Genomic DNA, 57,671 nt, shown 5'->3' on the forward strand with positions numbered 1-57,671 from the left:
AGAAGAAAACCAGACATTTACTCATAAAACTGACCGTACTCTGTTTATCAGTTTCCTTGCGGCATTGTGCTTTCTCTTTTTGAATCTAGAAAATTATATTTTTTTAGAGGCGCTGATTTATCTATTAGTATTTATCACACTGATATTATCCAAAATCAGCGGCAGGAAGAAACAGCAAATGGAATGAGCGTTTTAGTCTTTATCTATTTTTCCACGCAATTCCGTCAGGACTTTCTGTAAAAATTCCGGCATTCTGGCGCCCATTCGTCCTGCATTTTCTAAAATAGAGATTAATTCATTAATGATGAGCCAGACAGATACCAATAATCCAAAAATAGTTTTATGCTCAAATTTGATTCCGATCTCAGTAGAAAATTTATAGATCACATAATCCGTGCTGACTGCCGCCAGAATGATGAATATATAACTGGACTTTTTATAAATTCCGATCCGGCTTTTCCTGCTGTTCCAGCCATACTGATTATTATCAGGGTTGTCCAGTGCTTCCTTTTTCGAAGCCAGCATCCCCGATATGTAGTCCGTGATCATAAGTATGGTTAATAACGATATGGCGGGAAATAAAAGTCCGAATTGATCCATAATCCAGGCACTGATGATTCCCATTGCGCTTTTTTCCAAATCCAATTTTTTTTCCATGGCTGCACCTCCAGTAAAGTCCTTCACTTATTTATAATAGTTTTCTTTTAAAAGATTGTAAAAATTTCTTCTGACCCGGTTCACGTATTGGCGGGACACGGAGTGGCGTTCTGCAATTACTGCATCTGACTCCTCATGAAAGACAATATCCCACAGAATAACCGCCTGTTTTCCTTCTGTCTTCAAGAGCATAGTTTTTAGATCTTCATGAAACAGCCAGTCATCATAAACAGGCTGATCCATGCTGATCTCAGTAAAAAACTCATCCTCAACAGAAGCTTCCGCGTCAAAATGCTGCTTGCTTTTTTTATACTGTTCTAAGAACTTGTTTTTTAGGGCTCTGCTTAAAAAATAAACACATTGCCCATCTTCCTTATAATATTGCATTGAATTGATGGCCTCCAGCAGACTGAGTACAAATTCTGAATGCATGTCCTCTTTTTCATCTTTATATAGCAGGCGGACATATTTATTAATCAGTGGGGTCATTTTATCTATTATCAGTAAGAATTTTTCTTTATTACCTTTTTTTATTTCCTCAATAATTACATGAACACTTTCTCCCATTTTCTTACCTCCTAAAAGGCAAAAAGAAAAAAAGGGTAATATTGTAAACTAAATTCTTCTGAATCTTTATTTTTTTCGCATAATATGATTGTAAATAAAAAACTCACTATTTAATGGAACACGTAAAAAATGCTGAATAATATGGAGAAATATCCATATCATTCAGCATTTTTACTTGTAGATCTTATTTAATTAAATTGTTTTCTACCAAACCAGCACTGCCCAGTCTGGTATAAATTCTCCTCTCTCTTTGTTTCTCTTTATAAAAGACTTTCTATTGTCCTGTTTCAGTTCCGTTATATGAAATACGTCATTGAACTCTTTAAACCCGGATTCTTCTCCCCCTAAAACTGACTGATCCGGACTGGAATCATTATATGTACCAGTAAGATAAGAGCCATCCCGGTAAGTAAATCCCACATATCCGCATCCATCCGATCCATTGCTCACCAGAATCAGACAATTATTTTGAATATATAATTCATGAATCAGATACCAGCCCTCCGGCTCATACAAATCGGCAACCTTCTCCAATCCATGGTTTAAGTAAGTATACACGCTTATGGAAATCCCGTCTCCCAGAATTAATTCAGGTATCCCGTCTCCATTAAAATCGTGAATTCCCAGATAAAACGATGAATTTAATCCATCTTCCCCTCTTAATTGATATGGATCTGGCAGATGACCTCCCCCCTGGTGGATAATCTCCATATATGCAGTCTGCCAGTTGATTTCCTGATCTGTCAGTGCAGCTGATTCCTGAATCAGATTGCTGACCTGACTTTCGTCTGGCTGCAAAGCAGCTCCCCCCGTCATATTGGAATCAGCACAGCCTGTTAATGATAAAATCAGAAAACAAAATAAGAATAAATTTTTATTCATTTGTCTTTCCCCTTTAAATTTTGAAACAAAATTGTTTTTGCTATTTCTGGGCATAATCATTTTATTCTACAATTATTACTGATTATAGATTTTACCTCGTAATAATTACGGGTCTGGACGTTGAAAAAGCCATAGTTATTTCACTATGGCTCATCAAAAAAGCTGTATTATAAGATTAAACCGGTAGATATGTAATCACCATACCTCCTATGATCAGGCTCGCCATATTGGCCGTTATTACATATAGCGCTACACGTCCTTTCCTGAATTCGTTCACAAAGGTGAGAAATGCAGTCAGTTCTGCTGCAAGCACCACAACTTCACCAAATAGATAACCAAATATCCAGTAATTACCTAAATCAGGTCCTGTAAGCATTGCATTCAGCCCTGCCTGGGTAATCAGATTGACTGCTGTAAAGACCAGCCAGCTTCTTTTTTGCCTGAATCCAAAAAGCCAAAAAATAATTCCCTCAATAAGCAGCGTCAGGAGAACCCGCATTGCCACCAGAGCAGGAACCCGTAACGGAGCCTGACCTAATGTAAGGGTCTCCGATTCCATATCAAGTGTCAAAATATTACTATATCTTCCAAATGTTTCGTCAGGCAAAGCACATTGAAAGGTTTTATTATTACATTGTACCACCAGCACTGCATCCTTTAAATCCTTCACCTGGGGTGATAAGTGGGTGTAATATAACCTGTAATACTTCTCCCATCCTTTTCTCTCCCCTTCTTCCACTCTTAAGTCTGTAACATCACGATTGGACATTTTTAAGGATAAAGATATATTCTCTGGAGAGTTCAACACGATTATGGTAAAACCTGGCGGTTCCGCAGAATTGGCGAACGCTGTTGAATAATAGAAAAAACATAGCAGGTGAACAATAAAAATGATGAGGCAGATACTGCTTCCTCTTATTAAAAAACCAGACCTATCTTTATACACTTTCATATCTCTTTCCCCCTTCTACTTTTGTTATAAGTATAACATACAAAGCTTGTATTATTGTTCTTCTTTATAAAATCCTTAAAATTTGCTGTTACCATAGCAATATCAAGTCAAAAGGAGGATTATGATGCACGAGTATATCATTAAAACCAACCACATTTCAAAAAAATTCAAAAAAACATTTGCAATCAATGATTTATCTATGTCTGTAAGAAAAAATTCTGTCTATGGATTATTAGGACCTAACGGTGCTGGTAAATCAACGTTGCTAAAGATGATTACAGGAATTATTACCCCCACTTCCGGAGAAATAATATTCGATAATCACCCCTGGAGCAGAAAAGATCTGTTAAAGATTGGTTCCCTCATTGAATCACCTCCTTTATATGAGAATTTAACAGCATTTGAAAATTTAAAAGTTCGGGCAACTCTTTTGGGGGTCTCATCGGATAAATGCATGGAAGTTTTGGAAAGAATGGACTTAATGGATACGGAAAATAAGCAGATTGCTGATTTTTCATTGGGAATGAAGCAAAGACTGGGCATTGCATTAGCGCTTTTAAATGACCCTGAATTATTAGTCTTAGATGAGCCTACCAATGGTTTGGATCCGTTTGGAATGGAAGATTTAAGGAAAATGATCCGGACATTTGCGGTATCCGGGATTTCAGTCATTGTATCCAGTCATATCTTAAGCGAGATTCAGCAGGTTGCCGATGACATAGGCATCCTGAATAATGGGACACTTCTGTATCAGGATAAAATTGATGCCAATGAGAACCTGGAACAATTGTTTATGGATATTATAAGAAAGGAGCGTGCTTCCTGATGTTACGAACCTATCTGGCAGCCGAAAATTTAAAATTTAAACGAACCCTGTTTCGGAAACTTATTTTATATATTCCGGCAGCCTTAATTTTAATAGCAGTTATATTTTTATCTGTGGGGATTGGTTTAGGTGGGTTTTCAGCCTCCATCGTCTGTAATTGGTGTGTCCCCATTGCATCTTTATCCATTGTGATATTATGCCACTTAGTAAATAATAAGGAACAAAAACACAATTACCGGACTATATACAGCCTGCCTATAGACTTGAAAAATACATTTATTTCTAAAACAATTTTAATAGCACTTAATCTTTTGCTGATTTCATTATTACTATCATTGATATCTATATTTTCAGAATACATGCTGTCAGGTGTCTTAAGCGCATTTAAACATACCGGATCTTATGTTTTAGGATACTGTTTATTATGGCTGACTTTATTATGGCAGATCCCTTTCTGCCTGTTTTTAGACCAAAAGGCCGGATTCGTTGGTTCTATGATCATTAACCTGATTTTAACTGGCCTTGGTGGTTTGTTTTTTTCTCTTTCGCCTATATTCTGGTTTATACCATATAGCTGGACTTCCAGGTTTATGATTACCTTATTCGGAGTTTTGCCAAACGGATTATTGATTCAGTCAGGTGCAAGACAGATTCTGAGTTTGGGTCAGAGTTCACTGCTGGTGGTAGTAAGCATGCTCACTGCAGTCATTCTTACATTTTTATTTGCACGCTGGTACAGAGGGCAGGTGTATCGAAATTGACAATTACAAGAGAGTTTCTCTCTAACTTTACAAAAATCAAACGTACTCCGCTTTTACTATTGCATCTGTTGCCTCCAGTGGTAATTACAACATTATTTTTAATTTATTACAACTCTGGTGGATACCGCCTTTTTTCTGATGTTCGGCTGTTTTTCATTTTGTTGCAAATATGCTATCCTATGTTTGTCAGTTTTGTTGTACCAATTTTTATTAATTTAGACCGAAATATCAGCAATGTTCAAAATGCTCTGGGGGTTGTGGGATCAAGAAGAAGCGTTTATCTGGGTAAATTATGCTTTCTGCTGTTCCTGTCTGCTGCAAGTATTATACTATACGAGCTTTGCTTTTATGTGGGAGTAAAATTTTTTCTAAATATGAATTTCATGAACTTTGGTTCCTATTTTTTCATATTCTGCTCGTTTTTAATTAGTAACTTATTTTTATATTTTATACATGTACCCATTTCTTTTAAATTTGGTTTCAGTGTCTCCGTTTTATCAGGAATTGCAGGTACAATTTTAGCCGGTTACTTTGAAAATTTCATTGGTGATAAAATCTGGCCGGCCATTCCCTGGGAATGGGGTGTACGGTTTTTAAAAGATTATTTTGACCTGACCAGGGGATCTGTTATTCCTGGTGTGATTTCTCTGGTTATTATTACTTCGGTTGTTCTGGTTCTCACAATATTATGGTATAGTAGATGGGAAGGCAGAATTATACAAGAGTAAGATTAGGAGGATATTCTATGCCAAAACTGTTAGTCATCGACGATGACCTGGATATGCTGGCTCTGGTTCGCACTGCTCTGGAAAAAGAAGGCTACCAGGTGGACACTGAATCAAATGCCGCTTCCTTACAGCCCGCCAGATGCCGATTATACGATCTTTTGCTTCTTGACGTAATGATGCCCGGTGAGGATGGATTTTCCTTCTGCAGGCGGATCCGTACCGAGGTGGATTGCCCTATCCTGTTTTTAACCGCCAAGGCAGAAGATTCGGCCCTCGTCCAGGGCTTTGGCCTGGGAGCCGATGATTACATTAAAAAGCCTTTCAGTATTGCAGAGCTGCGTGCCCGGGTAGGCGCCCATCTTCGGAGGGAAGTGCGTCAGCCAACCCACATACTTAGGCGAGGCAGCGTCCGCTTCGATATACAGGCAAAAACGGCATTTGCCGGTGAACAAACACTGCCCTTTACCAAGGGCGAATATGCGATCTGTGAACATCTGGCACTGCATGCCGGACAGGTGTTTACCAAAGAACAATTATACGAAGCCGTTTTCGGCTTTGATGCAGAGGGAGATCCGTCCGCTGTTGCAGAGCACATTAAAAATATCCGTGCCAAGCTGAAAGCCCACGGCATCAGTCCTATCGATACAATCTGGGGGGTGGGTTATAAATGGCGAAAAAGCGAAGATCTGTAAGTCTGTCCTTTGTCCTTTTACGCTTTGGCATCATCATGGTTGGCTGCATGCTATTATGCTGCCTGTTATGGTATTTGATGTTTATCCGGCTTGTAAATACCGGTTTTTTCTATAATGCTTATACTTCCAGCCAACAGGTGGAGAAAATGCTGGCTGGTAACCCGGAAACCTTCGTTTCTCCAGATGATAATTTTTTGTCAGATTACGCTTTATTTGACCGGAACGGTAAAGTTCTGGAAAGCAACACCAAAGGAAGGAAACTGAAAAAACTGACCAGTTTTTTACACGAAGATGCAACTACTACGCGTGTTTTCAGACACACTTATGGGGATGGGAGCACGGTAATCATACGATATTATTACAGATCAGAGTTTGCAAATCCTGTTCTGCGAAGTACTCTGCCCCCTTTTGAATATCTGTGGCTGGCATCACTGGGAGTAGCATTGGTGCTTTGTCTGCTGTTTAACACCCTGTGGCTTCGTAAGCGCCTTGCTGCCAAGCTGAAGCTGTTTGGTGAGGTTAGCCGGAAGGTAGGTGCGCAGGAACTGGATTTTACAATTCCACATGCAGGAATACGGGAATACGATCAGGCACTTGATGCAATGGAGCATATGAGAGATGCTTTGTACAATTCCCTGTCTTCCCAGTGGGCGGCACAGCAGGAACGAGAAGCAGAAATAGCCGCACTGGCCCATGATTTAAAAACTCCACTTACCCTGGTGGGGGGTAATGCTGAGCTGCTGCTCGATGAAGAACTCCCTGAAAGCAGTCGTAGGATGGTGGAAACAATTGCATCCAGTAATGAACGTGCCAGGCAGTATGTAACAAGTTTTCTTGAAGCCTCGGCAGGTGAGGAGGAGGCTTTTAAAAACAACAGCCTGAATGCTCTGTTTGAACAATTGATCGTTAACACTACGGCTATTGCAGAAGCAAGGAGCGTATGCATGAAAGTCCAGAACGGCCTTAACGGTTCTGCAAACGTCCAAAAAGATCATCTGCTTCGTGCCCTTGGAAATGTAGTACAAAATGCCATAGAACATTCACCAGTTGGTGGAAACGTATATTTGACAGGCAGTATGGCAGATGGCGGCTGGCAGGTGACTGTTTGTGATGAAGGCACTGGCTTCAGTAAGGCGGCTTTACAACATGCAACGGAACGTCTGTGGCGCGGAGATACGGCTCGTGGTGCAGACGGCCATAATGGTCTCGGTCTCTGGTTTGCCGCTCAGGTAGTTAAAACCCACGAAGGTCAGCTTTATCTGAGTAACAATAAGTCCGGAGGGGTTGTTACAATTAAATTTTGAGAGGGTGCCGCAAAATCACTATAATAAAGTGATGGAGCGACACCCTCTTTTCATATAAGTAAAATATCAGAAAAGCTGACTGTTTAACGCTTTTTGTTTTAATCATTTTCAATTGCCCGCTTTTCTATTTTTAAGTAAAAAAGTGAAGCTGATGCTCCAATATATTATTCATCTATTTTTGCAACAGCCCCTTTTTTACAATTATGTAATTTTCTATAATAAAAATATGGAGTCCCATTGTGTTTTAACAGGTTGATAGCAAGATAAAATAGTCAGGATCACTCCACTGGTCCCTGTTAAGAGTCCTATCTCATCCTTATTTACGATATGCCCTTCCTCTATTTCTGTATCTTTAAACCCAAATGGATATTGATCACTGTAGGATTCCAGTAAATGATCCATTATTTTCATATATACTTCATAAAAGAAGTCATCATCTGTGTATTGATAGAATTTTCTGGTCAGGCAGCACAAGCCAGAAAGACCATGACAAAAAGTAGGTGAGATAACCTGCCGCATTCTTTTCAAAGATAATTTCATACTATCAATCGCAAGCTTACCCATTTCATCATTATTAAGGATCTTTGAAGCAATCAATAATGAATACGCCACACCTGGAGTACCATAACACCACGCATCTCTGGATGGTACTGCTTTCTCCTGTTCTATTCCTATTATTTTTTGAGTTTCCCAAAAAATATCATCACTGTCTTTTATGCAGCTGTTAAAAATGTATTCTGCCAGATATTTTATTGCTTTCAACTGGTCTTGTGCATATACTCCCGATTCATAGGACTTACATAATATTAAAAGTATGCCAGGTATCCCGTGTGCAACCCCTAAATTTATATATCGTATCTCTGGACTATTTTCCAAAGGAAACAATTGACTCTCATCTGACCGGATGGCAAACCGGGGGATATTGTTGTCTCCTGCTTTACAAATATCCGTTAAATATTGCAAAATGTGCAACAAAGTCTCTTTTACATTCGGCTCTGATTTAAAATTCAACAGATAATTGGCTGTACCGGTTAATCCATACATAATATCATAAAATAGTTCGTTTAACGGAAGTTCTTTGTACTTTAGAATATTACTTTCCGCAATATCAACAATATACTCGTTCAGACTCTTTATAAACGATTGATATCGTTTCCCATGGTCTGACATACAATGTGCAGCAAAGCCCACTCCGCATAGCCCATCAAACAGTGAGATATCATAGATATTGTTTTTTCCCATATAGTCGTTTACGATCTCCAGATACTTATGGGCATACTTATCAAAATCATAGTCCGGATAATTTAATTGAAGTTCCGAAAAAAGGATACATAATGCGGGATATGAAACTGCCACTGAAGTACATCGATACTCAGTGTTATTTGAAGCAAATATTTCCTGAACATAATCTGCGTCGGATAATTTTTTTGATATATTTATTATGAAATTATCCAATTCACGCTTTTTTTCATTCGGTAAATTCATAATCAGCCTCCATTTTTCGGTATATCGAATTCCAGATCGTAAATTTCTTTATAAGAGGGACATGTTTTTAATAATTCTTCATGTGTACCTTCTGCCACAATCTTTCCTTCGTCCAGATAAATTATTTTATCAGCTAACATGACATGTGCAATTTTATGAGAAATAAATACACCTATCTTGTTTTTTGTAAGTTCAAAAAATGTGTTCATTATTTTTTTCTCACCCATTTTATCCAGCGCCGCATTGGGTTCGTCTAAAATATACATTTGTGCTTTTTTGAAAAAGCACCTGGCCAGAGCAACTCTCTGCCACTGCCCGCCGGATAACTGTGTTCCATCTGAAAACCACTTTCCCAGCTGCTGATTTAAATCAGGAGGAAGAAAGTCTATACCAGCTTCTTCCAGTGACTCTCTTATCTGGGCCTCATTATCAATTTCATCAATGTTACCGAACCCAACATTATCTTTTACCGAAAGTTCATACTTACAGTAATCCTGGAATAATATACCTGTTAATTTATGTAAGCTGTCAATATTAACTTTATTTAATGGAATTCCATTCATCTTAATCATATCGTCTTCCACTAAATAATATCCTAATAATAATTTTATTAATGTACTTTTACCAGATCCATTTCTTCCGAACAATGCAACTCTTTGGTTTTTATTAATTTTTATATTGATGTTCTGAAGAACTATTTTATCTGTTTCCGGATATGCAAAGGTCAGATTATTTATTTCAATCTGATCTAAATCATTTAGTTTGTATGTTTCTTTACTATTTGAATTTCCGGGCCTGTTAAGAAAATTAATCAGTTTTGACATATACAAACTGTTTTGATTTATGCTGTAAATAATATTCATAATACTGTTAAAGCTATCAAACATCATGTTTATAATTCTTAGAAGTGCAACAGCGTTACCAATTAAGATTTCACCTGCAATTACAGAGAAAATGATTAAAATCATAAGTACCGCCATACAGATCTGATCAACAAAATCAAATACAACAGATATAATCAGCCGTACCTTGGTATTGTATAAGTTTTCATTAATCACGCTTTTCTTTAAATCATTATGCCTCTTTATAATATGTCTGGCTAAATTAAATATCTTAACTTCTTTAAATGATTGATCCTTTGTAAGTAAAAATTCATAATACCATATACTTCTGGCTTTCTTTGCATTTCTTTCTTCTGTCTGGAACTCTCTTTTACTTATGGATAAATAGAAAATTGAAAAGGCAAACGCCGGAACGATGATAAGAAATACCGACAGCGGCCGCCACATCAGCATAATATAAACAGAAGAAAGTATGGTAGTAACGGAAGTTACAAGTGTCAATGTAGTAGTAAAAATATTATAAGGTCTGAATCCCACCTGGGAAAGGATATGCTGCAGCTGATCCTGTATGTCAGAATTTTCAAATTCCTCCAAAGACATAATGGCGCATTTATCCAATAACCTGTTAATCAATTCATAATCCAACAAGAATTGAAATTTGGTAAACAAATAAGTTTTAATACTTATAATCATACCCGACACAAAACTTATCCCGATATAGATTGCTAATATCTTCAGCGAGAGATTTAAGTCTTTGGCTGAAATAGCATTAATCAGGCTGCCAAAAATATTTACGGATATTACAGGAACAATACCCGCAATAATATTAATAATTATGGTTAGTACAAATATCAGTTTGCTGGCCTGGAAGAATATTTTAATGGATTTGGGAATCACTTTCAGGGAAGAAAGCATTTCCTTTACTTCTGAAGTACTTAGTATTTTAAATTTCTGCATATTATTTACCACCCAATATACCTATTTTTTTTCTGCTGTAAACACAGTAATATGTATGACGTGCTAAAGTTCTCATCTTTTTTTCCAATTCCGTATTGGGACCAAACAATCGATTCATGTTCATATGCAGCAGACTATCCAGTATGCTTAATTTTACAGCTTTGTTGACCGGATAATATTCTTCAATTCTATTTAAATATTCTTTCATTGACTCAAATTTTACCGATAATATCTTTAAAATAAAATCGATATCTGGATTTAACGTTTCATCATATAAATACTTTATTACAAAATCAACATAGGTATCCTTATGTTCTCTAAATTCTTTTTGATAGCTCTTGGTAGGATTTTCACAATTAAGAAATACAAACATATCCTCAAAACTCAAATTAAATGTCCGCATATGAAAGAAAATAATCACTGAAGCTAAAAGTTCGTCCGTCACTTTTATATTATGATTGTTTTTTTCATGGATTATGGTTTGAATTGCCATGCTGTCTTTATAAAACACCTCATGTGCATAGTTCATCAAATCATATCCGCCATACCTCTCCAATTCAAGCTCATAACAATTAATACTATAGTTTGAGATAAGAGATTTTTTCATAAGCTGGCTTAATATATCTAACATTTTGGGGAGTACTGTCATTAATTTAGTATTGTCAGCTTTTAATCTCAATCGCAGATGTAAATCTGGATCTTTATACTGAATGAAGAAATAGCTGTCGATTTCTTTATTTTCAAGTAACTTCTGCAATGGAGCATACAAAGCTTCACCTAACAGATAATCTGCGTATTCCTCAATTCCGTATATTTTGAAATATAACCACTCATCCAAAGGCTCTTTATATCTGAGATTACCATAATTCCTGGTAATGTCAGAATCATTGGCTTTATGGGGTTTGGCATCCGGATCTAAAATTAATGGAATTACCAATTCACAGCAATAAGAACTATCATTCAGTTTTACTGGTTGTTCTGATTCTATATGATATCTTTCCACAACAGTTTCTGATTTTTCCAGTAATTTCTGCAACACAGATAAACATCTGTCCTCTTTCAGATTTAGCAGAAGCTTCTTGTCTGCATCAACGGCATCCACCCAAAGGGGTATATTTCTTGAATTTATGTATTCGATAAACTTATTTTTAAACTCAGCAAAATCATAATGTTTTGTTAAACCCAGATCGCCTATTTTAATAATCCATTTCTCCTGTTCCAATACGAAGTTTTTATATCGTATTGTTGGAAGATAGGCGAATTTCTCCAGCAGGTATTGCCAGGGTTTATTATAAAACCTGATTCCATCAGAAGATATTTCATCAATTAATCTTAATATTCTGGGTTTTAGCTGCGGATTAAACATATTGGTAGATGTTGGTATGATTCTTTTATTGTTAACCGCAGACTTTAAATATAATTTGTTATTTTTAAATTCTACTAAAATTTCACTTAGCTTAAGTTTAAATGCCTGATCTTTGGAATTTGTAGTCCCAAAACTTGTTTCATAAGTGGAACCATGCATATTTCGGATCACATTTGCGGAATATAAGCTGTCAGGTAAGTAGGTAAATTCACACACCTGACACTCTTCACCATAATTTTTATTTATTTCTTCAAAGAATTGTTCTGGATTATTCATTAAATGAGAAAATCTTCCAAATGACTTTCCTGCATAAGTTGACCCAAAAATATTACTTAAATAGTAGACATCTCTTCCATTGTCTTTTACATAATTAAAGTAGATTTCCATGGATTGGGGTAACTGATCCAGATCAATATCTTCTGTTAAAAGCATTCCCATATCTGTATCAGTGATCTCAATTTCCTTGCCAAGTCTTACGGAATCAACATATTTTCTTTCAAAAAATCGTATCCAGGGATTGATATATTCTCCAAAATTACTCATGCCGTTTTTTCCATCGTAATGGGCTGGAAAACCGATTCCTATATCAGGATCAATGAGTTCAGTTAAAGGAACACACCTGGAAAGGCCATATTTTTCTAAAAATTTGTTTTTGTAATCATTTAAACTATTGAAAGGCTCTTTGATATTAAATTGTATAAATAAATTAAGGAGCTTATTTATTTTTTTTATCTCATTTTGATTCAAATTGCACTGGCTGTAGGAAATGGAAGAATCTATGGTCAGGTAGTTTTTGGAGTTGTAGATTCTCTTCATATTTTTGAAAATCTGTGTCAGGCTTTCGATGGTATTATTTTTATGACCAATGGAATATTCCTGAATTTGATTTTGTATGTCAACTAAAGATTTTGTATTTATATCGTATTCCTGTAGTTTGCAGATAAAGTATTGAAATTGATCAACGATTGTTAATGGTGGACGAAGATCGGATATTAAATAACCTTCCTTTATGAGTGATTGGATATATATATGGAATGTGTTTTCTTCCACATTCGGATATTCTATTTTAAGGTTTTCTATAATATCAGAATAACTTACATAATCTCCTGATATTCTTAAAACTATTTCAAATGCATTGGAGTACTTTACTGATTTTTTATTTACTTTTCCCCCATCGCTGTCTTTTGTGCAGTTAAACAAAATTGCTTTGTTTCTTTGAATCGCAACACTTTCATTAATTGTGTATCGCAGAGATTTTAGGTACTTGGTTTCGTACAGAAAGACCACTTGGTATAACCATTCTGAATCAATCAGGGGATTTCTTTTTAATTCTGCACTGCTTAATTCGAATGATGTTCTGTCAGATGTAATATTGCCAAATGCAACCGTGGAGAATAATCCAAATGGAGTACACCTGGAACAGCTTCTGCTAAAATATTTATAAATTGAATTCAACAAATAATTCGTATCCCTTGCTGTGCCATCCTCTATATAGTGCTGCATGGATTCATACAAATCTTGGCTGGCCACAAATATAGCTTCATTAAACTGATCTTTGTATTGAGGACAATCAAATAAAAACATAGTATGATCTATGTTCGTTGCATTTTCTATATTATCTGTCAATAAATTGATTGGCAGACCCGGTGTTCTTATCATAAAGGAACCTATATCTTTGTATAAATCTTTCATATTTTAACCGTATCCCCCTCGCTTAACTCTTGTATGCCTAACCAAATTAGAAACTTTATATGCACCAGTAAATTACTTCCACAAAATGTAAACGTACATGCATTTTGTGAATCTTCTAAATGCATGTACGTTTGCATCGGGTTTAGGTTTGCATGGAAATTAGTAGCATAACCATGTGTTTGTGCAGTTTCTTGTCAATCCACATTCACTTGTTCCACAGGTAGATCCTGTTAAACAACCGGGTGTGCAATAAGCAACACTGGCAATTTTTGATTCTCCTACATCTACTGAACCCTTGTCCATTTTAAGATCTAAATCAAAATCTTTATTCATGTCCTCGTCCCCCTTTCTATGTAGTTATATAATCTGAATCTGATTATATATAGTAAACGTGAAATGAATCACATTACTACCAAGTTCATGTCTGTATTATATCAAGAAATATACTCTATTTTGACTGCATGTAATTTTTACGACTTTACATGTAATTTTCAATGAGGGTGTTTATGAAATCGGGTCAATAGCGATTTATAATGCGGTTTATAATGCAAATGCAGGCAAAAAAAAACTGCGCACAGCTGATTAAAAAGCTGTGCGCAGAATATTATTGAACGATACTTTGTGTTGTTTAAAAATGTGATAAGAGAATTGTTGTGTGCGAGTAAAAGAAAGTATCCTGGTTATATATAATTACCCAGATCTTTTTCAGTCTATTTTTATAATATCAAAAATAAAGGGAAACTTTTCTGCAGTTTTATTTTCGAAATTGACTTTATATCCAGTACCATCTTTGTAAAATAAACCCTGTTTTAAATCAACTCTGATGTAACACATATTTTCATCATTTTCATTGTTATGGGCAAAATACCATGGCTCAAATACCTTAATCAGCCTTTCTCTGATTTTGAGATTTTTCTTTAATAATGGGTGTCCAATGTTTCGGGCAATTCCAGTAAAACGATACAGATCTTTACTTAATGAGACTACCGGATTATGTTCAATCTCTTTTACTTTATCAGACTTTCCGTGAGTTACAATGTAAAATGCTCTATTATTATAAAAGGTATCAATAAACCTTACGGCCGGAATGTTATCGTTTGATGTGGCCAGCGCAAATTGATAGTCTTTTGCAAATAATGTTTCTAAAACTACAAGTCCTTCTTCATACACATCCATTTCTCTTTTCCCCTATTTTCTTAGTATTTTTTCCATTGCCCTGCCTTTGGCAAGCTCATCTATTAATTTGTCCAGATAACGGATCTGCCTCATCAACTCATCTTCAATCTCTTCCACACGGTATCCGCAGATCACTCCTTTGATCAGTGACGCATTGGGATTCATCTGAGGGGCTTGGCGAAAAAAGACTTCTACACTTACTTCCTTTTCTATTTGCTGTTGTAATGAATTTGTGTCATAGCCTGTGAGCCAGAATATAATTTCATCTACCTCTTTTCTGGTTCTTCCTTTTTTCTCTGCTTTTTTTATATAAAGCGGATAAATGCTTGAAAAAGGCATGTGAAAGATTCGTGGTGTCTCCATCAGATGATCTCCTTTGACTGAAAGAATAATTGTTTTATCTGTTTTATATGAACCCTTTGGCTTCTTTCCAATCTATGAGAAGATTGTAACGGCTTGTGGTGAAACGCAAAACGCAGTAATTGGGATCTTCCCAACTGCTGAAATGATTTTCCAGTCCGCGGTACCACATCTCTTTTTTTATTTCAGGGTCTGTTATTACTTCTATTGTACCCACTAATGTGATATTATGATCAATTGAATTAAAACAAACACTGGCTTTGCTGCACCGATTGATTCGTTTGGTTCTGTCACTTCCAAATCCGGTACAAAATGTGAGCCAGTTGATACCGTCAGCTTTTGATACGGATATGGTTGAAGTTGTTGGAAAGTCATCCGTGTCCATTAGTGTTAGGGCGCAGTATCCTTTGTCTTCACCTGCGGTGTTGGTGGCAATGATCTCTCCTGCTCTTGCAATGATTTCTTCGTTCATTTGATTTTCCTCCTGATTGGTTATGGATATAGTATATAATAATAGATAGGACAACTGGGTGTCATGTTCAAAACGGGGGGTATAAAAAATTGGGTCCGTAACTCCGTCGCGCTAACCTCGATTCCGCTTACGCTCCATCTCGGTCACGGGCTTCGCCCTATAAAAACAAGTGCCATAAAGTCCGGTTGAGAGCAAGCTCTCCCCCGGACTTTTTGACACTTATTTTTGCACGACTCATTGCTATCGTGTACTCTATTTATTATTCAACGCCGCCTGTGCTGCTGCCAGTCTTGCGATCGGCACACGGAATGGAGAGCAGGATACATAGTCAAGACCAATCTTATGGCAGAATTCTACGGAAGAAGGATCTCCGCCGTGCTCGCCGCAAATACCAACGTGCATGTCAGGACGAACTCCCTTGCCTAACTTGATAGCAGTCTCCATTAACTTGCCTACACCAGTCTGATCCAGTTTTGCAAATGGATCATTTTCAAAGATCTTGGTATCGTAGTAGGAATTTAAGAACTTTCCTGCATCATCACGGGAGAAGCCATAGGTCATCTGAGTTAAGTCGTTGGTACCAAAACAGAAGAATTCTGCGTCTTTTGCGATATCATCGGCTGTCAGTGCTGCTCTCGGAATCTCAATCATGGTTCCTACCTGATAGGTTAAGCTGCTGCCTGCTGCTGCAATCTCTGCATCTGCAGTCTCAACAACAATCTTCTTCACAAATCTTAATTCCTTCTCATCACAGATCAGAGGAATCATGATTTCAGGACATACGTTCCAGTCTGCATGTGCTTTCTGTACGTTAATAGCAGCACGGATCACTGCTTTTGTCTGCATTCTTGCGATCTCCGGATAGGTAACGGCAAGACGGCAGCCTCTGTGTCCCATCATTGGGTTGAACTCGTGAAGAGAATCAATAATTGTCTTGATCTGCTCCACTGTCTTGCCCTGTGTATCAGCCAGCTTCTTAATATCCTCTTCCTCTGTTGGAACAAACTCATGAAGAGGCGGATCTAAGAAACGAATGGTAACTGGATTTCCTTCCAGAGCCTCATAAAGAGCTTCGAAATCCCCCTGCTGTACCGGAAGAATCTTCTCCAGAGCTGCTTCTCTCTCCTCAACAGTATCAGAACAGATCATCTCACGGAATGCATCAATTCTATCACCTTCAAAGAACATATGCTCGGTACGGCAAAGACCGATTCCCTCTGCACCAAGTTCTCTTGCTTTTCTGGCATCAGCAGGTGTATCTGCATTGGTTCTGACTTTCAGTCTTCTATACTTATCAGCCCATGCCATAATTCTTCCAAACTCACCGGCAACGGTTGCATCAACAGTGGGAATGATTCCGTCATAAATTTTACCGGTAGATCCATCAAGAGAGATCCAGTCTCCTTCATGGTATTCCTTACCTGCAAGAACAAACTTCTTTGCTGCTTCATTCATGGCAATTTCAGAACAGCCGGATACACAGCAGGTTCCCATTCCTCTTGCTACTACGGCTGCATGAGAAGTCATTCCTCCTCTTACAGTCAGAATACCCTGAGCTGCCTTCATTCCTTCAATATCTTCAGGAGAGGTTTCAAGACGGACTAAAACCACCTTTTCTCCTCTTTCTTTCCATGTCTTTGCATCATCAGCGGTGAAAACGATCTTACCGCAGGCAGCTCCGGGAGAAGCAGCAAGTGCCTTTCCAACCGGTTCTGTCTTCTTTAATACTTCTGCATCAAACTGAGGATGAAGCAGAGTATCTAAGTTTCTCGGATCAATCATCTTAACTGCTTTTTCTTCTGTAATCATAAACTCGTCTACTAAATCACAGGCAATTTTTAAAGCAGCTTTTGCTGTTCTCTTACCGTTACGGGTCTGAAGCATGTAAAGCTTCTTGTCCTCAATGGTAAACTCCATATCCTGCATATCTTTGTAGTGATCTTCCAGGATACTGCAGATTCCCACAAATTTATGATAAACTTCAGGCATAACCTCTTTCAGCTGTTCGATCTTCTGGGGAGTACGAACGCCGGCAACTACGTCTTCACCCTGGGCATTCATTAAGAATTCACCCATTAAATGCTTTTCACCAGTTGCAGGATCACGGGTAAAGGCAACGCCTGTACCGGAAGTCTCACCCATATTACCAAATGCCATCATCTGAACGTTAACAGCGGTTCCCCATGAATACGGAATATCGTTGTCACGGCGGTAAACATTGGCTCTTGGATTGTCCCAGGAACGGAATACGGCTTTGATTGCCCCCATTAACTGCTCCTTGGGATCAGTTGGGAATTCGGAACCAATCTTTTCCTTATATTCTGCTTTGAACTGTCTTGCAAGCTCTTTTAAATCATCGGCATTCAGATCCACATCCTCTGTAACACCCTTTTTTTCTTTCATTTCATCAATCAGTTCTTCGAAGTATTTTTTGCCTACTTCCATAACTACATCGGAGTACATCTGAATGAATCGTCTGTAGCAGTCATATGCCCAGCGTGGATTACCTGATTTCTCAGCAAGTACTTCCACTACGTTCTCATTCAGTCCGAGATTTAAAATCGTATCCATCATACCAGGCATGGAAGCTCTGGCTCCGGAACGAACGGAGACAAGAAGAGGATTTTCGTTATCACCGAATTTCTTGCCGGTGATTTTTTCCATCTTTTCGATATGATCCATGATCTGCCCCATGATCTCGTCATTAATCGTTTCCCCATCTTCATAATACTGAGTACATGCCTCAGTTGTAATTGTAAATCCCTGAGGAACCGGCAGACCTAAATTGGTCATCTCTGCCAGATTCGCCCCTTTACCACCTAACAGGTTTTTCATATCTGCACTACCCTCAGTGAACAAATAAACCCATTTTCTTGCCATAAGTAAAATCCTCCTCAATTGTGTAAATTATGCTGCTCCCCCGCGCTTTCCATTGCGGAAAAGCCCTGAAAGTATTATAGCACAATTAAAGGGGTAGTAAAGAGGTTTTCATAGATTATTTAAAGTAATTATCTCTTTTTTAAGTACAATTGCATTGAAAGCACTTACAAAGTCTGTCTTTTTCCGATATGCGATTTACGTTCGTATATACGAAATCAGGTTCGACAAAAGCTCTGTTTCTTTAGCATAATTCGACACATAACAAAGGTCAGCACCTCTGTCACAGGCATGACCATCCAGATTCCGGTAACTCCCATAAAAATTGGAAGAATAAAGACCAGAATGCTGTTTAAAATAATTCCCCGAAGCAGACAGATCTTTAATGCATTTCCAGGTTCCATCACGGACTGAAACCAGGTGGTATAAAGCACATTCAGACCCATTGCTGCAAAAGACAGGAAATAAATCCGAATGGCTGGAACCGACATAGCCAGAATTTCCTTTTCAGGCCTGACAAATGCTTCTGTCACAAGAGCCGGAAACAAAAGTCCTGTTGCAGCAAACAACACACCGGAAAAACAGGCGGTGCGCTCTGCCAGATGTCTTACTTCCTTTAAACGGTCTTTTTTACCCGCTCCGTAATTTGTCGCCAGGATGGGCTGGACTGCCTGTGAAATACCATTATTGACAGATGATGCAATATAGGCACTGTTGGATATAATGCCGTATACCATCACGCCAAGTTCCCCTGCAACGGAAAGGATCTGACGGTTAAATAAGAAGGTTACGATTCCATTACACATATCCAGCAAAAAGCTGGAGAACCCATTTTTCACTACTGCAACAGCCTGACTGAGATGAAAACCAGTAACAAATTTTAAAGTATTACCTTTTGAAACCAGGTGGGTCAGCAATATTAAGAGTGTCACACAGGTTCCGATGACAGTTGCAGCTGCAGCCCCTGCCATTCCCATTTTTAAGGGAAACATCAATATATAATCCAGGATAATATTTAAAACTCCGCCAGAGACCACTGCTGTCATCGCCAGCTTTGGCGCTTTATCATTTCGTACGAATACCTGATAAAAAGATGCAAATAAAAAAGCAGGAGCTCCTGATATAAGAATTCTTCCATACTCTTCCACATAAGGTGTCATGTTTTCATTTCGTCCCAAAAACGCCGTCACAGGCAGAAAGAATACGTGTCCCAAAACCGTATAAAACACACTCATTACAGCTGCCATGATAAATGCCACCGTATAATACTGATTTGCACCTGATTCATCTTTCTTTCCCTTACAGACGGAAAGAAGTATACCGCCCCCTGCTCCAAACAGCATACCGGTTGCAAAAAAAAGGCTGAATAACGGCAGCAGTATATTTAAAGCAGCAATTCCAATTGCTCCAACCCCTCTTCCAATCATAAGAGTGTCTGCTAATATATAAATGGAAGTAACCATTGTTGCACTAATTGACGGAAGAAGATAACCTGCAAATAATTTTTTAACAGGATCTTCTAGTAAATTTACTTTTTTCATAATTAAGTCTCCTTTTTAAAGTCTTAAAATAGTTTACCATAATTTAATTAAATAACAAGGAAAAGAACGAAAGTGTGATTTAACATTTAAAAGTTGGGGCATAAATATTAAAATGACAGAATTTTTTATCTTAGTTTTTATGCAAAATATCATGAATTAAGATTGTTTCCAACGCTGAAATATGATACATTAGAGTTATCTCTGAAAATATATTAATAACAGGAGGAAAGATCGTATTATGAAAAAAAGAGCTCTCGCATTAGCCATGGCAGTTATGATGGCCGCAACACTCAGCGCATGTGGTTCCGCTGGTAAAGGAACTGCAACAACTGCTGCTCCATCTGCAGAAACTACAACTGCTGCAGAAAAACCAGCTGAGACGACTGGTGCTACATCCGTTAAGTCTGATTCTTCAACCGGATATGAACTGGCGCTGGTTACAGACCTTGGTACCATCGATGACAAATCCTTTAACCAGGGTGCATGGGAAGGTATGAAGAAGTACGCAGAAGAGAACAAGATTTCCTACAAGTACTATCAGCCACAGGAAGGTACCACTGATTCTTATTTAGAAACCATTGGACTTGCTATTGAAGGCGGTGCAAAATTAGTAGTATGTCCAGGCTTCTTATTTGAAGAGCCTGTATTCCTTGCTCAGGAGCAGTATAAAGACGTTCACTTCATTCTTCTTGACGGAGTTCCTCATAACGCAGATTACTCTGAATATAAGACAGAATCCAATGTTATGCCAATCCTGTTCCAGGAAGATGAGCCTGGATTCTTAGCAGGCTATGCAGCAGTAAAAGAAGGTTACACAAAGCTTGGTTTCTTAGGTGGTATGGCTGTTCCTGCAGTTATCCGTTATGGTTACGGATTTGCTGAAGGTGCTGATTATGCAGCTAAGGAAATGGGCATTGACGGCGTTGAAATCATGTACAACTATACAGGTGCTTTCGCTGCAACTCCAGAGGCACAGTCTATGGCTGCATCCTGGTACCAGAACGGAACCGACGTAATCTTTGGCTGCGGCGGTGCTGTTGGTAACTCTGTTATGGCTGCTGCTCAGGAAAAGGGCAAAAAGGTAATCGGTGTTGACGTTGACCAGAGCTATGAATCTGATACAGTCATCACTTCTGCCATGAAGCAGCTTTCCGTATCTGTATACGACGGTGTAAAAGCTTTCTATGATAACAAGTTCCCAGGCGGCGAGACAAGCATCTTCTCCGCAAAGAATGATGGTATCGGCCTTCCGCTGGAAACATCCAAGTTCACCAAATTCACAAAAGAAGATTACGAAAAAATCTTCACTGAATTAAAGGATGGCAAAGTAACCCTGGTACAGCCTTCTCAGGATAACAACGATCCGAACAAAGACTTAAAGCTTGAAAAAACAAAGATTAACTTTGTAGAATAATCCGCGGGGATAGTGCCCTCCGGGCATACCACGATGTCAGAATTCTGACATAAAAAAGGAAAGGAGATGCCGTTTGATTCACCAGTCAGTAAAGATCTGGTCTCTTACGGCATCTTCTTTTTGCTTTATAACTTTATTAACCGGGTACCGGGTCCCATAGATAGGTACCGTAGTAAGGGGGATTTTATGGACTACATTATTGAGATGCTTCATATCACAAAAGAATTTCCCGGTATTATCGCCAATGATGACATTACACTACAGTTAAAAAAAGGCGAGATACACGCCCTCCTCGGAGAAAATGGAGCAGGCAAATCAACTCTTATGAGTGTATTATTCGGATTATATCAGCCGGAAAAAGGCTCAATCCGGGTTCGTGGTAATGAAGAAAAAATCACTGGTCCGCTGGATGCCAATGCACTTGGTATCGGCATGGTGCACCAGCATTTTAAGCTGGTAGAGAATTTCACAGTCCTGCAGAATATTGTACTGGGCATGGAGACGACAAGACGGGGCTTTTTGAAGATGGATGATGCCCGCAAAAAAGTAATGGAATTAAGTGAAAAATACAAACTGTTTGTAGACCCTGATGCGCTGATATCTGATATCACGGTAGGAATGCAGCAAAGGGTTGAATTTTTAAAAATGCTGTATCGTGATAATGAAATCATGATATTTGATGAACCTACCGCAGTCCTGACTCCTCAGGAAATTGATGAACTGATGCAGATCATGCGGGATCTGGTAAAGGAAGGGAAGTCCATACTGTTCATCACACACAAGCTCAACGAAATCAAGGCGGTAGCAGACCGCTGTTCCGTCCTGCGCCGCGGTAAATATATTGGAACCGTAGATGTTGCTGATACTACGCGGGAAGAGATGTCAGAGATGATGGTTGGCCGTAAGGTAAACTTGACCATTAGTAAAAAGGCGTCCGAGCCTGGTGAAGTAGTTCTGGAAGTAAAGGATTTATCCGTAGAAGCCAAACGGGAAGGACAAACCAAAAAGCTGGTTCATGATGTATCATTTCAGGTAAGAAGAGGTGAGATTGTCTGTATCGCCGGTATTGACGGCAATGGACAGACAGAGCTGGTTCATGCAATCACAGGTATCTCCGATCCCAGCTCCGGTACTGTGACCATTAACGGAGAGGATATGACGAAAAAAAGTATCCGCTACAAAAATACCCATGGTCTCTCCCATATCCCCGAGGACCGGCATAAACATGGTCTGGTACTGGAATACAATCTGGCATACAACCTGGTTCTCCAGCAGTATTTTGACAAAGAATTTCAGAGCGGCACATTTTTAAAAAATGACCAGATCTATGACTATGCACAGAAACTGATTGAAAATTATGATATTCGAAGCAGCGAAGGGGCATTTACCACGACCCGCAGCATGTCCGGCGGCAATCAGCAGAAAGCTATTGTAGCAAGAGAAATTTCCAAAGGTCCTGATATTCTCCTTGCAGTTCAGCCGACCAGAGGTCTGGATGTTGGTGCCATTGAATACATTCACAACCAGCTGGTGAAACAGCGTGATGCAGGTGCCGCTATTTTACTGGTATCTCTGGAATTAGATGAAGTTATGAATTTAAGCGACCGGATTTTAGTCATGTTTGAAGGCGGAATCGTTGCTGACTTAGATCCTGAGAACATTACCGTTCAGGAATTAGGTCTTTATATGGCAGGCGCTAAGAAAGAAGGTGGCACACTATGAAACCGAAACAGATAAAAGATCATACAGGCATCCTCTCTTCCATATTCGCGATTATACTTGGACTTATTGTAGGGCTGATTATCTTGTTTCTGTGTAATCCAGAGCAGGCACTTCCCGGATTTGCTACGATTTTAAGCGGAGCCTTCACCCACGGAGCCAAGGGTGTCGGTCAGGTATTTTATTATGCCACACCGATTATTCTTACCGGTCTTTCCGTTGGGTTTGCATTTAAAACCGGACTTTTTAACATCGGTACTCCCGGCCAGTTTATCATTGGAGGCTTCGGTGCGGTTTATGTAGGAATTCTCTGGACCTCTCTCGGCCCGGTGCACTGGGTCGTAGCTCTGGCAGCAAGTGTAATCCTTGGCGCTGTATGGGGACTGGTACCAGGTATTTTAAAAGCATACTACAATGTGAATGAGGTTATCGCCTCTATTATGATGAACTATATTGGTATGTATCTCGTAAACTGGATTACGAAAAGCTATAAGCCGCTGTTTAACAATTTAAGGAATGAATCCAAGAATGTGGCGAATACAGCTAATATCCCCAAGATGGGTCTGGATAAGATTTTCCCAGGTTCCAGTGTAAACGGGGGAATTTTAATCGCGATTCTGGTAGTGATCCTTATATGGGTTATTTTAAATAAGACTACATTTGGATATGAATTAAAAGCAGTAGGCTTTAACCGTGACGCCAGCAAATATGCAGGAATCAATGAAAAGAAAAGCATCATTCTTTCCATGGTAATCGCCGGTGCCATTGCAGGACTTGCAGGAGGTCTTTTATTCCTTGCAGGAACCGGAAAGCATATTGAGATTAAAGACGTACTTCCTTCCGAAGGATTTACAGGTATTTCTGTTGCACTCCTTGGTTTAAACAACCCCATCGGCGTTCTGTTCTCCGGTATCTTCATCGCATACCTGACAGCCGGCGGCTTTTACTTACAGCTGTTTGAGTTCTCCACAGAAATTATCGATATCATCGTCGCAGTTATTATCTATTTCAGCGCATTTGCCCTGATGGTTAAAATCATCATGTCAAAGTTCGTTGGACAGAAAAACGGGAAAACTGACGAAACCGGGAAAGGAGGAAAGAAATCATGAGTGTCATTTATTTTATTTTTCAGCAGACCATGTATTTCATGATTCCTCTCATGATCGTTGCACTTGGAGCCATGTTTTCCGAGCGAAGCGGCATTATAAACATCGCTTTGGAAGGTATTATGACCATGGGAGCGTTTACCGGAATCCTGTTTTTAAATTTTACAGGCAAAAATATGAGCGGGCAGCTTCAGCTGATTATCGCCATATTAATATCTATGGGCACCGGAATGATCTTCTCTTTGTTCCATGCTTATGCATCCATTAACATGAAATCAAACCAGGTTATCAGCGGTACTGCTCTTAATATGTTTGCTCCTGCTTTTGCAGTATTCGTAGCCCGAGTTATTCAGGGTGTTCAGCAGGTTCCATTTAACAATACGTTCCGCATCACCTCGGTTCCTGTACTTGGCAGTATCCCATTTATCGGACCGCTTTTATTCCAGAACGCCTATATTACCACCTACGTGGGAATATTAATCTTTGTATTATCTGCCGTTGTGCTTTACCGCACACGATTTGGCTTAAGGCTTCGCGCATGCGGAGAGCACCCACAGGCAGCGGATTCTGCGGGAATTAACGTTTACCGTATGCAGTATGCCGGAGTATTAATCTCCGGTGCTCTGGGAGGTCTGGGAGGTCTGGTATTTGTAGTTCCTACTTCCACCAACTTTAATGCTGATGTGGCAGGATACGGTTTCCTGGCATTGGCAGTATTAATCTTTGGTCAGTGGAAACCAGTTAATATCATGCTGTGTTCCCTCTTCTTCGGACTGATGAAAGCGGTGGCTTCCTCTTATTCCGGAATTCCATTCTTAAGTGCTCTTGGAATTCCAAGTTACTTCTACAAAATGGTTCCTTATATCATTACATTAATCGTATTGGTATTTACCTCAAGAAATTCCCAGGCTCCAAAAGCGGAAGGAATTCCATACGACAAAGGTCAGAGATAACAAATACGCCGCAGGACGGGATAAATCCACTGGATTTTCCGCCTGCGGCTTTTTTCTTTGTCTGATCCTGTCACTGAACGATTACAGTACCATATAATACATTACTAAAATGAAAAGAGTGATGCTTCAATGTCTGACTGTAATTCGTTTTGTAACTCCACCTGCCATGAACGCTCCTATTATTCCTGGGATGCCAGCGACTACGGGCCTTCACCTCTCATTCTTAATATCAATCACGACACATTAAGAAATCCTTCCTTTCGAACTACGAGATGGACAGGTGAACATATGCAGCTTACGTTTATGAGTATTCCTGTAGGATATGATATAGGTACGGAAAACCACCCCAGCCAGGACCAGTATATTTGTATTGTAGACGGAGATGGCGTAATCTACATGGGTGACAGTCCATATAGTCTTTCTTATTCCCACCCTCTTGATAATGGCTGTGCAGTTTTAATTCCAGCCAATACCTGGCACAATGTGATCAATACAGGTGACCGCCCACTAAAAATCTATTGTATCTATGCACCAATCGTTCATCTGCCGGAAACGGTACACTGGACCAAACGAGACTCGGATCTGGAAAAGTGAAGGAAAAAAAATCCGGACGAAAATCTTATAAAAGATTCTCCTCCGGATTTTGTTATTAGAAATGGAACTTATCTTCGAAGTAGCTTTTAAGCTCTGCAATTGGAACTCTTACCTGATCCATGGTATCACGGTCACGAACGGTTACTGCGTGATCCTCTTCTGAATCAAAGTCATAGGTAATACAGAATGGAGTACCGATCTCATCCTGTCTTCTATAACGTTTACCAATGTTTCCTCTGTCATCAAATTCACAGTTATAGTATTTACGCAGTTCTTCAAATACTTTTTCTGCACCTTCATTTAATTTCTTGGATAATGGAAGAACACCAATCTTAACTGGTGCGATTGCCGGATGGAAACGAAGCACGGTACGTACATCACCTTCGGCAATCTCTTCTTCATCGTAAGCTGCACACAGGAATGCCAGTGTTACACGGTCAGCTCCCAGAGAAGGCTCAATTACATATGGAATATAACGTTCTTTCTTCTCATCATCAAAATAGGTTAAATCCTGACCAGAAGTGTTCTGATGCTGGGTTAAGTCATAATCGGTTCTGTCTGCAATTCCCCATAATTCACCCCAGCCAAATGGGAATAAAAATTCGATATCAGAGGTTGCTTTGCTATAGAAAGAAAGTTCTTCCTTCTCATGATCTCTGACACGCATCTCATCCTCTTTCATGCCTAAGTTCTTTAACCAGCTGACGCAAAATTCTTTCCAATATGCAAACCATTCTAAATCTGTATCCGGCTCACAGAAGAACTCCAGCTCCATCTGCTCAAATTCTCTGGTACGGAATGTAAAGTTACCAGGTGTAATCTCATTACGGAAAGATTTACCAATCTGTCCGATTCCAAAAGGAATCTTCTTACGGGAAGTTCTCTGTACATTCTTAAAGTTTACAAAAATACCCTGAGCGGTCTCTGGTCTTAAATATACTGTATTCTTCGCATCTTCGGTAACTCCCTGAAAGGTCTTGAACATTAAGTTAAACTGACGAATATCGGTAAAGTCATGTTTTCCACAGCTTGGACAGCAGATATTTTTATCATCAATGTACTGTTTCATCTCTTCCTGAGACCATGCGTCAACAGAACCTTCTATGGTGATTCCATGTTCGCCCATGTAATCCTCAATCAGTTTATCTGCGCGGAAACGTTCCTTACATGCCTTGCAGTCCATGAGAGGGTCAGAAAAACCGCCTAAGTGGCCGGAAGCAATCCAGGTCTGGGAATTCATCAGAATAGCACAGTCCACACCTACGTTATATGGACTTTCCTGTATGAACTTCTGCCACCAGGCTTTTTTAACATTGTTCTTTAATTCCACTCCCAGATTGCCGTAATCCCAGGTATTTGCAAGACCTCCGTATATTTCAGAACCCGGATATACGAATCCTCTTGACTTTGCCAGTCCCACTATCTTTTCCATTGTCTTTTCCATGATCTTAACCTCTCTTATTTAAAAATAATGTAGCTTTTTCCCTTTGTTGTCTGTACAGTATGACTGTCCTTTATCACCACATTGTCGGAAACAAGCAGAATCTTTCCCTGGGTCTGTATGGTTACGGGATTGGCTGATGTTACAACAACTGCCTGGCTCGCTCCTTTTTTGGATACTGCCTTTTCATCCGCTTTTTTACCGTCCGAAGCTTTTATAAAGGTTACTTTTTCTGATTGACTCTGGCTATAAACTTCAGACAGCTTATTTACCTCAATGGATTCTACCAGATTGGCTTTATCTTCATACTGGGTTGTAAATCCAATCAATGCCTCAGCAGAAGCGTAATGGAATACCATCTTCGCCGTTCCTTTATCCAGTGTGCAGGAGTCTAAGGTGACCTGATTCTGCCCGTTGGCTCCGTTATACTGAGAAACTGCGTCTTCCAGAAATGATTTCAGTTCATCCCCATTATAATAGTCCTGCTGCGCATAAGATTCCACCGTTGCAGTCTGAAGGGTTCCTTCTTGTGTTACAAAGATTCTGCTGCTCTCTGAATTTAAGGTGCTGCTGCCGCCATTCCCAAGACAGCCTGTCAGCATGCCCGCAGTCAGCAAAACAGCCAGAACCGCTTTCCTTTTCTTCATCCAATTTCCTCCTGCATTGGCACATATGAGAGCATTATACCAAATGCTGCCTTTCATTTCAATACTTAACTCCCCATCATCGTCTGCAAAATATCCAGAGAATGAAACTCACGGTCAACGTAACGCTTTTTATTGATTTCCACACAGCGGGAGAATTCCATCAGCACCGGTTCCGTCAGGGTAAAGGTATATAAATGCTCGATTGGGGAACCAATGACATACTCCCAAGCATAGTTCGCCGAATCGCTGACCTGCCGCGGCGGTTTCTCCGTATATTCCCCGTTTAATACCATGGCCTTCAGCTCGAAAATCCGCAGAACCAGCTGGTTATCCAAAGCAGGCTTTAAAAGAGCCCGTACCGACTGGTATAAAAGCTTTAACAGTCCGGTCCCATCTATGTTTTCCCTGGAATAGTAATCGGTAAATTCCAGGAAATAAGAGCCATAGCAGGTACACTCCATATCAGCCGCCAGTTCATCAAAATAATTGGAGATTTCCGCAGACTGAAGTGTGTAGGAATCCCTGCCGGCGTAAAGGGAAAACTGGCCAAAGGCAAAGGGCCTGCTCACCGCCATAAACGGATTGCCCGGCCTCCTTGCACCCCTGGCAAATGCGGTAATTTTCCCTCTTTCCCTGGTCAGTATCACAAGACGCTTATCCATCTCTCCTACTGGAGAAACCTTTAATACCATTCCCGTCAGTTTCTCTGTTTCCCTCAATTTATACCACCATTTTTAAATATCCTTCTGGCTATACCCATAATTTTTCATATACAATTCACTGTCACGCCACTCTTTGCGGACTTTGACCCACAGCTGTAAATTTACTTTCATCTCCAGCTGAGCCTCGATCTCTCTTCGTGCTGCGCTTCCAATTCTTTTTAACATGGCGCCGCCTTTTCCGATGATGATTCCCTTATGGGATTCCCGCTCACAGATAATATTGGCTTCGATATCCATGATTCCGTTGTCCCGTTCCTTCATCTTTTCCACTGTTACTGCAATTCCGTGAGGGATCTCATCGTTTAAAAGCCGAAGCGCTTTTTCTCTGATCAGTTCTGCAGAGATCTGGCGCATGGGCTGGTCAGTCACCGTATCTTCATCGTAATACTGGGGACCTTCCGGAAGATACTTATAAATCAGCTCCAGCATTAAATCCGTATTTTTATCCTTTAAGGCAGATACCGGAACGATTTCTGTAAACTTGCAGATATCTTTATAGGCATTTATAAAGGTGAGAATCTCTTCCTGGTTCTTCACCGTATCAATCTTGTTAATTACTAAGATTACCGGTGTTTTTACCTGGTTTAACTGCTCAGCGATATGCTGTTCTCCTGCACCGATAAAGGTGGTAGGCTCAACCAGCCACAGAACTACATCCACTTCCTTCAGCGTATGCTCTGCCACGTTTACCATATACTCTCCCAGCTTATTTTTCGCCTTGTGGATTCCCGGAGTATCAAGGAATATAATCTGCCCCCTGTCATCCGTATATACGGTCTGAATCTTGTTTCTTGTTGTCTGGGGCTTGTCGGAAGTAATGGCGATCTTCTGCCCGATTAAATGATTCATCAGAGTAGATTTTCCCACATTTGGGCGCCCGATTAAAGAAACGAAGCCAGATTTATAATTTTGATCCATATAGATTCTCCTTTGTGTTATGAGTGGAATAAGTTCTTTGTCTCTGCAAACATAGAGCTTTCCGCTGCGATTTTTTCTTCATTGCCGATGACACAGAGACTGCCGGTGCTTAATACCGCTTTTACGATAGGAGCCAGACTTCTGATATCTTCCTGTGATGCATTTAACACTTCTTCCCGCTCTTTTTCCATCATTTCCTTTGTCACGCCTGATAAATAGGCGGACAGACCGCGGTTTCCCTTGGTAGACGGCGGATAGGGGACATCCATATCACTGATGGTTCCGATTACGTATTTGGTCATATCCCTGTCTTCCACCTGGAAGTTTTCTAAATATTCCACCACGCCTTCGTAGATCTGGTTTGTTTCTCTTAAGTTAGGATCCCGGTAAGAGGCAAAATAGCCTTCGCCGGAACGCCCGAATCCGCTCATGCAGCCGTAGGCGCCTCCCTTAACTCTTAAATTGATCCAAAGGTAGTCATAGCTTAAAATGACTTTTAATATCTTTAATGCTCCGGTATATTCCATCCCAGTGCCTGCAAAGGTTCCGCATCTTGCCACGTAGTTAACCTGGGAAGCAGTTGTAAAGCCTTCATTTCTGTTTCCTGACGGATACAGGAATGAATACCGCTTTTCGTCTCCGGCAGGCAGCCCATCCGTCAGCTTTTTCATTGCATCAGGCAAAAGGGCATAACCTTCTTTGTCTGCTGTATAGCTGACCAGCATATTGCCGGTTGTAAAAAGCTTTTTCACCACAGATTGAAATCTGGCTATAAATGTTTTCTTATCAGCCGGATATTCTTTATCCAGCTTTTCCAAAAATTCATAATAACCGATTCCGCCGGTTATATCATTAAAGTAGGCTGCTGAGGAGAAATAGGATGTGGCCCTTGCCACTGCCGCAGAATGGCAGGCTCCTTCCAGTTTCATTCTCGCTCTGGATCTGGTTTCGCTGATTACCTCTCCCACCCGCTTTTCATCATCTAAAAGAGAACGGGTCAGTATTTCATTTAAAATAGAAAATCCGAAATCAATTTTATCATAGAGTACTCTTGCACTTGCCATGAAATAGCCTTTAAACTGACCCCTGTTTTGTAAATCAGGGTAAGAGGTGACACTGAAGCTGACACCGCCGCTGTTTAAATGAATCTCACTGGCTAAATCTCCGTAGGTGTAATTCTCAGTATTCACGTATCCAAGCAGGGATTTTAAGAATCCTACATAGGGTAAATCCTCCATCGGCAGAACCGATGTATCAAACAGCACTTTCAGGTAACCAATTCCGGAGCTGAACATATCATGATGAATCACCTTAACTCCATGGACATCCTTCTCTTCCCAGATAATCTCCTCCGGTTCCCTGCCGATATCCTCTCTTGCCAGCATGGGGATCTTTTCCAGATCTTCCTGGGGAGACGGGTTTTCCTGATATTCCCTTAACGCTTTTGTCTGAATGATTAACCGGTCAATCTCTTCTTCAGAAAGAGATGCCTTATACTTAGCAAGCTTTTCTGCTGTTTTTCTGTCTTCTTCCGCTGTTAAGTTCTTTTTCGGGCTGACAGTTAATACGGCCTCAAAAGGATTATCTAACAGATACTCTCTGATCAGCTGTTCAAAATATCCGTCATCCACTACCTTCTTTAAATAATCAAAGGTGGCCTGATACTGTAAATGCATCATGGGATCGCCATCATAAAGCCAGCTGTCCATACACTGAAGTCCATACATCAGCCCTTTTGGTGCGGAACCGTAATCTGCTTCCCGATAACGGAATTCATAGTAATTCATACCTGCCTTTAAACTCTTTTTGTTAATGCCTTCATCTGCCAGCTTTCTCAAGGTTCCCTTGACCACTGCAAGGAACTCTCCCAGCTGTTCTTTATTGGCATTCTTTGCAATCACAGTAAAATACGGCTGCAAAATTCCGCTGTCGTATCCACCAAGAATATCCTGGCCAATTCCTGCATCAATCAATGCCTGCTTTAAAGGAGCACCTGGCGCATCAAGAAGGGTATACTCAAGAATCTGGAATGCCACATACAGTTTGGGATCTAAATCGGTACCCACTACGGTGTTAATGGAAAGATAGGTGGCATTTTCTTCTGATTCCCCTTCTGTTATGGAATAGTAAGTCTCTTCCTGTACCGGATGTTCAAACGGTTTCTGTCTCTCAATTCTGGAATCAACCTCTGTCTGGTCATAATGGCTTAAATACTCACGGTCCAGCCATATAAGCTTTTCTTCCATATCCATATCGCCGTAAAGGTAAATATAACTGTTGGAGGGGTGATAATACTTTCTGTGGAAATTCAAGAATTCCTCGTATGTGAGATCCGGAATAAAAGATGGATCTCCGCCGGATTCCTGACCATAGCAGTTATCCGGAAAAAGTACCTTTCTGGTAAAACGGTCCAGAACTTCTTCCGGAGAAGAAAAAGCACCTTTCATTTCATTGTAAACCACTCCGTTGTAGATTAAATCCGAGTCTTTCTCTTCCAGCTCATAATGCCAGCCTTCCTGCATGAAGATCTTCTCTTCTTTATAAATATTGGGATGAAGTACTGCATCCATATAGACATTCATCAGGTTATGAAAATCCTTTTCATTGCAGCTGGCAACCGGGTATACCGTTTTATCCGGATAAGTCATGGCATTTAAGAATGTATTAAGGGAACCTTTGACCAATTCCACAAAAGGGTCTTTTACAGGGAACTGATCAGAACCGCATAATACGCTGTGTTCCAGAATGTGTGCCACTCCGGTGCTGTCACCCGGAGGAGTCCTGAATCCTATGTTAAATACCTTATTATCATCGTCGCATGGTATAATGAAAATTCTGGCTCCGCTTTTCTTATGATGGAGTACGCATCCTGTTGCGTTTAACTCCGCAATTTCTTTTTCCTCCACAACCTCATAGGCTGCAAGTTTTTTTAATAGATTCATATATGATTTCTTCCTCCTGCAAATACTGTATTAATTACATATTGCCCACTAATTTGTCTTTTAATATAGCCGCGCATTCCCTGACGCAAAAATGTAGAAAAAGAACAGGATCGGATCCGCAGGATATTCCATAAATATCAGGAATGCCCCATTTTTTAGCAATTTGCTGAGCCCGGAATACGTGAAAATCACTGGTCAGCACTCCCACTCGTATGGGTTTATCGGGAACCTCTTCAAATGCCCCCGGAACCACAATACCCGGGCTGTTTAACCGATTGGCCTTTTTCCTTGCCTGGTCCTCTTCAATCGCAACACGGCTGTACGCAATATTCTCAACCGTGCTGAAAGAACAGGTTTCTAAAATAAGCTGTTCCTCTCTTACACCATTATAAATCAGATAATCTCTCATGGCTTCTGCCTCGGCAACCGGCTCATCTTCTCCCTGTGCACCGGATAAAACAAGAATTGTGCCTGGGTTCTTATCCACATATTCCACCGCCTTGTCCAGGCGTTTTTTTAAGGATTTTGTAATTCCTGTCTCCTTTACTTTCGCCCCCAGAACGATCACATAGTCCAGATTTGAGGTGTCACGGACAGCCACACCTGTAAATACCAGAATCTCAACCACAGCAAACACTAAAATACCGGTGCAGCACATGGTGGCAGCTGAAACCGGAACCCACAAAGGCACCTTATCCTTATGCTTTATATAGGTTTCCCATCCTCCTGCCAATAACATGCATATGGCGGCAAAAAACAGCCAGATCAGGGAAAATGATGTGGTTATACCGGAATAAACCACAATCACAATATAATAAATGACACATATAACAGCTATCAGCCACAAAATCCATATCATACGTAAGCCTCCGCTCTGCCAGCTTCTAATTTATTTAAACTGATTTAGACATTCTATAGCATACCACAATATGGCAGTTTCTACAACAACCACCCGGATTTGCAAGAAAAGAAAAACACCATCCGGCAGTTTCCTGCCATGCCGGACAGTGCTTAAAATCTGATTTTATTTTATTCCATTTCACTTCTGCGAAGAATATCGTATGGTTCCAGCTGTTCATCCAGTTCCACAAAAAGGATCTGTCTTGAATGAGGTGCACTTTCCTGCGCTTCCCCGTCTTCATTCCAGATACCTTTCACCGTTACTTCCAGGTTTCTTCCATCAGGCTTCATGACCTCAATGGTCTCTCCCACAGTAAATTTATTCTTCTGCTCGATTCTCGCAAACCCTCTTTCATCAACCGCTTCAACCGTTCCTAAATAGGTGTAGTTTTTCACATAGGTGTTGTTGTCATAAATCTGAGTGGTTTCATCAGGCTTGCCGAAATAAAAACCGGTTGTAAACTCTCTGTAGGTGCATTTTCCGATTTCGGAACGGTACCAGTCCATATTAGCTTTATAAAGTTCAGGATCTTTGTTGAAATCATCAATGGCTTTCCGGTAGGTTCTTGCCACCGTTGCCACATAAAGAGCCGTTTTCATACGTCCTTCAATCTTAAAGCTGTCAATTCCCGCATCCATCATCTCCGGAATATACTCAATCATGCATAAATCCTTGGAATTAAAGATATAAGTCCCACGTTCATTTTCATAAACCGGCATATATTCGCCCGGGCGCTTTTCTTCCACAAGGGAATATTTCCACCTGCAGGGATGGGTGCAGGCTCCCTGGTTTGCATCTCTTCCGGTCATATAGTTGCTCAGCAGACAACGGCCGGAATAGGACATGCACATGGCTCCGTGTATAAAGCTTTCAATCTCTAAGTCTTCCGGAATTTTTCCCCGGATTTCTTTAATCTCTGCAAGGGACAGTTCTCTGGCTGATACCACACGTTTCGCCCCCAGCTGATGCCAGAACAGATAAGTACCGTAATTTGTATTATTGGCCTGGGTGCTGATGTGAAGCTCCATATCCGGAATCACCCGTTTTGCAATGGCAAATACACCCGGATCGGAAATAATCACCGCATCTGGTTTAATTTCTTTTAATTCGTTAAAATATTCCTCTACTCCGGAAAGATCATCGTTGTGAGCCAGAATATTGGCTGTAATATAAACTTTTACCCCATGTTTGTGGGCAAATGCAATTCCTTCCCGGATATCATCATTTGTGAAGTTTTTTGCCTTGGCACGCAGTCCAAAGGCTTCTCCTCCGATATAAACAGCATCTGCACCGTAAATGACTGCGGTTTTTAACACTTCCAGGCTGCCTGCCGGAATCAAAAGTTCGGTCTTTCTCATGAAACTCCTCTCTCGTACTTCTCTTTTAAAATGCTGACGGTAATTCCGTCTCCAATTGGAACCACCGATGTAATAAGCTGGTCACAATGCTTTAATTCAAACAGATAGTCCCGCATCCGGGTATGAATGGTCCGGTTGCGCCGCTCTACTGCATAGCGGGATTCTATAATATCCCCATCCTGGAGAACATTGTCAGAAATCAGCATTCCGCCTGGCCTTAAAAGCTCAAGAATTCTGGGAAGCCAGACTAAATACTGGCCCTTGGCGGCATCTAAAAAGACAAGGTCAAAGGGGCCGTTAAGCCCCTCTAATACCTCCTCGGCATCCCCTTCATACAGGGTAATCCGATCCGTTTCTCCGGCTTTTTCAAAGTTAGACTTCGCCTGGGGAATTCTTTTCTCGTATTTTTCTATAGTTGTGATATGGCAATCACGGGGCATAACCTCTGCCATCAGAAGGGCAGAGTATCCGACCGCTGTTCCCACCTCCAATATGGCCTGTGGCTGTATGGCGGCAGTCATTGTCTGTAAAAAAGCAGCGGTTTCTTCCCGGATCACCGGGACCCCTTCCATTCTTGCCTTTTCTCCAATCTCTGTTAGAAGACCGTTACGGTCTGTCTCCAGAGATTTAATATATTCTGTTATCCTGTCGTTAACAATCATTGTTTGTCTTTCTTTTCCTCCGTATTATCATTCATCATCTGAAGGATTTCCTTGGAGGTCATGGAAGTATTAAAGGTATAGATACCCGGATTCACCTTATAATCAAAGAACTCTGCCTGTATGATAAAGGAATATTCATTGGCAATTAAGCCGCTTCCCTTTAAAAGTCTGGCTACCCGCGCAGCTGATGCACCCTTTTCCACGGTAATATTCTTATCCTGGCCGGGCTTTTGTTCCACTGCGGAGGCATAGAATATCTCATGACCAAAATCATAGCCTCTGGTCACGCCCTCATACAGCAGCATTACGACCAGTGCAAAAATGATAAGTCTGGAGGATATGGCTATGATCGCTCCTGTTATTTTATTTATCTCATTCGTTGTCCGGCTCATAACGATCCATTCCTTTCGCCTTAAAGGCAGGAGTTTATTAAAACTCCTAAACCTCCATAATGATCGGCAGAATCATGGGATTACGCTTCATGCGCTTCCAAAGGAAATCGCTTAAGCTGTCCCGGATAATATTCTTGATTTTACCCCAGTCGTTGATTTTGCGTTCCAGGCAGTCCTGAACTGCATCATTTACAATGGCTCTTGCCTCTTCCATCAGATCCTCAGATTCTCTTACATATACAAATCCTCTGGACACGATGTCCGGTCCTGCAAGAAGCTGATTGGAATATTTCTCCAGAGTCAGCACCACCACAATAATTCCGTTCTGTGCCAGATTCTGTCTGTCTCTTAAAACGATATTTCCTACATCACCAACTCCAAGTCCGTCTACCAGGATCCCTCCGGACTGAACGTGATCTACAACTTTCCAGGATTCCGATCCCAGCTCCACTACGTCACCGGAGGACATGATAATTACATTCTCTTTAGGAATACCCATGGACTGAACCACACTCTTTTGTGCAATTAAGTGGCGGTATTCTCCATGTACCGGAATGGCGTACTGTGGACGAACCAGGGCATACATAAGCTTAATCTCTTCCTGACATGCGTGTCCGGATACATGGGTATCTTCGCAGATTACCTCAGCACCCTTCATGGAAAGCTCGTTTACTACCTTGGAAACTGCTTTTTCATTGCCAGGAATCGGGTTGGAGCTTAATATAATTACATCATTTGGCTTAATGGAAACCTTCTTATGAGTACTTCCTGCCATACGGGAAAGAGCTGCCATGGATTCTCCCTGACTTCCCGTAGTGATTAAAACGGTCTGCTCATCGGGATAATTCTTCAGCTGATCAATGTCTATTAATGTGCCTTCCGGGATATCAATGTAACCCAGTTCACTGGCCGTACCAATTACATTAACCATACTTCTTCCTTCAACTACAACCTTACGCCCGTTCTTTGCAGCGGAATTGATTACCTGCTGCACACGGTCCACGTTGGATGCAAAAGTTGCCACTATAATACGGTTATTCTTATGGTCTGCAAATATATTATCAAAGGTCTTTCCAACCGTCTTTTCCGACTGGGTAAAGCCTGGTCTCATGGCGTTGGTACTGTCACACATGAGGGCAAGCACACCTTTTTTTCCAAGTTCTGCAAAACGCTCCAAATCTGCCGGTTCTCCAAAAACGGGTGTATAGTCAATCTTAAAGTCTCCTGTATGAAGAATTACACCTGCCGGTGAGAAAATAGCAAGGGCAGATGCATCGGCGATGCTGTGGTTTGTTTTGATGAATTCAATACGGAAGCAGCCTAAATTAATGGACTGTCCATGTTTAATCACCTTTCTCTTGGTGTTTTTCAAAAGATTATGTTCTTTTAATTTGTTCTCGATTAATGCGATGGTCAGTTTGGTACCATAAACCGGCACATTGATCTCTTTTAAAATATAAGGGAGCGCACCAATATGATCCTCGTGACCATGGGTGATAACAAATCCCTTTACTTTATTAATATTTTGTTTCAAATAGGAAACATCCGGGATTACCAGGTCAATTCCAAGCATATCATCTGTGGGAAATGCCAGTCCGCAGTCCACAACTATGATGCTGTCCTCGTATTCAAAAGCAGTGATATTCATACCAATCTGCTCCATTCCTCCTAAGGGAATGATTTTTACTTTCGCGTTGCTGTCTTGTTTCTTCAATCTTTTACCTCCGTTTTATTATTTCCCGTCCTGATCTTCTTCCATTTTCTCCCGGCATTCCCTGCAGTACCCGTGAAGTTTCACTTCATGATCTGTTACCATAAACCCCTCTGTATCAAGAAGTGCCTGTTCCAGAGTATCTAAAAGGTCGCCCTTAAAGGAAAATACTTTTTGGCATCGGCTGCAAATGGCATGGTGGTGGTGATGTCCGGACTCACGATTAAAGCCCCCCAGTTCGTAGCGGGCAAATCCATCATCAAAGCTGACCTTATCAATCACTGACAAATCCACCAGCACCTGTACAGTCCTGTAAATCGTGGCAAGTCCGATCTCCGGGCAGCTCTGTCTGGCCAGATCATAAATCTCCTCTGCAGTCAGATGTTCTCCCGGACGCTCAGCCATGAGTTCCAGCACCAGCATACGCTGATTGGTCACCTTGAGTCCTTTTTTTCGAAGCATATCTTTAAAAACTTCCTGTTCCATACAACAGTCCCTCAATCACTTACCATCATTTTTCAATATCCACATCCGCTCCGTCAAGCAGTTCGGAAAATATTTTAAATAAATAATCTATCTCGTTATCATCCTCAACAAACTCATACAAAGCTTCTTCTTCATTCTGCTTTGACATGTCTTTTAAGATGTAACATTCTCCATCTTCGTCCTCATCTGTGGAATCAGTTACCAACAGATAATTCATACCATTAATTCTGGTTTCTTCTAACACATAAAAACCAATTTCTTCCCCTTCGTCATTGGTCAGGGTAATTTTTCTCTCTTCACTGTTCATTGCCTGTCTCCCGTTTTAAACTGTCTAAATATCCCTGCAGAATCAATCCTGCTGCCACCTTGTCAATGACTGCTTTCCGGTTTTCCCGTCTCACACCGCTCTCCATTAAAATTCTCTCAGAAGCGGCCGTAGTCAGTCTCTCATCCCATAAAACCACAGGAAGTCCTGTCCGGCGTTCCAGCATATCTTTAAATTCCTCAGTCTTCTTAGCTCTGTCTCCAGCCGTGTTATTCATATTCTTAGGATAACCCAAAACAATGGTTTCAATCTCATAATCCTGAATCAGTTCCTCAATCCGGGCACAGGTTCTTCTCAGTTTATTTTCTTCTTCTCTCGTAATTGTCTCCACACCCTGGGCAGTTATACCCAGTAAGTCGGAAACTGCAACTCCCACAGTCTTAGAACCGTAATCAAGTCCCATGATCCTCATATTTCCTCTTTCCTGTCCATGCTTTTTGGACATAAAGGTATGTTCGTAGAACGCTCCTCTTTCCTGTCCATGCTTTTTGGACATAAAGGTATGTTCGTAGAACGCTCCTCTTTCCTGTCCATGTTCTCTGGACATAAAGGTATGTTCGTTAGAACGCTCCTCTTTCCTGTCCATGCTTTTTGGACAACAAAACAAAGCTGGTTCGCAGCCAACTAGATAAAAACAAACTGCCAGACTCCGCCTCTTACCACTTCATCTGACAGCTGTAACGCATTGCAAAGGTCTTATAGAGTTGAAACCTACCCGACAGACACCCATTGGCGTCATTACTTTAACTTCGTATCAATATATACCCGCATCAGTTCTTCCAGAATCTCGTCCCGTTCCACTTTCATGATCAGACTTCTGGCATTCTTATGGCTGGTGATATAGGTAGGGTCACCTGACATAATATACCCCACAATCTGGTTAACCGGATTATAGCCTTTTTCTGTGAGGGCAATATAAACCTGTTCCAGTACCTGACTTACGTCCAGCTTATTTTCCTGGACTGCTTTAAAAAATTGTGTATTATGAATATCGCCCATGTTTCTCACGTCCTTTAACTGTTCTCCTATATTTTAAACCATAATCATGGATTCGGCAAGACAAAAATAATTTTTGTCTCTTAACATTTTAAAAATATGATTTCATCTGTCAGCATTTTCCATAAAGTTCCCTTTATCATCCTGCCTTTTATTCCTTCTTCAAAAGGGACTGCTGCTTTGATATATTCCTTTGTATGGCCAATCAGATAACGCTTTCCATCCACCTCATATTCCTCTTCCATCAGCACTTCGGTCTGACTTCCCAAATGAGATTTACGGTAAGAAAGTGACATCTCCCGTTCCAGAGACAGAAGCTCACCGCTTCGTTTTGTTTTTACAGATTCCGGGATCTGATCCGGCATATCTGCCGCTCTGGTTCCGTTTCTGACCGAATATTTAAACACATGCATTTCGTAAAACTGGAGTTTTTTTAAATATTCCCTGGTGGTTTCAAATTCAGCGTCGGTTTCCCCAGGAAACCCTACTATGATATCGGTTGTTATGGCAGGATTCTTAAATGCACTGCGAAGAAGCTCACAGCCTGTTAAGTATTCTTTGGTGTTATATCTCCGGTTCATACGCTTTAACGTGGCATCACAGCCGCTTTGCAAAGACAGGTGGAAATGAGGACATATCTTTTCCATACTCGCAAGAGCTGTGGTAAATTCTTCGGTTATAATCCGTGGTTCCAGGGAACCCAGACGGATTCGTTTGATTTCCGGTATTTCATGTACTTTTATAATTAATTCCAACAGACCGATTCTCTCCTCTGCCGGAAAATCCATTCCGTAAGAGCTTAAATGAATTCCCGTTAAAACTGCTTCCTCATATCCCAGAGCCGCCAGCCGTGTGATCTCTTCCACCACTTCCTGGGGCTTTCTGCTTCTGACCCGTCCTCTGGTGTAAGGGATGATGCAGTAACTGCAGAACTGATTGCAACCGTCCTGTACCTTTACAAATGCTCTGGTGTGATCTCCGATTCTGCTGATGGAAAGGTTCTCATATTCAGCGGTATGGCTGATGTCAATCACTGTTTCTTCCTGAGTCACTTTGTTCTGTGTAAAGTAATCCTCCAGAATGGAAACCAGCTCTGTCTTCTTGTTATTTCCTATCACCAGATCCACTGCTTCGTCTTTTTTCAGTTCCTCGCCTGCCGCCTGGACATAACATCCAGCTGCAATCACGACTGCACCGGGATTCATTTTCTTGGCGCGGTGAAGCATCTGTCTGGATTTACGGTCAGCAATGTTGGTTACTGAACAGGTGTTGATAATATAAACATCTGCTCCCTCTGCAAATGGTACAATCTCATAGCCTGCGTTTTCCAAAAGCTGCTGCATTGCTTCTGTTTCATATGAATTTACCTTGCACCCAAGGTTATGCAGGGCTGCCTTTCTCATTTTATTTTCTCCTATCTAAATATTGCTTAAATTTTCAGTATTTTCATGTAAAATTACCATTGACTTTTATACAATAAATCAGTAGTATTGAAGTGAAAAAGGGGCGGTTCCCTGATTAATAAAAGAGCTCACGCAAGGAGGTTTTTCACATGAAAACAGTTCGTATATCTTTAAATTCCATCGACAAAGTAAAATCTTTCGTAAATGACCTGACAAAATTTGATACAGACTTTGATCTTGTTTCCGGCAGATATGTGATCGATGCAAAATCCATTATGGGTATTTTCAGCCTGGATTTATCCAAGCCGATTGATTTAAATATTCATTCCGAAAGCGCTGTCGATGAAATCTTAAACATTTTATCTCCATATATTGTAGATTAACTTGTTAAGAGTTATTTGAGAAATGGGATCCGTCCTTTTAATAAGGAGCCGGACCCCATTTTTTCTTTAACACCAGACTTTTTCTACGGTACGAATGGCCGTCTCAACCAGCTCATCAATCTTTTCTTCCAGTTTTTCTTCTGAACGCTCAATCATTTTAATGCTTGGCTTGGTAACGGGGTGCTTTGCAACAAAGATGGTGCAGCAGTCCTCGAAAGGAAGTACAGAAGTTTCATAAGTTCCGATCTTTTCTGATACGTCAACAATCTCCTGCTTATCAAAACCGATTACCGGACGAAATACCGGAATTGTACAGGCTGCATCTGTAGCTGCCAGTGACTGCATGGTCTGTGAGGCAACCTGTCCGATACTTTCTCCTGTGATTAATGCCTGTGCTCCTGCTTCTCCTGCCAGATGCTCAGCAATCCGCATCATATAACGTCTCATGATGATTGTAAGTTCCTCATGAGGACATTTGTCATAAATATATAGCTGAATGTCAGTAAAATTCACGATATGAAGGTGAACTGGTCCGGAATATCTGGATACCAGTTTTGCAAGGTCAATAACCTTTTCCTTTGCCCGTTCGCTGGTATAGGGCGGAGCATGGAAATAGACTGCATCAATTTTAACTCCCCGCTTTGCAATCATATAACCGGCTACCGGACTGTCAATTCCACCGGATAATAAAAGCATGGCTTTTCCGTTGGTTCCTACCGGCATTCCGCCTGGCCCCGGAATAATTTTGGAATATATATTAATTTTATTTCTGACTTCTACATAAAGCATAACATCCGGCTTATGAACATCTACCTTTGTGTCAGGAAATGTATGAAGAATTACTTCTCCCAGATCCCGGTTAATCTGTTCTGAGTTAACCGGATACCGTTTGTTTCCTCTTCTTGCATACACTTTAAATGTAAAATGCTTATCGTCGTAGTACTGATCCACATAAGTTAAAACCTGTTGTTTTAAATCCTCATAACCATTGTCCTCCACCTGAACCATAGGGCAGATGGCTGCGATTCCGAATATGCGGCTTAATGATTCCACAACTTCATCAAAGTCGAATTCGGACTGGGCAGTGGCATAGATACGTCCTGATTCCTTGGAAACGATAAAATCTCCATCCAGCCTTTTTAATGCATGGCGGATGTGTGCCACAAGAGCATCCTCAAATAAGAAACGGTTTTTTCCTTTCACACCGATTTCTGCGTATTTAATTAAAAATGATTGATATTGCATCTGTTGTCCTTTCTTTTAAAAACCCATTTAACCTCTCTGGTACCGCCTGAGTACAGGCAGCAGTTCCTTTAAGGTTTGTATGCAGTAGTCCACTTCTTCCCTTGTATTAAAAACTCCGAAACTAAATCTTAAGGTGGAATCCAAAAGTTCCGGTTTTATACCAATTCCTTTTAAGGTTCCGCTGACAGCCGGATGATTGGAGGAACAGGCAGAACCTGAAGATACATAGATCTCTTTCTCCTCCAGTGCATGAAGGAGTACTTCACTGCGGATTCCGGAAAAGCTGGCACTGACAATTTGTGGTGCCGACAATTCTCCTTTTAAGCTGTTTATGGTTACCCCATCTATTTCTGACAGCCTGTCAATCAAATAATCCTTAATTTCTGTAATTGCACGGATTTTCTCTCTGTGATTGGTATACATAAAGTTTGCGGCAGCAGACAAACCTGCAACACCCGGAACATTTTCCGTACCGGAGCGCATACCTCTTTGCTGGCCTCCGCCATAAATCATAGGTCTTATTTTAACCCGTTTATCAATGTAAAGAAAACCGATCCCTTTCGGGCCATGTATTTTATGGGCGCTCACTGAGAGCAGATCAATTCCCTGGCTCTTCGGCCGGATCAAAAGCTTCCCATACGCCTGTATGGCATCTACATGGAATAAGATGTCTGGATTTTTCTTTTTTATAATTTTAGAAATGGCTTCCACTGGTTCAATGGCGCCGATTTCATTGTTTACATACATGATGGAAACCAGAATCGTCTCAGGACAGATTGCTTCCTCCAATTCTTCCAGGTTAATATGGCCCTGCCTGTCAACGGAAAGATAAGTCACCCGAAATCCCTGTTCTTCCAGATAGGCAAGAGGATTATAGACGGAAGCATGTTCAATTCCAGTACTGATAATATGGTTTCCCGCCCGTTTATTGGCCATGGCAGTCTCGATAATAGCCATGTTGTTGGACTCGGAACCGCCGGATGTAAATACAATTTCCTTTGCAGCCACCTTTAAAGTTCCTGCAATGGTTTCGGCGGCTTCTTTGATATACCGTTCCGCATCCAATCCTTTTTTATGCCTGGCTGATGGATTTCCATAATCCTCCATCATTGTTTTTATTACAATTTCTTTCACCGGCTCCAGAACTTTGGTACTTGCCGAATTATCAAAATATGCTTCCATTTATGTCATCTCCCTAAACACTTTCCAACTGAAAACCAAGTACAGAAAGAACAAAAAGTCCTGCTGTTTCCGTGCGTAAAATTCGTTTTCCCAGTGTAATTGTATGTGCGCCGTAGGATTCTCCAAGTTCCACTTCCCCGTCTTCAAAGCCGCCTTCCGGTCCGATGAAAATCCCAACTTTCATCCCCGGGTTTATGCGGGAAACAATCTCCCTTGTGTGCACCATTCCTTCGGCATGTTCAAAAGGAAGCAAAAGAATGTCAAATTCCTTTGCAAATTCAAACGCTTCCCGTAGAGTCTTTACACCGGTTACTTCCGGAATCAAAAGCCGTTTGGACTGCTTGGCCGCACTTTCAGAAACAGCCGTCCAGCGTTTGATTTTTGACTCCTCTTTCTTCTTATCAAGCTTCACCACAGCGCGCTTCGTTTCAACCGGAATAATCTTAAAGACTCCCAGTTCCACTGCCTTTTGTATGATCAGTTCCATCTTGTCGCTTTTGGGAAGTCCCTGAAATAAATATATCTCCACAGGCAGCTCTGTGCCGCCTTCCCGGATCTCTATTATCTTTGCTATAACCTCATCAGAAGAAATGGACAGAATTTCACACAAATAATCCTTATCCACTCCATTGCTAAGCAAAACTTCTTCCCTAGGTCCCATGCGAAGAACATTTTTTATATGATTCACATCCGTTCCGGCAATCCGGACCGTGGTCTCCCCGATCTGATCCTGCTGCACAAAAAAATGATACATATACCGTTCTCCTATTTCTTTCTGACTGTTACAGAAACCCACTCTCCCTGATAGGTAATCTCCACCAGTTCAAAGGCATCGTTGGCAGCAAATGCCTGCTTTACAGCTTCTTCCTTCATATTGATGATACCGGAAGTAATAAAGACAGTTCCTTTCTTCATATGAACCGGAATTTCCTTCTGTAAGGGAATAATGACATCAGCCAGAATGTTGGCGACTACCACATCATATTTTTCAAAGCCTGCGGCTTCTTTTACATCTTTATCATCAATTATATTGCCTTTTAAAACTTTAAATTTCTCCGGATCGATATGATTGGATTCCATATTTTCCATAACGGCAGTAATGGCATTTTCATCTAAGTCTGTTCCGAATACTTCACCTGCCCCAAGCTTAAGTGCTGTAATTCCCAGAATCCCGCTGCCGGTACCCACATCAAGAACAAGGTCACCCGGTTTTACATATTTTTTTAACTGACGGATGCAAAGCTGTGTGGTCTCATGCTGTCCTGTACCAAAAGCAGTACCTGGATCAATTTCGATCAATAGTTTTTCTTTATGCTCTTCGGGGATCTCCTCCCAGGTAGGTTTAATTAAAATATCGTCAACAGTAAATGGTTTAAAATACTGTTTCCAGTTGTTAATCCAGTCTTTGTCCTCAGTCTCGCTGGTTTCAATGGTACGGGCTCCCAGGTCCGTAAACATGGAAAGCTCATCCAGTCCCTCTTCCACCTTTATTAACATCTCTTCTATATTGATATCAGAGTCCGGATCTAAGTAAAAGCTGACCCTCGCCACGCCCTCATCAGGGGGCAGTTCCGGAAGAATGTCAATGAACATCCCTTTCGTTTCCGCTTCTGTAAGAGGAATGTTGTCTTCGATTTCAATTCCTTCAATTCCAATTTCATCAAACATGCTGCTGACTAAATCAACAGCCTCCGTTGTTGTCGTAAGAGTAAATTTTTTCCATTTCATAACAATTCCCTATCCTTTTATAATTTTCACAAAGAGACACAATAAAACCACAAGTACAACAGGGCGTACAATCTTCAGCCCGTTTTTCACCACAAGTCCGGAACCGATGTAATGTCCTGCAATACAGAATACACCAGCTGCAAGACCAAGTGGAATTAAAACTTTACCATTTATTAAAAATGTTGTCAGAGCCGCAATGTTGGAAGATAAATTAATCACCTTGGTGGTTCCGGAAGCACTTCTGATATCCATTCCTGCAAGACCGGTCAGTACAAGAAGCAAAAACGTTCCCGTTCCAGGCCCGTAAAAGCCGTCATAGCAGCCAATCACAAGGGCAGCCCCCATGGTGATCAGAATCATTTTTCTCTCAGATACTTCCTTATTTTCTTCCTGCTCTCCAAAATCTTTATTTTTTAAAACATAAAACGCAACAACCGGCAGTGCCACCAGCATCATGGTTTTTAACACCGTCTCACTTGCGAGCATGGATAAATGGGCTCCAATGACAGAACCTCCTATTGCCAGAAGTGCTGCGCACAAAGACAACTTCACTTTAATATAACCATTTTTTGCAAACCGTGCCGTAGAGACCACAGTCCCCATGGCAGATCCCATCTTATTGGTACCGATTGCAAGATGAGGCGGTATTCCCGCAGCAAGAAAAGCAGGCAGTGAAATAAGTCCTCCTCCGCCGGCAATGGAATCTATCAGTCCAGCCAGAAATACAAGAGGACACACAATTAAGTATTGATTCATCTTCTGTTTCCTTTCTTTTGTCGAATCCTTTTCGAATAAAAATCCTTCACAAGGAAAACCACATGATATCATAACATACAATGATATGGGTTGCAAGCGCAGAAAATCAGGCTTTCTCCGGTTTATTCCGGAAAAAATATATTTTTTTTAATTTTTTTTAAAAAGAATGCAATAAAATTTCCACTTGGTGCATTAACTAATTGAACGGATGAAAAAGACTTTTGTTCCGTAGCAGATATAAGGGCAAAAAAACATATCAAGTAAACGAAATTCCTTGATGCATTACACCCCATCACACCCGCCTGAGTATCTGTGACCGGAACAGAATCTTTTTTACAAAATTACAATCTAAAGGCAATTAGAATTTGTAATGAAAAACAGGAGAAATTTGGAACGGCTGATTATTCAGTCATCTCAAATATCTCCTGTTTTTCGTTTATGCAAAAAAGGTTTTACGGAACCCATGCTCCGTCAGCCCCCACCTTATAACCATCCGGCGTGACTGTATTCAAAAGAAGCCGGCCCTGTGTTCCGTCAGACATGGTGTTAAAATAATATGCCTTTTTGTCGATCAGCTGCCAGCCAGTTCTCATGGCACCAAGCATTCCATCATCAACGGGATTAAGATAATACTTTGCGCCATTCTGATCCGAATACCAGCCTGTGACCATGTGTCCCCCCTGATCAAAGCGGTACCATCTGCCGTTTATAAATTTCCAGCAGTTGGAAGGCCATGTGCCGTCACTGTACTGAAACCACCAGCCTGCAGGACTATAATACCACCCTCTACCGGTACTGCGGTTTCCCGGACCGTCATCATCGTCATCCTCATCATCCCAGAAGTCAAAATAATCATCTGAATTACCTGGTCCGCCGATTTTGGTGCCGGAGCCATTCCAGCCCGGAAAATCCCTGGCAGTCTGGCTATTATCCGCCCATGCATTCATGGACAGCAGGATTATCATTCCTGACAATACTGCTGCCCATATTAATTTTTTTCTTACCCCTTTCATACCTTCTCCCTTCTCCGTAACATGTACTTTCAAAGGCTTTATTTAAAAAGTCCCTTCTTTTTATGTTTATCACTGTCCGGGTTGCCGTTCATGGCTTCATCGAAACTCTTCAAAGCTTCTTTTTGCGCCTCAGTCAGACGTTCTGGTACGGAAACCACCAATGTAACATAGTGATCGCCTCTGACAGCACGGTTACGTAAAGTAGGAACGCCTTTTCCTTTTAAGCGTACCTTGGTATCTGTCTGGGTTCCTGATTTAACTTCGTACTCCACATCGCCGTCTACGGTTTTTATCAGTATGGTACCGCCAAGTGCTGCTTTTGCAAAGGAAATGGGTACGGTGGAGAAAATGCTGGTATCCTGGCGTTTAAATATGGGGTGATTGGAAACCACGGCTTCAACCAGAAGGTCTCCCCTCTCTCCGCCATTGGTACCTGGCTCACCGGCTCCAGCCAGTCTTACGGACTGTCCGTTGTCAATTCCGGCAGGAATGGTGACTTTGATCTTCTTTCTCTTTGTGATATATCCTGTACCATAACAGTCCGGACATTTTTCCTTAATTACCTTACCGGTACCGCCGCAGTCCGGGCAGGTCTGTACGTTCTGGATCTGACCAAAGAAGGACTGCTGGGTGTACATAATCTTGCCTTTCCCGTTACACTTGGGACAGGTTACCGGTGATGTACCCGCTTTTGCACCGCTTCCATGGCAGGAAGCACACTCTTCCTTAAAATTGATCTCGATCTCCCGTTCGCAGCCGAAAATCGCTTCTTCAAAGCTGATGCGGATGCTGGTTCTGATATTTGCTCCCTTTAACGGGCCGTTATACTGGGCGCTTCTTCTTCCGCCCCCAAAGATATCTCCAAAAATATCCCCGAAAATATCTCCCATATCGGAGCCGCTAAAATCAAAGCCGCCAAAACCGCCTGCTCCGCCGCTTCCATCAAATGCAGCTGAACCAAACTGGTCATACTGGCGTCTCTTATCCGGGTCGCTTAAAACGCTGTAAGCCTCCGAAGCCTGTTTGAATTTCTCTGCAGCAGCAGTATCTCCAGGGTTCGTGTCCGGATGGTATTTTTTAGCCAATGCGCGATAGGCCTTCTTAAGTGCTGCATCATCTGCATCTTTGGAAACGCCAAGGATTTCATAATAATCTTTTTTACTTTCTGCCATCTTAGGTCTACCTCTCATAATTGTAAGGAATTTATTCCTGCGGAAAAAGTGCTGTATTCCTACAACACTTTCCCCAAAGCCCTGTCAAACGACTTATTATTAAACTTCTTTGTAATCTCCGTCCACAACATCGCTGTCCTGGTAAGAAGCACCTGCTGCTCCCATGTCAGGACCTGCGCCTGCGCCTGCCTGAGACTGTGCCTGCTCATAAACCTTTGCAAACAATGCCTGAGCGCTGTTCATCAGTTTTTCGCGGCCTGCCTTAATATCTTCAACCTGAGCATCGGTCATATCTTCTAATGGTGCTCTGTTAATTGCTTCTTTTAATGCATTTAAATCAGCTTCAACCGTTGCTTTGTCTGTATCTGCGATCTTATCTCCAACTTCCTGAAGTGCTTTCTCTGTCTGGAATACCATGGAATCTGCATCATTTCTTGCATCAATGGCATCCTTGCGTTTCTTATCCTGAGCCTCGTATTCAGCTGCTTCTTTTACAGCCTTATCGATATCGGAATCGGACATGTTGGATCCGGAAGTAATGGTGATATGCTGCTCTTTTCCTGTTCCTAAATCTTTTGCGGAAACGTTAACGATACCGTTGGCATCAATATCAAAGGTAACTTCGATCTGAGGAACACCTCTTCTTGCTGGTGGAATTCCATCCAGACGGAACTGTCCGAGAGTCTTGTTGTCTCTTGCGAACTGTCTTTCACCCTGTACCACATGAATGTCTACTGCTGTCTGGTTATCTGCTGCAGTAGAGAAAACCTGGCTCTTCTTTGTAGGAATGGTTGTGTTTCTCTCGATCAGTCTGGTAGCCACGCCGCCCATTGTCTCGATGGATAAGGAAAGCGGAGTTACGTCAAGAAGAAGGATATCGCCTGCACCTGCATCGCCTGCAAGCTTGCCACCCTGAATACATGCTCCGATTGCTACGCACTCATCTGGGTTTAATGACTTGGAAGGCTCTTTGCCTGTCAGCTGTTTTACTTTCTCCTGAGCTGCCAGCATACGGGTAGATCCGCCAACTAACAGTACTTTTCCAAGCTCTGCTGCTGTCATTCCTGCATCTTTTAATGCGCTCTGTACCGGAATGGCAGTACGCTCGATTAAGTCAAGTGTCAGTTCGTCAAATTTAGCTCTGGATAAGTTCATGTCCAGATGCTTAGGACCTTCTGCTGTTGCAGTAATGAAAGGTAAGTTAATATTGGTTGTGGTAGAAGAAGATAATTCTTTCTTTGCCTTCTCAGCAGCTTCTTTTAATCTCTGCATCGCCATCTTGTCACCGGACAAGTCAACGCCTTCTGCCTTTTTGAATTCATCCACCATCCACTGTGTCAGACGGTTATCGAAATCATCTCCACCTAAACGGGTATCGCCGTTGGTAGAAAGTACCTCAATTACTCCATCACCGATTTCGATGTTGGAAACGTCGAATGTACCGCCGCCTAAATCGTATACCATGATCTTCTGTTCTTTTTCATTATCAAGACCATAAGCAAGTGCTGCTGCTGTCGGCTCGTTGATAATACGTTTTACATCAAGACCTGCAATTTTTCCTGCGTCCTTGGTTGCCTGACGCTGTGCATCGTTAAAATATGCCGGCACGGTAATAACTGCTTCTGTAACTTTTTCTCCTAAATAAGCCTCTGCATCTGCTTTTAATTTCTGAAGAATCATTGCAGAAATTTCCTGAGGGCTGTAGTTCTTTCCATCAATGGTAACTTTATAATCGGTACCCATATGTCTCTTGATGGAAGAAATGGTACGGTCTGCATTGGTTACTGCCTGACGTTTTGCAGGTTCACCAACCAGTCTTTCTCCATTCTTTGTAAATGCAACAACTGACGGTGTTGTTCTAACGCCTTCGCTGTTTGGGATTACAACTGGCTTACCGCCTTCCATAACGGCTACACAGCTGTTTGTTGTTCCTAAGTCAATTCCAATGATCTTACCCATAGTTTTTTCCTCCTATTTATTAAACAAAATTGTGAGAGTTTCTGATTTATAATTAATTAGCTACCTGAACCATGGAGTGTCTTACCACGGTATCCCGATAGGTGTAACCTTTTTGAAGTTCCTGGGAAACTACATTCTCTCCAAGAGAATCATCCTCCACATGCATAACCGCATTGTGGTAATTGGGGTCAAATGGCATTCCAACCGCTTCGATGGGCTTAACCCCTGCCTCATCCAGAGTTTTCATCAGCTGCTTATAGATCTTTTCCATACCGTCAGCAAAAGGTGATTCCTTATCCGCTTCCGGAATCGCTGCCAGGCCCCGCTCAAAATTATCAACTACGGGGAGAATTCTTTCTATAATGTCCTTTGCTCCGATTTCAAACATGGCAGATTTTTCTTTTTCAGTGCGTTTTCTAAAATTATCAAATTCAGCCATGGATCTTTGAAGACGGTCTGTAAGCTCCTCAATCTTCTCATCTTTCGGATCTTTTTTCTCTTTCTTCTTACCGAAAAAGCCTTTCTTTTCCGGCTCCTCTTTTGCATCGTCTTCCGGCTCTGCTGTCTCTTCCTGTTCCTGGGAACATTCTTCCTTACCGTCGCAAGTAACGTCTATCTCTTTTTCAGAGGAAACGGCATCTTCCTGATTTGTCGTCTCTTCTGCCAGATTCTCGTCTGTTTTAACATCTTCCATGCTCAATATTCTACCCTTCACCTTTCATCTTTTTTCAAAATGGTATCCAGCTGGGTCATTAAATTCCTCAGCGTATTGAGTACCTTTTCATAATCCATTCGCTTGGGGCCAATGATACCAATGGTACCTCTTAAGCCTTCCCCAAGTTCATAGTTGGCGGTAACGATGCTGCAGTCCTTCATCGTCTGTACAGGTGCTTCATCTCCGATGTACACCTGAATTCCGGAGCTGCTTTCTGAACTGTTTACATCATCTACCAGTTCCTGAAGCAGTTCCTTTTGTTCCAGCGCACCGATTAACTGACTCGCTTTTTCTCCGTCGCTTAATTCCGGATATTTAAAAATATTGGTTGCTCCGCTGGTATAAATCTGAAGATCCTCATCATCGGCTCTGATGGCTGCTGCCACCTCCGATAAAACCCGGTCCACCACTTCACTGTGGGGACCTGCCTGGACCTTTAACCTGCTGATCACTTCTAAATTGATCTCTTCTATAGAAAGCCCGTTTAAAGCATTATTTAAAAGAATGTTAAGATTCAATATTCCTTCGTCGCTCAGTTCTGAACGAATGGGGATTATGGTGTTCTTTATGATATTGCCTTCCACCACAATTACTACAAGCAGTTTTCCCTCATCTACCTTGGACAGCTGGATAAACTTTAACTTGTTATGATGGTACTGGGGCGCACTGATCATGGCTGCATAGTTGGTATTCTGGGCAAGCAGCTTTGCTACCTGCTTTAACATGGATTCTACCCGGTCCACACGCTTTATCATTAAATCTTTAATCTCAGTAAACTCATCTTCCTTTTCCTGAAGAATGGTATTCACGTAGAAGCGGTATCCCTTATCGGAAGGAATCCTTCCTGCAGAAGTATGGGGCTGCATAATATAACCCATCTCTTCCAGATCAGACATCTCATTCCGGATGGTGGCGGAGCTTAAATTCAAGTCCGTATATTTTGAAATCGTACGGGATCCTACCGGTTCACCGGTTTCCAGATAAGTTTTTATAATTGCTTTTAATATAATGATCTTCCGTCCATCCAGTTGATCTTGATCCTTATCATCCAAACTGCCACGCTCCTTTCAGAGTTATTTGTTAGCACTCGACGTTTAGGAGTGCTAACATCTTCTTTTCATAATATATTCTTTTTTTCTACATTTGTCAATACATTCCTGAAAATTTTTAAATGAAGTTTTTGTGACCTGCATGTACATTTTATCTCAATTTTCTATCAAATATTACAAAGCCTATGACATTTTTTTCTTGACATTTAACACTTTTGTAATATAATGGTAATTGATACACCATAACAACACGATTGCGAGGTAAATCATGATTAGTTTTTCAAGACGATTCCGGATCACCGGATTTCTGACACTCCTTTGTATTCTGCTGTTATCCACTACTGCAATGGCTGCCCAGACGGCTGATAGCCAGAGTACAGCAAGCCAACAGTCAGGGAGTGTAGATACGGATAAGCAAATGAAAAAGAACAGTACCGAAACGGTTGCTACTGCAAGTGACGCTACGATGAGCGATGAGGTAGGACCGGGCATAGAGAAAAAAGAACTGCCAGAAGAAAAAGCACCCACAGGTCCGGTTTTTGAAAGAGGAGCATCTCTGGGAATATTCTCTGCTACAGCCTACTGCCCCAGCAGCTCAGGAAGACAGCAGAAGACTTACTCCGGAACCATCCCACAGCCGCTGCACACATTATCTGCAGATCTTACTGTACTGCCACTTGGATCAAAGGTCATGATTGATGGCGTTGTCTATACGGTGGAAGATACCGGAAGCGGTATCAGAGGAAACAAAGTGGATATCTATTTCGGAAGCCGGGGAGAAGCTCTTGCTTTTGGAAGACAGTCAAAAGAGATATTTGCTGTAATAGAAAGATAATAAATCAATGTCCATATCGGTTGCCGGAAAGCGGAATTCTCCCTTTCCGGCAGCTTTTTTTATGCAGAAAATTCTGCTGCCGGGTAATTAAAGCTATAAAAACTTGACAAATATGGAAAAAAGTGTAAAATAATTACTTGTACCTCATTTATTACAAATCTGTTACATATATTTATATTATATTACTTTATATGTACTTTTTGTAAAAAAGAAAGGAAGTAATTATTACATGAATAAAACAAAGAAATTACATTGGTTCCTCGGAACATTACTAATGATAGCATTTTATACGATATCACCCGCTTATGTCCTTGCAGGGCAGACTACGGGGATTATAGACGGTGCAGATGAAACCAGCATCCGGGGATGGGCCTGGAACAGCTCAGATCCCTCATCCACCCAGGAAGTTAAGGTCGTCATTACCAATCAGGCAACCGGAGGTGTTGTGGGGGAACTGACTGCTTCTGCTACGAAATACAGAGAGGATCTGGCTGATCAGGGCACCGGCACTGGTAATTACGGTTTTGAAGTATCCGCTCCCTGGAACAGTTATGGGGACGGCTCCTATCTTGTGGAAGCCTATGCCGGCGGGCAGAAGCTTTCCGGCTCCAGGGTATATGGGGTTGGTTCCTTTGCTTCTTCAAACGGGCTTCGTTCTCTTGGAATGTTTAAGACTACCGCCTACTGCCCATGCAGAGGCTGCTCAGGCAGATGGGGAGGAAGAACCAGTACGGGTACAGTGGCCACTGCAGGCCATACCATTTCCGTTGATCCAAGAGTGATTCCTTATGGAAGCCGCCTTATGATCGGAGGAGTTATTTATACGGCTGAGGACTGCGGCAGTGGGGTAAGAGGAAATCATATTGATATCTTTTTTAATACCCATGGAGAGACCCGGGCTTATGGTACCAGGAGTATGGAAGTTTTTCTGGTTCAGTGATGAAGCTTTATAATAGAGTAAAGGGTATGCAAAGAATGTAATTGTTCTCTCTTTGCATACCCCTTATGTTACAGTAAAAACTGGCTCATAACGTAATTGCTGATATCAATTCCCCGTTCTGTCAGCCGGTAAAATCCTTCCTTTAACTCCATCAGACCTTCCTGCTCCAGTTTATCAAGAATGGGTCCATAAACATGGCGGATATTTTGACCGAAACTGCTGACAAATCCATGAGCAGATACTCCTTCTATCAGGCGGAGTCCTAAAAACATATACTCCTCCATCTTTCCTTCTATGGAGAGGTGTTCAAACTCCTGTCTTAAAAGCATGTCAAATTCTTCTTTTTTTCCAAAACTGCCATTGATATAATCCTGAAAACTTGCTGTGTTATGATAACGGCAGCCATCTATATAGGAAGAAGATCCAAGTCCCAGACCCAGGTATTCCACTCCTGTCCAGTAGCCGATGTTATGTCTGCATTCATATCCCTTTCTGGAATAGTTGGAAATCTCATACCGCTCATATCCCTGTTCTTTTAAATACTCTCTGGTGAGATAATACATCTCTCTCTCCATGTCTTCGTCAGGAAGCTCAGGAAGAGACATCAGACGCTTTCGTTCCTCTCTTGTCATAGAATCATTATCCATCTCCACATGATCTCCATAACGGTCGTAGAACGGGGTTCCTTCCTCAACGATAAGGCTGTAGGCCGATATATGCTCTGGCTTTAACATGGTAACCTTTTTTAATGTATTCTTCCAGGATTCCACTGTCTGACCGGGAATGGCTGAGATTAAGTCCACATTTACGTTATCAAATCCTGCCATGCGCACTCTCTGATAGCTTTTTAAAAACTCATCGTAGGTGTGTATTCTGCCAAGATAGCCAAGTTCTTTATCGTCAGCTGACTGAAGTCCCATACTGATCCTGTTTACTCCGGCACGTTTGTACTGAATGAGTGCCTCTGAGGTAACAGTTCCCGGATTGGCTTCCATGGTAATCTCCGCCTCCGGATGAATGTCAAACTGACTGTTTAATGCGTTAAGAATGGCAGTCATCTGATTTGTTTCCAGAATAGAAGGCGTCCCACCTCCGATAAATATACTGATGACCTGATATTCTCTGGTATATGCACTCTGGTATTTTATCTCTTCCAGCAGCTGTTCTGTATATTCCTGCTGCATCCGTTTATTACCGGGAAATGATAAGAAATCACAGTAAGCGCATTTACGTGCACAAAACGGGATGTGCACGTAAAGTTCCATATTTTTTTTATTCATCATCTAATTTCAGTACGCTCATAAATGCCTTCTGCGGTATCTCAACGTTACCGACCTGGCGCATACGTTTTTTACCTTCTTTCTGCTTTTCAAGAAGTTTTTTCTTACGTGAAATATCACCGCCGTAACATTTGGCAAGTACGTCTTTTCTCATGGCTTTTACTGTCTCGCGGGCAATGATCTTGCCGCCGATGGCTGCCTGAATGGGAATCTCAAAAAGCTGTCTGGGAATCTCATCTTTCAGCTTTTCACACATTCTTCTGCCGCGCTCATAGGCGGATTCTGCATGTACAATAAAGGAAAGTGCATCCACTTCTTCTTTGTTGACCAAGATGTCCAGCTTCACCAGTTCAGACTTTTCATAGCCTTTCAGCTCGTAATCGAAGGAAGCATAGCCTCTGGAACGGGATTTCAGTGCATCAAAGAAATCGTAGATGATTTCATTTAACGGAAGTTCATATTTTAATAGGGCTCTGGTAGCTTCCATATATTCCATTCCAAGATAAACACCACGGCGTTCCTGGCAAAGCTTCATAATGGCTCCTACAAATTCCGTAGTTACCATGATTTCTGCGCTGACAATGGGCTCCTCCATATATTCAATCTCGGTAGGATCAGGAAGATTGGAGGGATTGGTCAGTTCCAGCTTCTCCCCATTCTTTTTAAATACATGATAGACTACGCCAGGAGCAGTCGTCACAAGATCTAAATTATATTCCCGTTCCAGACGTTCCTGGATTACTTCCAGATGGAGAAGTCCTAAGAATCCGCAGCGGAAACCAAAGCCAAGGGCAAGTGACGTCTCCGGTTCAAAGAATAAGGAAGCGTCGTTAAGCTGAAGCTTCTCAAGTGCATCACGAAGGTCATTGTAACGGGCTCCGTCGGAAGGGTACAGACCGCAGTAAACCATGGAAGTTACCTTTTTATAACCAGGAAGAGCCTGCTTGCATGGCCTGTCAGCATGGGTAATGGTATCTCCCACTGCCGTATCCTTTACGTTTTTAATGCTGGCAGTTAAATATCCAACCATTCCTGCAGATAATTCTTCACAGGGTAAAAACTGGCCTGCGCCGAAATATCCGACTTCCACTACCTCTTCCACCGCACCGGTGGCCATCATTCGCACTTTATCTCCTCTTTTTACCGTTCCTTCTTTTACACGGAAGAATACGATGACTCCTTTGTAGGAATCATAAAGGGAATCGAAAATCAGAGCCTGAAGGGGTGCTTCCGGATCACCTGCAGGAGCTGGTATTTTCTCAACAATCGCTTCCAGTACCGCTTCTACATTGAGACCTGTCTTGGCGGAGATTCTGGGTGCATCATGAGCTTCAATGCCGATCACATCTTCAATCTCCTCAACCACCCGCTCCGGCTCCGCACTGGGAAGGTCGATTTTATTTAATACTGGAAATACATCCAGGTCGTGATCCAGTGCCATATAAACGTTTGCAAGAGTCTGGGCTTCAATTCCCTGGGAAGCATCCACTACTAATACAGCGCCGTCACAGGCTGCCAGACTTCTTGAAACCTCATAATTAAAGTCAACATGACCCGGTGTGTCAATCATGTTAAAAACGTATTCCTGTCCATCATTTGCTTTATAAACAGTACGAACTGCCTGGGCCTTGATGGTTATTCCGCGCTCCCGTTCCAGATCCATATTATCAAGAATCTGAGCCTGCATCTCTCTGCTGGTCAGCAGTCCTGTTTTCTCAATAATTCTGTCTGCGAGAGTTGATTTTCCGTGATCAATATGAGCAATAATGCAAAAATTACGTATTCTATTCTGCTGGGCAGCTGCCATAAAATATAATCCTCTTTTCTGATGTTTCTGGTGTCTTCAAATATACCATTAAAATTAACGGTTGTCCACCGGGAAAGCGTTGATTTCCCTGAATCATATACATTTCCTGTTACTATTTTCGCTTGCAAATACAGGAATTATGTATTAGAATAATAGTAAAGAAACAACCGCCCCATTACAAGGGGTTGGCCAATTAAAAGAGTTGAAATTCCACCCTCGAACTCGCCAAAGTATACAAGGGTGGTTTTTCTCTGTCCATTTTCAGGACTCCAGAGAGAAATTTGCTACTTACAATTATAAAAAATAAAGGTAAGCAATGCTAAAATGAATGTACCAAAAGCCATAAGGTCTTTAAAGTCATATTTCATTCACATCACCTCCCATCTATGTAATGATGGAAGGTCAACGCCCCTGCAGTGACACGATTGTTTCATGTTATTATGGTAACATATCCCAATTTAACATGCAATTGATTATCCTATCTGCAGATAGCATTTTCAGAGAAACGCAAAGCTGGATAAGCCTGATAACATAACAGGCTTCCAGCTTTTTTTTTACTAATATGTTGATTTTTAATTTCCTTTTAAGACCATATCCAAAACCTCTGAAAGGGGTTCCATGGCATTTAATGCTTCCTGGTAGGAATTGGTCTGGGCGCCGACTTCAATTAAAGCGGATCTGGCTCTTAAATGCTGGTTATAGCGTAGCCCTTTTATGTAAATCTTGCGGGTGAGCCCGGGGAAATAGGCTGCGCTGTCCAGCTGCATCTGAAAGCTGAAA

55 protein-coding genes (2 of these 55 cut by a window edge) are annotated in these 57,671 nt (G+C 41.3%); 14 read left to right on the forward strand and 41 right to left on the reverse strand.

Features of this window, described 5'->3' with window-relative positions:
* Positions 1-187, forward strand: partial view of an accessory gene regulator ArgB-like protein gene (locus BXY41_RS09860; RefSeq protein ID WP_104436651.1) — the 3' portion only. It extends 395 nt beyond the left edge of the window; 187 of the gene's 582 nt are visible here — the last part of the coding sequence; the start codon falls outside the window, past its left edge; the stop codon is at positions 185-187.
* 5 nt (positions 188-192) lie between these two features.
* Here the strand turns inward: BXY41_RS09860 and BXY41_RS09865 are convergent, their stop codons facing one another.
* From BXY41_RS09865 to BXY41_RS09880, 4 genes are all read right to left on the reverse strand, one after another.
* Positions 193-657, reverse strand: coding sequence for a phage holin family protein (locus tag BXY41_RS09865; RefSeq protein WP_104436652.1), 465 nt, complete (start codon positions 655-657; stop codon positions 193-195).
* Between the two features lie 27 nt (positions 658-684).
* Positions 685-1,224, reverse strand: coding sequence for a sigma-70 RNA polymerase sigma factor region 4 domain-containing protein (locus tag BXY41_RS09870; protein WP_104436653.1), 540 nt, complete (start codon positions 1,222-1,224; stop codon positions 685-687).
* Between the two features lie 204 nt (positions 1,225-1,428).
* Positions 1,429-2,106, reverse strand: coding sequence for a hypothetical protein (locus BXY41_RS09875; RefSeq protein WP_104436654.1), 678 nt, complete (start codon positions 2,104-2,106; stop codon positions 1,429-1,431).
* Between the two features lie 175 nt (positions 2,107-2,281).
* Entirely contained in the window at positions 2,282-3,058 is a 777-nt protein-coding gene (locus tag BXY41_RS09880; RefSeq protein WP_104436655.1) for a hypothetical protein, read from the reverse strand.
* A 124-nt stretch (positions 3,059-3,182) separates the two neighbouring features.
* Between BXY41_RS09880 and BXY41_RS09885 the strand changes: the two genes are divergently transcribed.
* From BXY41_RS09885 to BXY41_RS09905, 5 genes are read left to right on the forward strand one after another with little or no spacing between them, the layout of a single operon-like run.
* The gene (locus BXY41_RS09885) at positions 3,183-3,884 is read left to right on the forward strand and encodes a lantibiotic protection ABC transporter ATP-binding protein (RefSeq protein WP_104436656.1); all 702 of its coding nucleotides are present in this window, start codon (positions 3,183-3,185) and stop codon (positions 3,882-3,884) included.
* Positions 3,884-4,645 (forward strand): lantibiotic immunity ABC transporter MutE/EpiE family permease subunit, encoded by a 762-nt coding sequence (locus BXY41_RS09890; protein WP_104436657.1) that lies wholly within the window; start codon positions 3,884-3,886, stop codon positions 4,643-4,645. The genes BXY41_RS09885 and BXY41_RS09890 overlap by 1 nt, the downstream gene beginning before the upstream one ends.
* A complete protein-coding gene (locus tag BXY41_RS09895) occupies positions 4,642-5,373 on the forward strand; it encodes a lantibiotic immunity ABC transporter MutG family permease subunit (protein ID WP_104436658.1) in 732 nt (243 codons plus the stop codon). The genes BXY41_RS09890 and BXY41_RS09895 overlap by 4 nt, the downstream gene beginning before the upstream one ends.
* Positions 5,374-5,390: 17 nt before the next feature.
* Entirely contained in the window at positions 5,391-6,065 is a 675-nt protein-coding gene (locus BXY41_RS09900) for a response regulator transcription factor (protein WP_104436659.1), read from the forward strand.
* The gene (locus tag BXY41_RS09905) at positions 6,041-7,369 is read left to right on the forward strand and encodes a sensor histidine kinase (RefSeq protein WP_104436660.1); all 1,329 of its coding nucleotides are present in this window, start codon (positions 6,041-6,043) and stop codon (positions 7,367-7,369) included. The genes BXY41_RS09900 and BXY41_RS09905 overlap by 25 nt, the downstream gene beginning before the upstream one ends.
* Positions 7,370-7,582: 213 nt before the next feature.
* On the opposite strand, the gene BXY41_RS09910 is transcribed toward BXY41_RS09905, so the two are convergent.
* The 9 genes from BXY41_RS09910 to BXY41_RS09950 all read right to left on the reverse strand — a co-directional run bounded on the left by BXY41_RS09910 (position 7,583) and on the right by BXY41_RS09950 (position 20,137).
* Positions 7,583-8,854: a lanthionine synthetase C family protein gene (locus BXY41_RS09910; RefSeq protein ID WP_104436661.1), complete on the reverse strand. Its 1,272-nt coding sequence runs from the start codon at positions 8,852-8,854 to the stop codon at positions 7,583-7,585.
* A gap of 2 nt (positions 8,855-8,856) precedes the next feature.
* Positions 8,857-10,653, reverse strand: coding sequence for an ABC transporter ATP-binding protein (locus BXY41_RS09915; RefSeq protein WP_104436662.1), 1,797 nt, complete (start codon positions 10,651-10,653; stop codon positions 8,857-8,859).
* Between the two features lies 1 nt (position 10,654).
* Positions 10,655-13,711 carry a lantibiotic dehydratase gene (locus tag BXY41_RS09920; protein ID WP_104436663.1) on the reverse strand — a complete coding sequence of 1,019 codons (3,057 nt, stop codon included), beginning with the start codon at positions 13,709-13,711 and terminating at the stop codon, positions 10,655-10,657.
* A 159-nt stretch (positions 13,712-13,870) separates the two neighbouring features.
* A complete protein-coding gene (locus BXY41_RS09925) occupies positions 13,871-14,044 on the reverse strand; it encodes a gallidermin/nisin family lantibiotic (protein WP_104436664.1) in 174 nt (57 codons plus the stop codon).
* Between the two features lie 372 nt (positions 14,045-14,416).
* Positions 14,417-14,887, reverse strand: coding sequence for a pyridoxamine 5'-phosphate oxidase family protein (locus tag BXY41_RS09930; protein WP_104436665.1), 471 nt, complete (start codon positions 14,885-14,887; stop codon positions 14,417-14,419).
* Between the two features lie 12 nt (positions 14,888-14,899).
* Positions 14,900-15,250, reverse strand: coding sequence for a DUF2200 domain-containing protein (locus BXY41_RS09935; RefSeq protein WP_104436666.1), 351 nt, complete (start codon positions 15,248-15,250; stop codon positions 14,900-14,902).
* A gap of 43 nt (positions 15,251-15,293) precedes the next feature.
* Entirely contained in the window at positions 15,294-15,719 is a 426-nt protein-coding gene (locus BXY41_RS09940) for a pyridoxamine 5'-phosphate oxidase family protein (protein ID WP_104436667.1), read from the reverse strand.
* Between the two features lie 252 nt (positions 15,720-15,971).
* Complete coding sequence (gene ppdK, locus BXY41_RS09945; protein WP_104436668.1) at positions 15,972-18,599, reverse strand: pyruvate, phosphate dikinase; 2,628 nt, start codon at positions 18,597-18,599, stop codon at positions 15,972-15,974.
* A 215-nt stretch (positions 18,600-18,814) separates the two neighbouring features.
* The gene (locus BXY41_RS09950; RefSeq protein ID WP_104436669.1) at positions 18,815-20,137 is read right to left on the reverse strand and encodes an MATE family efflux transporter; all 1,323 of its coding nucleotides are present in this window, start codon (positions 20,135-20,137) and stop codon (positions 18,815-18,817) included.
* A 238-nt stretch (positions 20,138-20,375) separates the two neighbouring features.
* On the opposite strand from BXY41_RS09950, the gene BXY41_RS09955 reads away from it, so the two are divergent.
* The 5 genes from BXY41_RS09955 to BXY41_RS09975 all read left to right on the forward strand — a co-directional run bounded on the left by BXY41_RS09955 (position 20,376) and on the right by BXY41_RS09975 (position 25,923).
* Positions 20,376-21,551: a BMP family lipoprotein gene (locus tag BXY41_RS09955; protein ID WP_104436670.1), complete on the forward strand. Its 1,176-nt coding sequence runs from the start codon at positions 20,376-20,378 to the stop codon at positions 21,549-21,551.
* A 186-nt stretch (positions 21,552-21,737) separates the two neighbouring features.
* Positions 21,738-23,273: an ABC transporter ATP-binding protein gene (locus BXY41_RS09960; protein ID WP_104436671.1), complete on the forward strand. Its 1,536-nt coding sequence runs from the start codon at positions 21,738-21,740 to the stop codon at positions 23,271-23,273.
* A complete protein-coding gene (locus BXY41_RS09965; RefSeq protein WP_104436672.1) occupies positions 23,270-24,379 on the forward strand; it encodes an ABC transporter permease in 1,110 nt (369 codons plus the stop codon). The genes BXY41_RS09960 and BXY41_RS09965 overlap by 4 nt, the downstream gene beginning before the upstream one ends.
* Positions 24,376-25,329, forward strand: coding sequence for an ABC transporter permease (locus BXY41_RS09970; protein WP_104436673.1), 954 nt, complete (start codon positions 24,376-24,378; stop codon positions 25,327-25,329). The genes BXY41_RS09965 and BXY41_RS09970 overlap by 4 nt, the downstream gene beginning before the upstream one ends.
* 129 nt (positions 25,330-25,458) lie before the next feature.
* Positions 25,459-25,923: a cupin domain-containing protein gene (locus tag BXY41_RS09975; RefSeq protein WP_104436674.1), complete on the forward strand. Its 465-nt coding sequence runs from the start codon at positions 25,459-25,461 to the stop codon at positions 25,921-25,923.
* A 55-nt stretch (positions 25,924-25,978) separates the two neighbouring features.
* Here BXY41_RS09975 and BXY41_RS09980 read toward each other — a convergent pair whose 3' ends face one another.
* The 15 genes from BXY41_RS09980 to mtaB all read right to left on the reverse strand — a co-directional run bounded on the left by BXY41_RS09980 (position 25,979) and on the right by mtaB (position 40,827).
* The gene (locus BXY41_RS09980; RefSeq protein ID WP_104436675.1) at positions 25,979-27,367 is read right to left on the reverse strand and encodes a glycine--tRNA ligase; all 1,389 of its coding nucleotides are present in this window, start codon (positions 27,365-27,367) and stop codon (positions 25,979-25,981) included.
* Positions 27,368-27,381: 14 nt separating this feature from the next.
* Positions 27,382-28,011: a hypothetical protein gene (locus tag BXY41_RS09985; RefSeq protein ID WP_104436676.1), complete on the reverse strand. Its 630-nt coding sequence runs from the start codon at positions 28,009-28,011 to the stop codon at positions 27,382-27,384.
* 65 nt (positions 28,012-28,076) lie between these two features.
* Positions 28,077-28,730: a DNA repair protein RecO gene (gene recO / locus BXY41_RS09990; RefSeq protein ID WP_104436677.1), complete on the reverse strand. Its 654-nt coding sequence runs from the start codon at positions 28,728-28,730 to the stop codon at positions 28,077-28,079.
* 15 nt (positions 28,731-28,745) lie between these two features.
* Positions 28,746-29,651: a GTPase Era gene (gene era, locus BXY41_RS09995; protein WP_104436678.1), complete on the reverse strand. Its 906-nt coding sequence runs from the start codon at positions 29,649-29,651 to the stop codon at positions 28,746-28,748.
* Positions 29,652-29,668: 17 nt separating this feature from the next.
* Positions 29,669-32,593, reverse strand: coding sequence for an insulinase family protein (locus BXY41_RS10000; protein ID WP_104436679.1), 2,925 nt, complete (start codon positions 32,591-32,593; stop codon positions 29,669-29,671).
* A gap of 34 nt (positions 32,594-32,627) precedes the next feature.
* Positions 32,628-33,452: a YdcF family protein gene (locus tag BXY41_RS10005; RefSeq protein WP_104436680.1), complete on the reverse strand. Its 825-nt coding sequence runs from the start codon at positions 33,450-33,452 to the stop codon at positions 32,628-32,630.
* A gap of 170 nt (positions 33,453-33,622) precedes the next feature.
* Positions 33,623-34,852 (reverse strand): peptidase U32 family protein, encoded by a 1,230-nt coding sequence (locus BXY41_RS10010; protein WP_104436681.1) that lies wholly within the window; start codon positions 34,850-34,852, stop codon positions 33,623-33,625.
* The gene (locus BXY41_RS10015; protein ID WP_104436682.1) at positions 34,849-35,514 is read right to left on the reverse strand and encodes an O-methyltransferase; all 666 of its coding nucleotides are present in this window, start codon (positions 35,512-35,514) and stop codon (positions 34,849-34,851) included. The genes BXY41_RS10010 and BXY41_RS10015 overlap by 4 nt, the downstream gene beginning before the upstream one ends.
* Positions 35,511-35,906 carry an endolytic transglycosylase MltG gene (locus BXY41_RS10020; protein WP_104436683.1) on the reverse strand — a complete coding sequence of 132 codons (396 nt, stop codon included), beginning with the start codon at positions 35,904-35,906 and terminating at the stop codon, positions 35,511-35,513. The genes BXY41_RS10015 and BXY41_RS10020 overlap by 4 nt, the downstream gene beginning before the upstream one ends.
* 46 nt (positions 35,907-35,952) lie before the next feature.
* The gene (locus BXY41_RS10025; RefSeq protein WP_104436684.1) at positions 35,953-37,620 is read right to left on the reverse strand and encodes a ribonuclease J; all 1,668 of its coding nucleotides are present in this window, start codon (positions 37,618-37,620) and stop codon (positions 35,953-35,955) included.
* A gap of 18 nt (positions 37,621-37,638) precedes the next feature.
* Positions 37,639-38,103: a Fur family transcriptional regulator gene (locus tag BXY41_RS10030; RefSeq protein ID WP_104436685.1), complete on the reverse strand. Its 465-nt coding sequence runs from the start codon at positions 38,101-38,103 to the stop codon at positions 37,639-37,641.
* Between the two features lie 25 nt (positions 38,104-38,128).
* Complete coding sequence (locus BXY41_RS10035; RefSeq protein WP_104436686.1) at positions 38,129-38,410, reverse strand: DUF1292 domain-containing protein; 282 nt, start codon at positions 38,408-38,410, stop codon at positions 38,129-38,131.
* Positions 38,400-38,840 (reverse strand): Holliday junction resolvase RuvX, encoded by a 441-nt coding sequence (gene ruvX / locus BXY41_RS10040; RefSeq protein WP_104436786.1) that lies wholly within the window; start codon positions 38,838-38,840, stop codon positions 38,400-38,402. Before ruvX ends, BXY41_RS10035 begins: the two co-directional genes overlap by 11 nt.
* Positions 38,841-39,166: 326 nt before the next feature.
* Positions 39,167-39,427: an IreB family regulatory phosphoprotein gene (locus BXY41_RS10045; protein WP_104436687.1), complete on the reverse strand. Its 261-nt coding sequence runs from the start codon at positions 39,425-39,427 to the stop codon at positions 39,167-39,169.
* 80 nt (positions 39,428-39,507) lie between these two features.
* The gene (gene mtaB / locus BXY41_RS10050) at positions 39,508-40,827 is read right to left on the reverse strand and encodes a tRNA (N(6)-L-threonylcarbamoyladenosine(37)-C(2))-methylthiotransferase MtaB (protein WP_104436688.1); all 1,320 of its coding nucleotides are present in this window, start codon (positions 40,825-40,827) and stop codon (positions 39,508-39,510) included.
* A 149-nt stretch (positions 40,828-40,976) separates the two neighbouring features.
* Here mtaB and BXY41_RS10055 point away from each other — a divergent pair, with 149 nt between their 5' ends.
* A complete protein-coding gene (locus BXY41_RS10055; protein WP_104436689.1) occupies positions 40,977-41,210 on the forward strand; it encodes an HPr family phosphocarrier protein in 234 nt (77 codons plus the stop codon).
* Between the two features lie 66 nt (positions 41,211-41,276).
* Here the strand turns inward: BXY41_RS10055 and thiI are convergent, their stop codons facing one another.
* The 10 genes from thiI to hrcA all read right to left on the reverse strand — a co-directional run bounded on the left by thiI (position 41,277) and on the right by hrcA (position 52,032).
* On the reverse strand, positions 41,277-42,455 hold the full coding sequence (thiI, locus tag BXY41_RS10060; RefSeq protein WP_104436690.1) for a tRNA uracil 4-sulfurtransferase ThiI: 1,179 nt from the start codon (positions 42,453-42,455) through the stop codon (positions 41,277-41,279).
* Between the two features lie 27 nt (positions 42,456-42,482).
* On the reverse strand, positions 42,483-43,637 hold the full coding sequence (locus BXY41_RS10065; protein WP_104436691.1) for a cysteine desulfurase family protein: 1,155 nt from the start codon (positions 43,635-43,637) through the stop codon (positions 42,483-42,485).
* A gap of 13 nt (positions 43,638-43,650) precedes the next feature.
* Complete coding sequence (locus BXY41_RS10070) at positions 43,651-44,391, reverse strand: RsmE family RNA methyltransferase (RefSeq protein ID WP_104436692.1); 741 nt, start codon at positions 44,389-44,391, stop codon at positions 43,651-43,653.
* Between the two features lie 11 nt (positions 44,392-44,402).
* A complete protein-coding gene (gene prmA / locus BXY41_RS10075) occupies positions 44,403-45,365 on the reverse strand; it encodes a 50S ribosomal protein L11 methyltransferase (protein ID WP_104436693.1) in 963 nt (320 codons plus the stop codon).
* A gap of 9 nt (positions 45,366-45,374) precedes the next feature.
* On the reverse strand, positions 45,375-46,121 hold the full coding sequence (locus BXY41_RS10080) for a sulfite exporter TauE/SafE family protein (RefSeq protein WP_104436694.1): 747 nt from the start codon (positions 46,119-46,121) through the stop codon (positions 45,375-45,377).
* A gap of 452 nt (positions 46,122-46,573) precedes the next feature.
* The gene (locus tag BXY41_RS10085) at positions 46,574-47,134 is read right to left on the reverse strand and encodes a glucan-binding protein (protein WP_104436695.1); all 561 of its coding nucleotides are present in this window, start codon (positions 47,132-47,134) and stop codon (positions 46,574-46,576) included.
* Positions 47,135-47,172: 38 nt separating this feature from the next.
* On the reverse strand, positions 47,173-48,306 hold the full coding sequence (gene dnaJ, locus BXY41_RS10090; RefSeq protein WP_104436696.1) for a molecular chaperone DnaJ: 1,134 nt from the start codon (positions 48,304-48,306) through the stop codon (positions 47,173-47,175).
* A 99-nt stretch (positions 48,307-48,405) separates the two neighbouring features.
* On the reverse strand, positions 48,406-50,265 hold the full coding sequence (gene dnaK, locus BXY41_RS10095) for a molecular chaperone DnaK (RefSeq protein WP_104436697.1): 1,860 nt from the start codon (positions 50,263-50,265) through the stop codon (positions 48,406-48,408).
* Between the two features lie 52 nt (positions 50,266-50,317).
* Positions 50,318-50,965 (reverse strand): nucleotide exchange factor GrpE, encoded by a 648-nt coding sequence (gene grpE, locus BXY41_RS10100; protein WP_432765508.1) that lies wholly within the window; start codon positions 50,963-50,965, stop codon positions 50,318-50,320.
* 11 nt (positions 50,966-50,976) lie between these two features.
* Positions 50,977-52,032 (reverse strand): heat-inducible transcriptional repressor HrcA, encoded by a 1,056-nt coding sequence (hrcA, locus tag BXY41_RS10105; RefSeq protein WP_104436699.1) that lies wholly within the window; start codon positions 52,030-52,032, stop codon positions 50,977-50,979.
* A 265-nt stretch (positions 52,033-52,297) separates the two neighbouring features.
* Between hrcA and BXY41_RS10110 the strand changes: the two genes are divergently transcribed.
* Positions 52,298-52,864, forward strand: a complete 567-nt coding sequence (locus tag BXY41_RS10110; protein ID WP_104436700.1) for a 3D domain-containing protein — start codon at positions 52,298-52,300, stop codon at positions 52,862-52,864.
* A gap of 229 nt (positions 52,865-53,093) precedes the next feature.
* On the forward strand, positions 53,094-53,804 hold the full coding sequence (locus BXY41_RS10115) for a 3D domain-containing protein (RefSeq protein ID WP_104436701.1): 711 nt from the start codon (positions 53,094-53,096) through the stop codon (positions 53,802-53,804).
* Between the two features lie 68 nt (positions 53,805-53,872).
* On the opposite strand, the gene hemW is transcribed toward BXY41_RS10115, so the two are convergent.
* The 3 genes from hemW to BXY41_RS10130 form a co-directional block, all read right to left on the reverse strand.
* Positions 53,873-55,087: a radical SAM family heme chaperone HemW gene (gene hemW / locus BXY41_RS10120; protein ID WP_104436702.1), complete on the reverse strand. Its 1,215-nt coding sequence runs from the start codon at positions 55,085-55,087 to the stop codon at positions 53,873-53,875.
* The gene (gene lepA, locus BXY41_RS10125; RefSeq protein ID WP_104436703.1) at positions 55,077-56,891 is read right to left on the reverse strand and encodes a translation elongation factor 4; all 1,815 of its coding nucleotides are present in this window, start codon (positions 56,889-56,891) and stop codon (positions 55,077-55,079) included. The genes hemW and lepA overlap by 11 nt, the downstream gene beginning before the upstream one ends.
* A 572-nt stretch (positions 56,892-57,463) precedes the next feature.
* Positions 57,464-57,671 carry the 3' portion of a stage II sporulation protein P gene (locus tag BXY41_RS10130; protein WP_104436704.1) on the reverse strand. It continues 1,175 nt past the right edge of the window, so the window shows 208 of its 1,383 coding nt (coding positions 1,176-1,383); its start codon lies beyond the right edge, outside the window — the gene reads right to left on this strand; it ends in the stop codon at positions 57,464-57,466.

This window comes from Lacrimispora xylanisolvens (assembly GCF_002934545.1).
Classification (GTDB): Bacteria; Bacillota; Clostridia; order Lachnospirales; family Lachnospiraceae; genus Lacrimispora; species Lacrimispora xylanisolvens.

Excerpts from the sequence above, each read along its gene's own strand:
- thiI (WP_104436690.1), bottom strand. The coding sequence starts at position 42,455 with ATGCAATATCAATCATTTTTAATTAAATACGCAGAAATCGGTGTGAAA.
- ppdK (WP_104436668.1), bottom strand. The coding sequence starts at position 18,599 with ATGGCAAGAAAATGGGTTTATTTGTTCACTGAGGGTAGTGCAGATATG.
- BXY41_RS10080 (WP_104436694.1), bottom strand. The coding sequence starts at position 46,121 with ATGAATCAATACTTAATTGTGTGTCCTCTTGTATTTCTGGCTGGACTG.
- BXY41_RS09930 (WP_104436665.1), bottom strand. The coding sequence starts at position 14,887 with ATGGATGTGTATGAAGAAGGACTTGTAGTTTTAGAAACATTATTTGCA.
- BXY41_RS10000 (WP_104436679.1), bottom strand. The coding sequence starts at position 32,593 with ATGAATCTATTAAAAAAACTTGCAGCCTATGAGGTTGTGGAGGAAAAA.
- BXY41_RS09920 (WP_104436663.1), bottom strand. The coding sequence starts at position 13,711 with ATGAAAGATTTATACAAAGATATAGGTTCCTTTATGATAAGAACACCG.
- BXY41_RS09900 (WP_104436659.1), top strand. The coding sequence starts at position 5,391 with ATGCCAAAACTGTTAGTCATCGACGATGACCTGGATATGCTGGCTCTG.
- BXY41_RS10065 (WP_104436691.1), bottom strand. The coding sequence starts at position 43,637 with ATGGAAGCATATTTTGATAATTCGGCAAGTACCAAAGTTCTGGAGCCG.
- prmA (WP_104436693.1), bottom strand. The coding sequence starts at position 45,365 with ATGAAATGGAAAAAATTTACTCTTACGACAACAACGGAGGCTGTTGAT.
- BXY41_RS09905 (WP_104436660.1), top strand. The coding sequence starts at position 6,041 with ATGGCGAAAAAGCGAAGATCTGTAAGTCTGTCCTTTGTCCTTTTACGC.
- BXY41_RS09985 (WP_104436676.1), bottom strand. The coding sequence starts at position 28,011 with ATGAAGAAAAGGAAAGCGGTTCTGGCTGTTTTGCTGACTGCGGGCATG.
- BXY41_RS09960 (WP_104436671.1), top strand. The coding sequence starts at position 21,738 with ATGGACTACATTATTGAGATGCTTCATATCACAAAAGAATTTCCCGGT.
- BXY41_RS09935 (WP_104436666.1), bottom strand. The coding sequence starts at position 15,250 with ATGGAGACACCACGAATCTTTCACATGCCTTTTTCAAGCATTTATCCG.
- dnaJ (WP_104436696.1), bottom strand. The coding sequence starts at position 48,306 with ATGGCAGAAAGTAAAAAAGATTATTATGAAATCCTTGGCGTTTCCAAA.
- BXY41_RS10070 (WP_104436692.1), bottom strand. The coding sequence starts at position 44,391 with ATGTATCATTTTTTTGTGCAGCAGGATCAGATCGGGGAGACCACGGTC.
- BXY41_RS10045 (WP_104436687.1), bottom strand. The coding sequence starts at position 39,427 with ATGGGCGATATTCATAATACACAATTTTTTAAAGCAGTCCAGGAAAAT.
- BXY41_RS10020 (WP_104436683.1), bottom strand. The coding sequence starts at position 35,906 with ATGAGCCGGACAACGAATGAGATAAATAAAATAACAGGAGCGATCATA.
- BXY41_RS09915 (WP_104436662.1), bottom strand. The coding sequence starts at position 10,653 with ATGCAGAAATTTAAAATACTAAGTACTTCAGAAGTAAAGGAAATGCTT.
- ruvX (WP_104436786.1), bottom strand. The coding sequence starts at position 38,840 with ATGAGGATCATGGGACTTGATTACGGTTCTAAGACTGTGGGAGTTGCA.
- BXY41_RS10010 (WP_104436681.1), bottom strand. The coding sequence starts at position 34,852 with ATGAGAAAGACCGAACTTTTGATTCCGGCAGGCAGCCTGGAAGTGTTA.
- BXY41_RS10030 (WP_104436685.1), bottom strand. The coding sequence starts at position 38,103 with ATGGAACAGGAAGTTTTTAAAGATATGCTTCGAAAAAAAGGACTCAAG.
- dnaK (WP_104436697.1), bottom strand. The coding sequence starts at position 50,265 with ATGGGTAAGATCATTGGAATTGACTTAGGAACAACAAACAGCTGTGTA.
- era (WP_104436678.1), bottom strand. The coding sequence starts at position 29,651 with ATGGATCAAAATTATAAATCTGGCTTCGTTTCTTTAATCGGGCGCCCA.
- BXY41_RS09875 (WP_104436654.1), bottom strand. The coding sequence starts at position 2,106 with ATGAATAAAAATTTATTCTTATTTTGTTTTCTGATTTTATCATTAACA.
- BXY41_RS09975 (WP_104436674.1), top strand. The coding sequence starts at position 25,459 with ATGTCTGACTGTAATTCGTTTTGTAACTCCACCTGCCATGAACGCTCC.
- BXY41_RS09980 (WP_104436675.1), bottom strand. The coding sequence starts at position 27,367 with ATGGAAAAGACAATGGAAAAGATAGTGGGACTGGCAAAGTCAAGAGGA.
- BXY41_RS09965 (WP_104436672.1), top strand. The coding sequence starts at position 23,270 with ATGAAACCGAAACAGATAAAAGATCATACAGGCATCCTCTCTTCCATA.
- BXY41_RS09950 (WP_104436669.1), bottom strand. The coding sequence starts at position 20,137 with ATGAAAAAAGTAAATTTACTAGAAGATCCTGTTAAAAAATTATTTGCA.
- BXY41_RS09925 (WP_104436664.1), bottom strand. The coding sequence starts at position 14,044 with ATGAATAAAGATTTTGATTTAGATCTTAAAATGGACAAGGGTTCAGTA.
- BXY41_RS09865 (WP_104436652.1), bottom strand. The coding sequence starts at position 657 with ATGGAAAAAAAATTGGATTTGGAAAAAAGCGCAATGGGAATCATCAGT.
- BXY41_RS09955 (WP_104436670.1), top strand. The coding sequence starts at position 20,376 with ATGAAAAAAAGAGCTCTCGCATTAGCCATGGCAGTTATGATGGCCGCA.
- BXY41_RS09870 (WP_104436653.1), bottom strand. The coding sequence starts at position 1,224 with ATGGGAGAAAGTGTTCATGTAATTATTGAGGAAATAAAAAAAGGTAAT.
- mtaB (WP_104436688.1), bottom strand. The coding sequence starts at position 40,827 with ATGAGAAAGGCAGCCCTGCATAACCTTGGGTGCAAGGTAAATTCATAT.
- BXY41_RS10110 (WP_104436700.1), top strand. The coding sequence starts at position 52,298 with ATGATTAGTTTTTCAAGACGATTCCGGATCACCGGATTTCTGACACTC.
- BXY41_RS10115 (WP_104436701.1), top strand. The coding sequence starts at position 53,094 with ATGAATAAAACAAAGAAATTACATTGGTTCCTCGGAACATTACTAATG.
- BXY41_RS09885 (WP_104436656.1), top strand. The coding sequence starts at position 3,183 with ATGCACGAGTATATCATTAAAACCAACCACATTTCAAAAAAATTCAAA.
- lepA (WP_104436703.1), bottom strand. The coding sequence starts at position 56,891 with ATGGCAGCTGCCCAGCAGAATAGAATACGTAATTTTTGCATTATTGCT.
- BXY41_RS10005 (WP_104436680.1), bottom strand. The coding sequence starts at position 33,452 with ATGATATGGATTTTGTGGCTGATAGCTGTTATATGTGTCATTTATTAT.
- BXY41_RS09970 (WP_104436673.1), top strand. The coding sequence starts at position 24,376 with ATGAGTGTCATTTATTTTATTTTTCAGCAGACCATGTATTTCATGATT.
- BXY41_RS10085 (WP_104436695.1), bottom strand. The coding sequence starts at position 47,134 with ATGAAAGGGGTAAGAAAAAAATTAATATGGGCAGCAGTATTGTCAGGA.
- BXY41_RS09890 (WP_104436657.1), top strand. The coding sequence starts at position 3,884 with ATGTTACGAACCTATCTGGCAGCCGAAAATTTAAAATTTAAACGAACC.
- BXY41_RS10055 (WP_104436689.1), top strand. The coding sequence starts at position 40,977 with ATGAAAACAGTTCGTATATCTTTAAATTCCATCGACAAAGTAAAATCT.
- BXY41_RS10035 (WP_104436686.1), bottom strand. The coding sequence starts at position 38,410 with ATGAACAGTGAAGAGAGAAAAATTACCCTGACCAATGACGAAGGGGAA.
- BXY41_RS09940 (WP_104436667.1), bottom strand. The coding sequence starts at position 15,719 with ATGAACGAAGAAATCATTGCAAGAGCAGGAGAGATCATTGCCACCAAC.
- BXY41_RS10015 (WP_104436682.1), bottom strand. The coding sequence starts at position 35,514 with ATGATTGTTAACGACAGGATAACAGAATATATTAAATCTCTGGAGACA.
- hemW (WP_104436702.1), bottom strand. The coding sequence starts at position 55,087 with ATGATGAATAAAAAAAATATGGAACTTTACGTGCACATCCCGTTTTGT.
- BXY41_RS09880 (WP_104436655.1), bottom strand. The coding sequence starts at position 3,058 with ATGAAAGTGTATAAAGATAGGTCTGGTTTTTTAATAAGAGGAAGCAGT.
- BXY41_RS09910 (WP_104436661.1), bottom strand. The coding sequence starts at position 8,854 with ATGAATTTACCGAATGAAAAAAAGCGTGAATTGGATAATTTCATAATA.